Genomic DNA, 55,484 nt, shown 5'->3' on the forward strand with positions numbered 1-55,484 from the left:
CTTCCGCGGCGAGAGCGAGTTTGCCGTGATGTCCCAATGCGCCGGGGCGGCCTTTGGCGGCGCGCGGGTCTTCACCACGACGGCTGGGCCCGGCACGATGCGCGCCATGGAAAACTTCCCGATGTGGGCCGGCGCCAGGCTCCCGATCCAGATGATCGTGACCTGCCGCGGGATCAACTCCCCGCTCTCGATCCAGCCGGACACGTTGGAGATTTCCTACCTCTTGAACACGGGCATGCTGGTCTGGCACGCCGAAACGGCCCAGGATTTCTACGACTGGATCCTGAAGGGTTACATGGTCGCCGAGGAGCCAGACGTGCACCTGCCACTCGCCCTCTGCTGCGATGGATTCTTCGTCACGCACACGAAGGACGTGGTGTACCTGACCCCAGCCGACATGTGTCTGCCTCCGTATGATCCCTATCGGTCGCCGGTGCCCTGCATGGATATGGAATGCCCGCCGGTCCGGATGATGCGGGACCCCTTCGTGATGAAGAGCAACTACATTAGCTACGCGACCCACGCGAGCTGGCAGCAGGAAATCTGGGCGGCCATCGAACGCTCCCGCAAGCACGCGATCGCGTGGTTGGGCGGACTGATTGACACTGAGAACACCGACGCGGACGTCTTGATCGTAAGCTCGGGGACGGCGGTGTCGCAGGGGCGGGAAGCCATCCGGATGTTGGAGGACGAGGGGATCCGGGTCGGCCTGGTCAAGATCAAAACGCTGCGGCCGTGGCCTGGGGAGGAGATTCGCGAGGCGACTAAGAACGCCCGGCTTATCTTCGTCCCGGAGTTCAATGTGACGGGTTGGCTGGCCCGGGAGATCAAGGCCAGCATCCCAAACAGCGACCGGGTCATCGCGGCACCGCACGTGGCGGGAGGCATGACCATGCCGCCTGAGATCATCGTGTCGGAGATCAAGTCTGCGCTCGGCATCAAGGCTATTTCTTTGGCCGGTCGCGGGAGCTGAGCCCTTCGGAGGGCGGACAGCACTCAACGACGACGACAATGGGCACCTGGAAGAGGAGGCATTCATGAGTAAGGAGCGGATCAAAATCGCGCCGGAGTTCTTCGACATCATGCCGCCCGAGTATCAGGACTTGGTCCAGCGGGCGACATACGGGAAGGAAGATCGGGGCTGGAAGGACATCGGGGCGGCGAAAGAGCTGATCGAAGAGCATTCGCTCTGCGCCGGATGCCCTGAGTCCATGGCGTTCCGATACATCCTGGCCTCCCTGCCCAACCCTGAGGATACGGTGATGGTGGGGTCCACGGGCTGCACGAGCCTGGTCTTCCCCCACGTGGCCGTGCACAACATCCACTCGCTGTTCGGCAATCAGAACGCGATCGCCAGTGGCCTGAAGCGGGCGCTGACGGTGCGCTTCCCCGGCCGGATCAAGGACGTGGTGGTGCTCGCCGGGGACGGAGCGACGGTGGACATCGGCCTCGACATGACGCTCCAGGCTTGGTTCCGGCAGGAGAAGTTCACCACCATCTGCTTCGACAACGAGCTGTACGCCAACACCGGCGGCCAGGAGAGCGGGCTGATGCAGAAGGGGTTCGTGGCCAAGATGGCCCCCATCGGGAAGCAATTCGAGAAGGTCCGCCTGCCGGAGATCGCCCGCGAGTCGGGCTGCCACTACGTGGTCTGCTGCACGGTGAGCAAGCCGTCGCTGGTCGAGAAGGTCGTCAAGAATGCCGTGTACGTGGCCCGGGAGATCGGCCCGACCTATCTCCAGCTCTACACCCCCTGCATCCTGGAGATCGGCAAGAACAGCATGGAAGGGCTGCAGGAAATGCGGGATTCGGAAAAACCGACCGAGCGGTTCGCGTACAAGGAATACGTCAGCGACGCGGCCAAGCAATACCTGGCCGAGATTGCCGCCAAGGAGAAGGAGAAGAAAGCGGCCGCCAAGCAGTTGGCCTCGCAGGAAGCCTAAAGGGGAGCCGGCGCGCACGAGGGGGAAGGAGGAGATCCCACCATGATCAAGAAACGGTTGAACATCCGGATGTCCGGTCTGGGCGGTCAGGGCGCGGTGACCGCCGCGCATGTCATGGCCATGGCCGCCAATCGCGACGGACGATTCGCCATCTCCAACCCATTCTTTGGCGCGGAGAAGCGCATGGCGCCAGCCGAGAGTTACTGCCGGATCGGCGTGGAACGGATCTACGACCGAGGCGAGCTCGTCTTCCCCGACGTGATCGAGGTGTTCCACCCCCAGGTCATCACGATGGGCAAGAGTTACACCATGCCCTTCTACTCGGGCATCAAGGAAAACGGCGTCGTGATCATCAACTCCGACGTGCCCCTGCTCTCCGAGGAAGACATCCAGCGGTTGAAGGACCTCAACGTCGCGGTCTTCTACATCAAAGGCACCCAGATCGCGCTGGAGATCGCCGGCACCGAGCTCTCCACCAACATGACGATGATCGGCTCGGTCGCGGGGATCACCAAGTGCGTGTCCCTCGAGGCCCTCGATCAGGCGTTGCAGGAACGGTTCGGCAAGAAATTCGTGGCCTCGGGCGGCACCGCGTCACTGGACGAGGCGATCAAGAAGAAGTTCGCGAAGAAGGAGATGCTCCTCCAGAAGAACTTCGCCACCGTCAAGCGCGCCTATGAGCTGGGAGCCGAATGGGCCGAGAAGAACAACGTCGAGCTGCGCGTGGGCATGCCGGTGGCGGCCTAGGCGAGGAAGGGATCGTTCGCGCATGTACAACGTTGCCCAAGTCATCGAAGAGAAATGCGTCGCCAAGAAGGGCTGCCGCCTCTGCATCATGTATTGCCCGGAGGCCAATTGCCTTGACCTCAACATTGAAAAGATGGTCGCGCAGGTCAATATCAACCGGTGTAAGGGCTGCGAGCTCTGCGTGGTCGTCTGTAACGCCGCCAAGCACCAGGCGATCGTCATGCAGGCCGTCAGCGCCGACGGGTCGCTCATGAACAAGAAGGGGGAATCGGCCGCGATCGGCCAGGCGTATCAAGGCTGACCCCGCCAACGGATTTTACGGAAAGCCCCACGGCCCCGGCGCGTGGGGTTTTTTGTTGGAGCGGCGGGGGGAGGAGTCGGGCATGAATGAAGACAATGTGGTCGGGGAGCTGATCGCGGAGATCACCGCCCTGCTGCGCGAGTTTCCCAAAGCCCTGGAGCGGCGCGCCGCGGAGATCCAGCAGACTGGCAAGGACCCCGATCTGGCAGCCAAGCTGGTCAAGGGCGCAGACGCCATGCGCGACAGCGGGAACATCTATCTCTCCTGGGCGCGCCACTATGCCTCGCTGGCGGAGGGGCCCCCCGAGGCCTCCGACGAGGAGAATGAGTCGGACTTTGACGTCTGATCTCTTCCGCCTCCGTTGCTCGCCCGTCCCGCGCAAAAACTTGGCCAGGTACACCCTCAGTTATGTTAGAATACACCCTGCCTCTGGTCCGGTTTTCCACAAGCGCACACAGCTCACGCTTCCTACGGGGTTCCCCGGTAGCTCAGTTGGTAGAGCGACCGGCTGTTAACCGGTTGGTCGCAGGTTCGAGTCCTGCCCGGGGAGCCAACAACCACGGGGGCTGCCTCTGGCCGAAAGAGGTAGCCCTTTGCTTTCGTGATGAGTCGCGACAGGCCCGCGGCGTCCTTCGAGCCCCATCCCCTCCTGGTCCATCCCCATCTCATGACGATCGTGCCGCGCTGGCGGCCGACGAGGCATCTGCTGCGCGGTGCCACAGTCGAAGCCCGGCTGTTCACGGTCGAGCCGGGAACGCAGCTTCTTGGCTACTGCCATTGGCAGCCGATCTGGCAGCGGCACCGCACGCTGGTCTTGGTGCACGGCTTCGAAGGGTGCAGCGAGTCGCACTACATGCTCGGGATCGCCGACAAAGCCTGGCAGGCCGGGCTTAACGTGGTCCGTTTGAACCAGCGAAACTGCGGCGGCACCGAGCACCTGACACCGACGCTCTACCACGCCGGGCTCAGCGGTGACATGGCCGCGGTAGTCACGGAGCTGGCCGAGAAGGACGGGCTAGATGAGATCTGGGCGGCGGGCTACTCGATGGGTGGCAACCTCCTGCTCAAGATGGCGGGCGAGGCCGGCTCGGCCCTGCCGGCGTTGCGTGGGGTGGTCGCGGTCTGCCCGAACATCGATCCGGCCGCCTGTGTCGCTGCGCTAGAGCGCCCGTCAAACTGGGTCTATCAGCACTATTTCCTCACGCGGGTCAAAGCGCGGCTCCGTCGGAAGGCCGTCTATTTCCCCGGCCGGTACGACCTCGCGCGGCTGGACGGGATCAGGACCCTGAGCGCGTTCGACGACGCCTACACGGCTCCGGACGGAGGGTTCAGGGACGCCGCCGACTATTATGAGCGCGCCGGCGCCCGACACGTCCTGCACGGCATCCGGACGCCGACCCTGGTCATCGCAGCGCAGGACGACCCCTTCATCCCCTTCCGGATCTTCGGGACTCCGGCTCTCCGGGCCAATCCGTTCATCAGGCTGCTCGCCCCGCGGCGGGGCGGCCACTGCGGATTCGTCCAGCGCCCCCGCCTCCCGGAGGACGCCTTTTGGGCGGAGAACCGCCTCCTCGAGTTCGTCGTCAGTCCCCTTCGGACATGAGGCAGCCGGGCGCGCCGGGGGCTATTCGACCGCCTGCAGCGTCACCGTGACCGCTTTGCGCCGGCCGTCCCGCAGGACCTCGATCGTGACCTTGTCCCCGACCTTGTGCCGATCCAAGATCGTCAGCAGATCGTCCATCTCCTCCACCGGCTCGCCGTCCACGGCGACGATGACGTCGCCCAGCTCGATCCTTCCGCCGAACGTCTCGCGCGTCCCGCGCAGGCCCGCCTTGTCGGCGGCCCCGCCGGGCGCGATGCGGCCCACGACGACGCCCCTAATGCCCCAGCGTTGCACGATCGCGTCCGGGACCAGCGTCACCCCGAGGCCAGGCCGGATGAGCCGGCCGTGTTTGATCAGCTCCGGCACGATGCGGTTGATGGTATCGATCGGCACGGCAAACCCGATCCCGGCGAAGGCGCCGCTCGGACTGTAGATCTGGGTGTTGATCCCAATGAGCCGCCCGAAGCTGTCCAGCAACGGCCCACCCGAGTTCCCGGGATTGATCGCCGCGTCGGTCTGGATCACGCCTTCAATCGTCCGGTCGGTCATGGACTTGATGGTCCGTCCCAGAGCGCTCACAACTCCGGTCGTGAGCGTGTGATCGAAGCCGAAGGGATTGCCGATGGCCAGCACCTTCTGTCCGACCCGGAGGTCGTGTGAGCTTCCAATCACGACCGGCACCAACGCCTCGGGCGGCGCCTGGATCTGGAGCACGGCGACGTCGTGGTCCGGATCCACCCCGACCACCCGCGCCGGGTAATCAGTCCGATCGGCCATGATGACTTTGATCGCGTCGGCGCCGTACACGACATGGAAGTTGGTGACGATATGCCCGGCCTTGTTCCAGACAAAGCCGGAGCCGGATCCCTGGGGCACCTCGAACAGGTTCAGCGAGAAGGGACCGCGGCGAATCGCCGTGTTCGTGATGAAGACGACCGAGCGGGTGGCTTTCTCGAAGACCGCGATCGTCGCCAGCTCGTCGGCCCCCAGCGGCGAGGACGGCACCGTGACCGGGCGGGGCAGCACCTCGGGCCCCTCGTAGGCCGGGCCGAGGGGCCTCCCCCACTCCGTCCGCCCCGCAGCGTAGCCCGCTAAGGCGCTCAGCACGAGCAGCGCGGGAAGGAGAAGCTGCCGAATCCGGATCGGCTCCATCGGTCTAATGCGGGTTACTCTCCAACGACCTGCACGACGAGGTCCCGCCCGCGAGCCCGCGTGTCGAAATCCACGACGACGATCTGTTGCCAGGTCCCGAGCTCGAGCGCGCCGTGGTTAAAAGGGATCGTCACCGAGGAGCCCTGAAGCTGCGCGCGCAGGTGGCTGTGGGCGTTGTCCTCTCCGGCGTTGCGGACGTTGTGCTGCCATCCGGGATCCGCCGGCACGAGGCGATCCCAGACCGCTTTGGTGTCGGCCCGGATGCCAGGCTCATCCTCGATGATGAGAACCGAGGCCGTCGTGTGCTTGATAAACACCGTGACGAGGCCCGCCCGCAGGCCGGTCCCCGCCAGGGCCTTGCGGACCAGGTCGGTAATGTTCTCGACCTGCGTGCCGCCCCTCATCTCCACCCGCAGCGGGATGCTCCTCACCGGCATGGCCCAACTCCTGACGCCAGCTCCTTCAGATAGCGCACCTCCCGGCGCGAGAGCGGGCGTCGCCGCGCCTCCGCCAGAATGCGATCGAAGGCCCCTCCGGCGGCCAGATCGCGGAGCGCCGCGACCACCCGGTCGCTCAGGATACCCTCGATGCGCAGCTTCTCCAGATAGGCGAACGCCTCGGCCAGCGTCTCCCGGGACCGCGTATAGTAATCCCGCCCGCGCTGCCAGTTGCTGTAAGCCTCAAACTGCTCGCAGGCGACCAGCACCTCGGCCAGCTCCCTCACCCAGCTGGGCTGGTCGCGCAGCGTTTCGGGATAGTAGTAGTACAGGGTCACCAGGGTCATCCAGGGCCGCCAGCGCACCCCGAGCGCCTCGAACCGGGGTTGCACGGCGCGCAGGCGTCGCCGCAGTCGGCGCGCATAGCCGAGCCGCATCTCGACCTGCTCGCGAGCCCACGCATCCAGGCGAATCCCCTGCCGCTCAAGGTCCCGTCCGTGGCGGCGGAGGAACGCCTCCGTCTCGCGCCCGTACGGAGTGTCCGGATGGACTGCCCGCCACTCCCGAGGCCTGGTGGGGATCCCACGGCGTTTGGCCCAGGACCAGATCCGCCCGAACAGCGCTCGATCGAGGCCCGCGCGGCCGAGGTCATGTAACAGGCAGGCGATCTGGTAGGTCGCGACCCGCTCCCGCGGATGGCCGAGCCTGAGGGCCACGGCCGCGCACATCTGCGCGGTCCGGAGCGCGTGCGGCCGGTCGTAGCCTCGGATCATCCGGTCGGGACGCCGCGGATCGGGGACATCGTACAGGCGGAGCAACGCCGTCGCCAGTCGCCGAGGCATCAGCAACGAAGCCTGCGGGGATCGAACGCGCCCTGCCTGCCCGCCGACCGCTCGACGAGGGGCATGGGGGCTCATGACGACATCAGACACAGCGTCCCTGCTCCAGGTAGGCGGTTGAGAATAGCCCTCGCTCGGACAGGGTGTCAAGCGTGGGAGGATCGGGGCAGCTTCTCCAGCACCTCCTTGAGCCCGATGGCCTGGTTGTGTTCGTCGGCGGCGGCACCGTGGCGCCCCGACCGGGGCAGCCCTGGAGCGACTTCGGCCGTTCGGGTGAACGCAGCTCGGTGCCAGATCTTTCCGCTCCTTGTCAATCGGAATGTCGCACACGCTCGGTTGGCTTCGGGCGGTTCAGAAGCGTGGAGGGAGAAAGTGGAAAGGCAGAGGCGCCGCTACCCGGCCGCCTTCAACGCCTCGGCGTTGGGCTCGCCCCCTTGGGCCGCCTGGAGGTCCACCCGCAGGGCCTGGTCAGTAATGGCGAGCGTGCAGGCCCCGCATGTCCAGAAGGCTCCGGTATGGCAGAGCACCCCGTGGCAGCGCGGGCAGTGTACGAGGCGCTTGCCGCTCATGCGCGACGCAGCCGGCTCCGCAGACACAAACAACGACGTCGCTCCGTCGTCCGGGCGGAGGACGTCGCCGTCCCTTCTCGTCCCGCTCTCTTCCATCGTGATGAGGACCGACATGGGTCAAAGCCCGTAATTGTGCCTATTCCCTACCATTCAACCACGAGGCTGTCAAGCTTTTTTCTTGGTGACGCCTCCGTTGAGGCCTGCCGGCGGGCCGGCTATGATCGTTGTGAGAGATCGGGGTGTCGCTCCGTCAGCTCCGGATAGAGCTCCGGGTACCACTTCTCGACGCAGCGCGGGCAGATGGTGTTCGATAGGAGGGCATTCGACAAGGCTTCAAGGTACTCGTCCATCGGCTGCCAGGTTCCATTGATCCCGCGCAGGCTCTTGCACGAGGCACAGATCGGCAGCAACCCCTGCAGAATGCGGATCTGCCCCTGCGCCTTCCTCTGGCGCAACGAGAGGATCGCGGTCAGCCAGATCGCTGCCGCGCCCAAGAGCCGATTGCTGATGCCAATCCACGCATCCACGCCCGGCGGAGAAAGCACAAAGCCGACCGGCAGCAGCAGGGTGCAGATCGCGGCGACTCCCAGGAGGGCGCCGCGGCGATCGAGCTGCACGGACACCAGGACCGGCACCACGTACAGCACACCGACCGCGATGCCGATCGGCAGCATCGCATCCGCTGCCAGAATCCCCACGATCAGCAGGACGATCGTGCCCACGAGCACCGATGACTTGGCTTCAACCACGGGCAGGTCACCGTCCCCACGCTTGCTTGCCGGGCGCGCCGCAATGGGACACGGAGGGTCCCCGGATCACCAGGACAGGGTACGCACCGGTCAGTAGGATATCACGGGTAGGGAAAGAACAGAAGCCCTAAATCCCCACCAATTGCACTCGAATCAACCCGTAGAGGTCTTCCATCGAAACAGCCGGGTGGATGGCATCGAACACGTTCTTATATCCGATATCGAGGGACAGAGCGCAACGCACCGCCGACACTGTCTGAAAGTTCCACGCCACGACGCCTTTGGCGCTGAACGTGCCGCTGTCCACGAGCCTGTCGGTGCTCCGGGTTTCACTATACGAGGTGGACGTCGTGAAGTTGAACTCCCGATCAAGCGCATAGTTGACCGACAGGGCAGCCGCCAGCGTGGAGATCCGGACCCCCGACCACGTCTGGCGATCCTCCCGGAGGCTCAGGTTCGGGACGATGGCAAGGCTGGCGTCCGGTTGATAGGATCCGCTGAACGCATGGACGACGCCCGCTGTGTTCAGGCCCGATCGATAGTCGTCGGTGCGGAGCGAATAAAGTGAGGCCAGCCTGGCCGTCCACACAGGCCCGCGGATCGAGAGGGCGCCCTCGAACGTATCGAGGTGGCTTCGCTGGCGAGCCATTCCGGCCGGCTCCAGGGTGCTCGAAAAGACAGTCCGACCGTAGGAGAGGCTGAGTTCTGGCCAGAACGCCGGCGCCAGAATGAGCGACGTTTTCCGCTGATCTTGGAGAAACCTTGCTCGCGAAGGGACCTTTTCCAGGTTATTCCACGTTTCCGTCCTGGAAGTTCTCCAGCGGGCGAAGCCAACCTGCCACTCTCCCCACATTTCTCTTAGGACCTGATCACGCACGCTGAGAAAGGCTGCGCCGGCGGAGCGATATGTGAGCCCACAACGAAATGCTCCCAGGGTGCCGGTCGCCCCGAACCGCAGCAGACGATGCTGGGCATCTCCCAGGCCTTGCGACGTTGGGAGCGTGGACGGGCTCTGGCTGATTTCCGCCTCACCCGCCAGTCGGTCGTCAAAGAACGAGGCCTTGCCCAACAGACTCAGGATGCGCGCCTCCTGCCCCTGTCGGTCAAGGTCTTGCAGGCGCTGGACCGTCTGCGGTGCAGCCGTGTACGTGGCATTCAGGGACACAACCTTTTGAGCCCGTTTCACGAGCTGAGAAAGGTCCACGGGAGCGAAATTGCTGCCGCGCCATTCGATCTCCCGATCCTGAACGCGCGGGGGAACTTCCGGCAAAGCCCAGGCAATCTCCGTCCACCAGAACGATCTGAACAACCAGACTGCGACAAGAACCGCTTCGACAGAGAGCAGCTTCTGCATGGCTGCTTCTCCCTCTGTCGTATTGCTTCGAAGGTAGGTCTGGGGGTGAGACTATTCTACGATCGGGTGCAGGCGTTCGACAACAGACAGAGCGGAACACACGTGGGGGCCCCCAGAGCCTTGCCATCTCGTGGATGACCTGGGCGGCCCGTTCGTCATTGCGTGGCCCCGAACGCGCAGCGATCCGCCACCGGAACTCGGAAGGCGACGCGGAACAAGGCGGTTCGGCGGCAAAGCTGTTGATTTGTCTGGAGCCGGCGAGTGGGGTCGAACCACCGACCTGCTGATTACGAATCAATTTCGGCCACAACGACCGAAAGGCAACGAATACGCACAATTGCGATATATCAATGACTTAGAGAAATCGCGGTGTGGCGGGATTGACACAGCCCCCCAGGGATTGCTATCTGTCCTGTCTACACCGCGTCTACACGGCGAGGACTGCTGACGGAGTGCTGATGGCAGGCCTGCCGGCGCGGGTGCGGTCGACACGCCCTCGACAACGAGGGGAGAGGCGCATGCGGACGAAACTGACAAAACGGGTGATCGAGCAGACGCCGTGTCCGACGACCGGGCAGGTGTTTGTGCGGGATACGGAGCTGCCGGGCTTCGCGGTGCGGCTCACGCCGGGGGCGAAGACGTTCATTCTCGAGAAACGGATTCATGGGCAGGTGCGCCGCATCACGCTGGGGCGCTATGGGGTCCTCACGGTCGAGCAAGCCCGGGCGGAGGCGATCAAGAAGACGGCGGAGATTGTCGCTGGGGGCGATCCCGCGGCGGCGCGGCAGGCGGCGCGGGCCGTGCCGACCTGGGGGGACTTGGAGGACCGGTACCGGGCGGAGTGGCTCCCGCGCAAGCGGAGTGCGCGCAACGATCTCGCGCTGTTGGAGCACAAGCTGGCGGACTGGCGCCGATGGCCGCTGACGGCGATCACGCGGGCTGAGGTGAGCAAGGTGCACACGGCCATCGGCAAAGCCCATCCCTATCAAGCCAATCGGCTGCTGGCGTTAGTGCGCAAGATGTTCAATCTCGCGGAGGTGTGGGGGCTGTATCCCGGCCCCAATCCGTGCAAAGGCATCCCGCCGTTTCCGGAGGAGAAGCGGGACCGCTTCGTCACGCCGGCCGAGCTGCCGCGGCTGTGGCGGGCGATTCAGGAGGAACCGAATGAGTATGTGCGCGCGGCGTTCATCCTGTGTTTGCTGACGGGCGCGCGCCGAGGCGAGGTGCTGGCGATGAAATGGGAGGACCTGGACGTCGAACACGGCCTCTGGCGGATTCCACAGACGAAGGCCAATCGGCCACACTATGTGCCGCTGCCGCGGCCGGCGCTGGAGGAATTGACGAAGCTCCCCCGGCTGGCTGACAACCCGTATGTCTTTCCGGGGCGCGGGGGGCGCGGGCATCTGGTGGCGGTGTCGAAGCCGTGGCAGGCGATTCAGCGGCGGGCCCGCCTGGAGGATGTGCGCATCCATGACCTGCGCCGCACGGTGGGCAGTTGGCTGGCGGCCAGCGGGGCGAGTCTGCCGCTGATCGGCAAAGCGCTCAATCACTCCCAGCCGAGGACCACGGCGATCTATGCGCGGCTGCAGGTGGACGCAGTCCGAGCGGCGCTGGAGGCGAATGCGGCGAAGATGCTGACCGTGATCGGCGCGGCGCGGCCGGCCGAAGCGCCTGGTGAGGGGCTGGACAGCGCAGCGGCGCCGGTCGAAGCCGTCGTGACGAATGCGCAGTAGGCGACGCACGACGCTTGTGGTAGACTCTCGCGGTGCCAACGGTCTTACGGAGCGGTCCGTACCGCGTGTACTTCTTCAGCCACGAACCGAACGAACCTCCGCACGTCCACGTGGATCGCGATGATCGTTCGGCGAAGTTCTGGCTTCGGCCGGTGGCACTCGCGCGGAATGTCGGGTTTTCCCCGCGAGAGTTGCGGCGAGTCAGAGCCCTGATTGAAGCGCATCGAGAACAACTCCTGGAGGCATGGCATGGGCATTTTGGCCTTGAGCGCTGACGAGCGAGTGCGGGATGTGCGGATCTCGGCCGACACGTTGACCGTCGATTTAATGGACGGTCGGACGATTGCCGTTCCCTTGGTCTGGTACCCGAGGCTGCTGGGTGGCACGGCGAAGCAGCGGGCCAATTGGAAGGTGTGCGCGGGTGGGTACGGCATTCACTGGCCGGATCTGGACGAGGATCTCAGCACGGAAGGCTTACTGCGTGGGGCGCCAGCGCCGGCGCGGGTCGGGTGGCCCCGAAGCCGCCGTGCCAAGCGCCAGCGACCGCAGAACCGCACGGGGATGAAGCGCACGGGATCGGGCGGAAGGATGGCAAAATGACACGGGTGAGACGATGACGGAGTACGTCGAGAGCAATCCGGCCAGCCTGGTCGTCGGCAAGGTGTACCGGTGGCTCCCGAATCCGCGTGAGGCAAAATGACACACGTGAGGCAAAGATGCCAACACGCGCCCTACGCGGCGAAACGATCAAATACGATCCATTACGAGAACATACGTGGCATGATATGTGCTAGAAAAATGACGGCGATGAGCCGCGATCATATACCTATAACTAAGCGCGCACGGCGCTGGCTCCTCATGACCGTCACACTCCTGGCGGCCGGCACAGGACTCGGGATCGTCTGGTACCTCGGCGGCACGGTCGCGATGCCTGCCGCGCTGCTCTGGTCGCCCGCGTACGTCGGGGTGTTGGACGACATCGCGCGCGTGCACGCACGCATCATGCGCGCGTGCTGGCTGGCGCTCCTAACCTGCCTGGCGGATCTCCTGTCTGCGACGCTGCCTGTGCCGACGACCGCGTGCTTGCTCCGGCCGCTCGCTACGCGGCCTACTCGCCGGCTCCTGCTCCCGACCTCGAGTCTCCTTCGAGCACCTCCGCAAGTGTCCTGACCAACAGAGCCGTGAGACCCTCCCCGCTCACGCGGGAGGGCCACGTCTATCCAGTCTCTGGACACGACACATCGGAGGTGCGACATGAGGATCGATCACGCAGCCCGAGACAGATATATGACCGAGGAGCAAGTCGCCAACATGCTCCAGGTCTCACGCCGAACACTGCAAGCATGGCGAATCCGTGGTGGCGGCCCGCCATTCGCCAAAATCGGAGCGCGCATGGTGCGGTACCGCGAGTCCGATGTCGCGGAGTGGCTGGCGACCTGCACGCGAACAGAGGCAGCAGGATGCCAGGTTTCGTGACCAGATATGCACGGGCCGCCGACTCGCGGCGGCCCGACCCCATCCGGGGGGAGGGGGGAGCCGGCCACCGGCCGGGGGGCGGAGCCCCCGCCCCTCTCTGTTGCAGCGCCGCGAGGCGCTCAACAGAGAGGGGCGCATCCAGCGAGACAGGACGCGGACTTATGGCGCAGATTCAATAGTGACCCAACAGGATGACGAAAAGTTGAATGGCAGGCATGCACTACATCGTCCTGACGACCGGGATGCTCGGGGGGCTCACCGCCCGGGTGGTGACGAGCGAGGGAGAGGCCACGCATGTCGAGCGCCAGCTCCTCGACCAGGAGCGGGCAGCGCGACGGCAAGCGGAGGAGGACGGGGCCCGGGCGCGCGCCGAGGTGGCGCGCGCCCGGGCCGCCCTCGACCAGGCGAACGCCTACCTCAGCCAACAGGAACGAGCGATCCAAGCACTCCGGCAAGCCAAAGAAGAGGCATTGCGAGAAAAACGCAATTGGCGACGGCGAGCGCTCGGTCTCGTGGGGCTCCGGGATGGAGAGAGCCGGCAGCGGTATCTCTACCATGAGCGCAGCGGTCAATGGTACGAGGTGCGAACCGAAATACTCGACTGCGAGCCCGACGACCGAGATAAAGCGCTGAAAAAAGCCGAAGTCATTGCGGGACACGGAGGAGGGACACCGTCTCAGGTCTGGCGGCATCGCGGCGTGTGGCAGGCCGAGATCAGAGTACCCGTCGCAGTACCGAGACGATGACCGTCATACGCAGTCATAGACCGTACGGATATATACAGATGTGGTGGAACGCCGCAACGTGCTGGGGAATCACCGGAGTCCGAGTGGACACATCCGCAGGCGGCGAGATCACACGCTCACGACATCGTTCCCGGTGGAGCGATCGTGCTCGGCGAGACGCGAGAGGGATCGCCGAGACCGGCGAGCGGACCAATCCCGAGCGGAGGGGTCGCAGCCGGTAGCAAGTCAGCGTAGACGATGGGGCTGGCACGTCCGATCTGGTGGCAGGATCGGTCCCACCTGTCAGCCGCATCGAAATCGCACGGATCAGGCTGTGCGTCGGAGTGGGAGCACTCCGGCCTGGCGCAAGGCCAGCCCGGGTCACCGGGGATGACCGAGACGCCGAAATGCGCTCGGATCATCGCGTGTAGACACTCACGTATGCCACAGAGCTGGCTCAGGGCGGGCGCGCGCCCGCCCTGAGCCCCACCCGTAGCAGGGGGAAAGAACGGAGGAGAACCATGGGTGACTGGGCAAGATCGCTCGCGGACATCCTCCGCGAGCACGGACGGGTCTCAGCCGACGACGCCAAGCGAGTCTCATATGAGACCACCGCGAAGCGCTCGGACGTGCTATTCAAGGCCTTCCGAGAGCTCCGCGGGCTCGGGTACAAGCTGGAGGACGTCCGGAGTCTGAAACCCAAACATATTGAGGCGCTGATCCAGAAATGGCGTCAAGATGGACAAGCGATCAGCACCATCCACAATAAGCTCTCGGTGCTCCGAGTCTTCGCGAAATGGATCGGCAAACCAGGCATCGTGCGGGCGACGGAGAGCTATGGGATTCCGGCGCGGACCAGCGGGCGCGCGGATCGGAGCTGGTCAGGGCGAGGGGTCGACCTGCGAGACAAGCTGGCCCTCGTCCGCGCCAAGGATCAACACGCGGCAATGCAGCTTGAACTCCAGCGGGCCTTCGGTTTGCGGATGGCGGAGGCCGCGCGGCTTCGGCCCCATCTTGCGGATAAAGGCGCGTATCTGAGCGTCCATCACGGCACGAAAGGCGGACGGGATCGCGTCGTCCCGATCACCACGGCAGGGCAACGGGACGTCTTGGACCGCGCCAAAGCGCTGGTGGGCGACCGGATGGGCTCGATGATCCCAGAGCGGTATGAGTGGCGGCAGTGGCGGCAGCACTACTACTACGTCGTCCGCTCCTGTGGCATTTCGCGCGACGACGGCATCACGAGTCACGGGCTGCGTCATGAACGACTCCAGGAGGTCTACCAGGAGCACACGGGGCGCCCCGCGCCCGTCAGAGGCGGCGATCCGGAGGTCATCCCGGCCGAGGTGGACCGGGCAGCGCGGCAAGAGGTGGCCGAACAGGCGGGGCACTCACGCGCCGAGATTGCCACGCACTACCTGGGGCGGCAGCTGTGAGGGGAGGTGGCGGTCAAGGGGGAAGCGACGTGGTCACGGATGCCGAGTCTGAAGGGAGGCCGACAGGCCCCAGCCTCGCTGACCTGACGGGGGCCTGCTGTCTACATGGCGTCTACATGTTCGATCTCTCGTCGAGTGGCCTTTCGTAACCTTTTGATTTTTGGAGCCGGCGAGTGGGGTCGAACCACCGACCTGCTGATTACGAATCAGCTGCTCTACCGCTGAGCTACGCCGGCTTCCGGTCCGTTGGCAAGTCCGGTCTGGCAGGACTAAGGTCCCAAGAGACTGGCGGCGATCATACTCAGGACGGGCAGACGCTGTCAACCGTGCCGGCGCGGCCGGGACCATCCGCAGCGGACTGCACAATCCCGGGAGGCCCTGCTCCTACCGCAGGCGCACCATCGGGAAGGCCCAGACTTTCAACCGGCTGTTCGGAACCGGGATGGCCTGGGGTTCCTGGACCAAGCCGAACAGGTCCTTCGCGGCGCGGGTCACCTCGGCCCGCGCATAGTCGAAGAGCTCCGCGACCGAGATAACCTCGTCCTTGTTGCGATCCGCGGCGCCGCTCAGTCCGCTGAGTAAGTAGTAGGTGAACAGGCCGTGGCGGGCCTCGACGTATTCCGCCGCCTCCTGTGTACCGCTGATTCCGACCAGTTGCACCAGCTCGCCCTGACTCGCCGTCGTCGCTACTGGATACCAGTCAGGCTTGACGCCGTTGAGCCCGGGCGAGCCTGGGAGCGCGGTCAACGTGACCTCGAGCATCAGCACCATGTGCCGGGCCGGCAGGCGCGCCAGCGCGGCCCGGAGCCGGCGCAGCGAGTAGAGCCGATTCGTGTTGGCTGGGTGTCCCTCATAGGGCATCAGCAGAACGGCGCCCGTCGCCGGATCCACGACGGCGCGACCCGAGAAGAAGACGAACACCTCTCCGCCCGCGCCGGTCTGCTGCGGCAACCACTCTTCCAGGGCCTCGGCCAGATCCTGCTTGAGCGCCTGCTCGTCCGTGAGCAGCTTGACCCGCTGCGCGGGAATGCCGACCACTCGCGAGAAGTACTTGGCCATGGTCTTCGCGTCGCGCGCGGCGAACTGCAGGGCGGGCACCTGCGGATCCCGGAAAGTGCCGATGCCGATGGCAAGCCCCACGGCCTGTGGGCGCTCCCTCGCGGCGCGGGCGGGGATCCGGTCCACGTCCACGGGCGGCCGCCCGGGAGCGGAGCGCCGACCGGGCCGGAGGGCCGCGACGAACTTTTTCGGCACAGGCCTGGCGAGGTTGCTGTCCGGCGTCTCGAGGGAGACGATCAACGCCGCTTCCTGCTCCTCCGTCACCTCCGGCAGCCGGCCCTTCACCTGTAGGACCTTGCTCTGCCCCGGCTGCAGGTCGCCAACGACGAGCGGGGTACCCAGCTCGTTCACCAGCGCGGGCGTGCCGGTCAGCACGATCGACACGGACTTGATCGGCTCGCGCCCGGCGTTGCCCACCTCGATCTCGAGGATCACCCGCTCGCCGCTCTCCAGCACCTGGTTCCGGTTCTCGTCCCCCAGCATCGCGTGAAACGTCAAGGGCGAAGCGGACGCCGGAGGAGCGGCCGGCGCGAGGGGCGGCGCCTGGGCGGGCGGCGGTGCTGAGGACGAAGGAGGGCCGGGTGACGCACTGGCCACCGGACCGCCCTGCTGCTGGGCCTGCGCCATCTCGCGGACCTTGACGGAGGTCCCGAGTCCTTTCTTGAACCCTTCCGCCAAGCGCCCGGCGGCCTCCCGAGCCAGCCCCGCGAGCCCGGCCACTTCGCACTGGTCCTTGTCCGTCTCCACCTCGCCGTGCGCGTCGTAGCGCAGGCTCTTGGAGTAGACCATCTCGCCCGCCAGGTTGAACACGGCGACGGTGGCGCCCAGCGAAAGGTTTGCTCGATAACTCTTGGTGGCCCGGCGCGGGATGAACAGCTCTAGTTCCTTGAAGCCCAGTGACACCGTGACGTCCCCGTCCGTGCCGGGAATCCGCTGGCCCGGCGTCGCTTCCTTCACGTGGGCGAAGACGAGCCCGATCTCCTTTCTGAAGGCCGCCTTGAGGTCCTCGGCCAGCAGGAGCGCCTGCCGCTTGAGACACCCGTCCGTATAGTCGAGGGTGGCGTCCGTCACGGTGGAATCGAAGTGCAGCCCGACGGTCAAGGGCAGCCAATACCCTTGGGGATCGGTGTAGCGGGAGAAGAGGCTTGGAGACACAGAGCCGCAGCTCGAAAGGCCCACCAACGCCACGACGGCGCCGGCGGCACGAAGGAGCAGGGGAGCAATCGGCCTGAGGCGAGCGCTCGCGCCACGTGAAGCCCGCACAATGTCAGGTATATACCGGATTCTCCCGGAGAAAGGCAACCTGCGGGCGGATACGGGCCGCGCCCCGCGCGTTGACAGCGCAACGGACCCTACGCTAAGGTCGGCCATGCTCCGCCCCGCGCTTCGGACGAGCCCAACGGACATGAGCGACCGGCCCCGCGGCGCGCCGTGGACGTTGTGGGCCCAGCTCCTCCGTCTGCCCAATCAGTCCGGAACCTTGCTCCTGATGCTGCCGACGTTCTGGGCGCTCGTACTCGCCTCGGGCGGCCGTCCCGCCCCGCGCCTGCTCGCGATCTTCGCCGCCGGCGCGTTCCTGATGCGCAGCGCGGGGGTCGTGCTAAACGATCTCGCGGACCGGTCCCTCGACCGGCAGGTGGCGCGTACGAAGGACCGCCCGCTCGCTAGCGGCGCCCTGAGCGCGCGGGCTGCCGTGATGGCCGCCTGCGTGCTCGTCAGCCTGGCGGCAGGGCTCCTCCCGCTCTTGAATCCGCTCAGCCGCTGGTTGAGCCCTGGGGCCTTTGTGCTGGCCGCACTGTATCCCCTGGCCAAGCGGATCGTCCACCTCCCCCAGGCTGTCCTGGGCGTTGCATTCGGCTGGGGCGTGCTGATGGCCTGGGCAGAGGTCCGGAACGGGTTGGCCCTTCCCGTCTGGCTCCTCTACGCCGCCACCATCCTGTGGGCTGTCGCCTACGACACGATCTATGCGCTCCAGGACCGGGAGGACGATCGGCGAATCGGCGTGAAGTCCGCTGCCCTCCTGTTCGGCGAGCGGACGTGGCTCGCCGTAGGGGTGTCGCTGGCAGGGATGCTCCTGCTGCTGGGGCTGACCGGCTGGCTGCTCGGACTGGGACCGGCGTTTTATGGGGCGCTTGTGGGGATCGGCGGGTTCCTCAGCCAACAAGTGCGGCAGCTCAGGCGAGACGTGCCGCCCACCCTGGCGTTCGCCATGTTCAAGCAGCACGTCTGGGTCGGCTGGGGGATTCTGGGCGGAATCTGGCTCGGCTTCCTCTAGCCCGGTGGGCTACTTCGGCTTTTCGACTAACTCCTTTGGGTCCTGCAGCTTCTCCTCGCCCGCCAACTGCTTCATGGCCCCCTGCACATGGCGCAGATCCTCTTTCAACCGCGCCTCTTGGGACCGTAGAAACTCCACCATCGCGTGATTGGCGGCCTGGACCGCGGCGCGGAGCGCCTGGGTCTGTTTGGCAAGGTCCTCGTACCTCGTCTGGCTGTCCGCGAGCCTGGCCTGGTTGGCCCGTATCTGCTCCGCGAGCTTGTTCAAGCTGTCCTGCAGTGCCTTGAGGTCCTGGGCGATCTTCCGATCCTGCTCCTCGAGCTGCTTCTTGGTCGCCTCGAATCCGGACTTCGCTTGGCCCTTCACCGCTTCGATCTGCGACGCGCTGGCTTGCTGCAGCTCCTGCTTCAACGCCTCCAGGTCGCCCTTGGTCGCGCAGCCGGCAAGCTGGGCGATCGCCGCCAGCATAGCCGCCGCCGGCCACGCGCCAGCCGGGGGCAGACGGCGCGGACGCACGGCCTTGGGCTGAGTCACGGGGCGGGCCATGGGGGCCTCCTTTGCCGGCGGCAGCCTGAATACTCCACAGGGCACGGTCGGCGCTGGAGCAACAGGCAGAAGCTTGGGTTTAGTTCGCAGCCTTGGCGATCGGCTGATCCACTCTCGGTGCCTTCAACGTGGCAAGGTACATGGTCACAGCTTTCGCGTCCTCGTCGGAGAGACCGAGATTCGGCATTCTGGTGTTAGGCTTGATGCTTTGCGGGTACTTGATCCAGCGGTATACCCAGGCGGCGTTCAGGCGAAACCCTGCGCGATCGAGCTCCGGCCCAACGATTCCACCCTCATCTCCGATCCGGTGACACGAGTGACACCCGTACTTGTTCTTGTACAGTCGCTTGCCGGTCTCGGCGAGCTTCGCGCTCACGTCCGCCGCCATGGCTAGGTCAGGCTTCGGGATAGCAGGAAACTCCGGGCGGGTCGTGAAGTTGACAAGCTCGGCCTTGACTTTCTGTAGCGCCTTACTGGCGGCAGCCATGGCCTCCTGTTCCTTGGCATAGACGGATTCGTCCACCTCGATGCCTTTCTGCTCAGCCTCGGCGTTCGCCTTTTGCTCGGCGGCCTCGTAGGTCTGCTTGGCCTTGTCAAATGCCTGCTGGGCCGCCTGGAGCTGCTCCTGGAGTTGCTTCTTCCGGCCCTCAACGTTGTAGGTCAGCTTCATCCCGTGCAGCGTGCGAACGTAGGCGACGATGTCCCAGATTTCCTCCTCGGAGAGCGTGTACTTGAACGTCGGCATAGTGGGCACGGCGAACTCGTCTTCGCCGATCTTGTCTCCGATTTCCGGGGTGGTGTCCTTCATGTCGCGCGAGATGGTGTTGAAGATCTCTTCGTCCTTGAAGGTCCCCATCTCGTCCTTGTTCGAGAGATCCTTGGGACGCGGGTCCGGCATGTGGGCCCAGTTGTACCCCTCATTCTGTCGCCCGCTCTCCCCGTGACAGTGGGCACAGTAGTGGGCATAGAGCTGCTTACCGCGGGACACCCGTTCGTCGCCAAAGCCGCAGCCTCCAGAGACCAGCCAGCCCATGGCCGCGACGGCCACTAGAACGAGGGCACGCCGGCGGGTCGTTCGGGACATGCTCATGCCTTGGATCCTTTCCTAAGCCTCCAGACCACAACAAACTCCACGACAGCGGCGACACCGACAGCCAGCAAGGCGTACACGTACGGCGAGTAATCCGGCGGCGGCTCCAGCCGGAAGTACCACCACGAGGAAATTGCCTTCTGCGAACCCTTCTCACGGATGCTCCCATCTTCCAGCCGCGTGCCGTCCCACACGGCGAAGGCAATGTTGACGAACTCCCCCGGTACAAATTGCGCATCCTGGTCGGGATGATCCGTGGAAACCGCGCGCGCAAAGACCACCCGCCATATTCCGTTCTGGTAACTCCCCTTGGCTGTGACGTCCTGATGGTCTTGCGCCTTGAGCGTGCCGAACCCCTGGGCGTTCATATCCACGCCTTTAGCATCCTTGTTCTTCCAGTACCAGATGTTGACGGGGCCGCCCTGGACCTGCGCCATGGGCTGCCCGTGTGCGAAATGGGCCTTCTTGTCTCCGACCATGAACTCCAGCGCCGCTGCATCGTCGGGATCCTGGGTCGGATCCGCATACTCGAGCAGGATGGCCATTCTCTTCCCATCATGCAGCGCCCGAACCTTGACCGACTTCACCGTGACTTGCTGGATCCGCGGCGCCCAATGCACCTGTGGCGACAGTGGGAACTCGGCCATGGGGGCATCATTCCAGGCCGGTGCCATTGGATCATCGGCCGGTACCGTATCCACCAAGGCTGCCCGCGCCACCACGCTCTCCTGCGCCAGCACGACAGCCGGCCCTGCCAGTCCGGCCAGCGTGGCAATCATACCGACGAAACCGAGCAGGACCATTGTCCTTCGGGTTGTCGCGTGACTCGACCTGCATCGGTTCATCGCTGCATCCCTCTGCCACGTGCGTGACGTTTCACGCCTCACCTTCACGGTTGGTTATTCCCATGTGCGCGGTTTCTGGTGAGCCCCATCGTACTCCCCCATGATGATCTTCCAGATCATCTCGTCCGACAGCTCCACTTCCCAGCGCGGCATCGCCGACTTCCAGGGCATGCCCTCGATCGGCAGGCCGACCCCGCCCGTCTTGATCCGCCAGAACAGATAGCTTTCTTGGAGCATCGCGATGGTCGTGGGATCGGCAAAATTCGCGGGTGGTGGATTGAAACCCCTCGCCGCAGGACCCTTTCCGTCAAAATTGCTGCCATGGCATGGTGAGCAGAAAGCGGCATAGAAGCCCTTGCCCTGCATGATATTTTCTGGAGTCCGCGGCACCGGATTGGAGAGACCCGTAAATTCGCCGGGCGGAGCAGGGTGAATCGTGCGGTTCTCCGGCGGGGGCAGGTCGTTGGGTACGGTGCGGGCGTAGGTTTGCCAGCCGACCAAGCAAGGGAACAGCGCCAGAATGGCCCATCGGGCCACCCGCCAGGGACCTGCCCAATGCGGGTTACCCCGCAGGAAGTCAACGATTGGCCCCGTAAACGCTTGGAGCACGTCCTCATAGATCGAGACGTACATCAGCAGGCCGATCGAGGTCATCGTCATGTACATGAAGATGACGCTCGACGGCAGTGGGGGCTTGATAAGCTTGAGGCACAGATAGACTCCCGCCCAAACGAGCACCACCTGGGCCGGCACCGAAATCCGTCGCCTTTTAGCTTGGGACCTGTCGTCCTTGGTAGCCATGCCTAACCTCTTGAATCTCGCTCTCGTCGCTTCCAAGCACGCGCGTGGCAAGCCGGTAGAATGCCTGGGCTCCCTTTCGGTAGAACCAATCCGTGTCAAGCAGGATAACCCTCATCTCTACAGGATGTAACCCGGACAAGATCAACAGGCAGAACGCCAACGCGGCGAACGACAGCAACTGGAAGGTATCAAGCACATGGGCAGCCGTGTACGGCTGATACTCGACCGGATTCGGCAGGATGCTATAGAGGGCACCGGGGAATACGCCGAAAAGGATGCAGAGAAAGGCGGCCATCCCCATGGCCAGCAGCATATTCAAAGGAGGCTCCTTGGTCCTGATGCCGGAGTCATGGGAAAAAAACGCGTGATAGGGAATCTTGATACCCGCGTGGTGGAGGACCCCGGCCGAGGCGAACAGCAAGACCAGCCAAAGCAGAGCCATCCCATCCTGAGTGGCTGAGCTCAGGATCATGGATTTGCTGACAAAACCGTTGAAGAACGGGAAGCCCGAGATCGAGGCCGCGCCGATGATGCAAAACAGCGTCGTCAGTGGCATGCTTTTGTAGAGCCCGCCGAGATCCGTGACGTTGATCTTTCCAGTCTGGTACATCACAGCCCCCATGGACATGAACAGGAGCGACTTGAACAGCACGTTGTTGAAGACATGGGCCACGCTCCCATTCAGGGAAAGAGCCGTTCCGATGCCGATGCCGACGACCATGAATCCGGTCTGGTTGATAATGCTATAGCTGAGCACCCTCCTGAGGTTGTTTTCGACGGCCGCGTAAAAGATGGGAAAGATCGTCATCACGGCTCCGATCCAGATCAGTATCTCCGCGCCAGGAAAGGCCCTGGCGAGGGCATAGACGGCGACCTTAGTGGATAAGACGCTTAAAAAGACCGTGCCCGTTACCGAGGCCTCGGGATAGGCATCAGGCAACCAGGCATGAAGGATGGGAAAGGCGCAGCTAATACCGAGCCCGAGCAAGATCAGTTGGGCTCCCAGTCCAGCCAATCCGATCGTTCCGAACCCGATCGAACCCGTCTGTTGGAGATGGATGAGAATCCCCACAAGGAGGCAAAGACCGCCAAAGAGATGGACCAAAAGATATCGCAACCCGGCTCCATACGAGGCCGCCGTCCTGCCCATCCAGATCAGGTACGTTGACGCGATCGTCATCACTTCCACGAAGGCGAAAAAAGACAGAAGATCGCCGGCAAAAGTGGCGCCCAGCGCGCATCCCACGGCAATGAAGGCCGCCACGTGCTGCCCATCCTCTTTGAGATGCAAGGCATAGAGGGTTCCAATAAAGGAGATCATCGTGAAGATATAGCCGAAGGCTCTACTCAATCCGTCAACTCGGCCGAGGATGAGTTCGTAATCTAAGAACCCGACCGTCCAGTGGATCCCGTCCGACACGCTCATCACGCTGACAAAGGCACTGGCCGGCAACAGCAACAGATAGGCAGACTTGAGCCATCCCTTCACAAAGGGGATAAGCAATGATCCGAGGATCAAGATGGCGGCTGGGGGGAGGCTCCTAGTCATAGTAATCCTCGTTTCTCTTTACCAGCTTACGCAGGACGAAATGCGAGCCAAAGACGATGGCGACATAGGCGAGAAAGCCATAGGCCGCATAAAAGAAGGGATACCTTTCCCAAGGAAAAAACGGGTGCTTGGGGAGCACGAGATCACCAACGAGAAGGACGGCAAGGAAGACGTAAAATCCCGTCACGAATTTCTTCACATTGCCGGGATCATCAAACACATGCCCCTCTTTCATAGCCGTTCCTTTCCCTTGAGAGCCATTACGAGGCGGTTACCATGACGATAACGAGGTACAGGACCACCACGACTAATACGATATAAAAAATCCTCCGGTATCCGGGAGCAGGCTCATGTCCTGGTTCGGATTTCCACCCATGCTCCTGGGTCATTTCACCTCTCCTACGATCATCTTCGCAAGATCGAGGAACATTTCCGGCGCAAAGAACGAAACCAGTATCCCGGCAGCGGTCAACGCCAACGGCACCACCATCACGATGGGGGCCTCCTGTCTGATAGCCTTCTCGCCCCTCGGCAATTCTCGGAAAAAGGCCGCATACACGATGGGTAGAAAATAACAGGCGTTCAGGATCGTGCTCGTGACGAGGACGATAATGAAGGGGTACAACCCCGCCTCGACCGTGCCGAGCGTCAAATACCACTTGCTGACGAATCCACCGAGGAGAGGAAACCCGATGAGGGACAGTGCGCCCAACGTAAAGGCTATCATGGTGAACGGCATCCGCTTGGCGATGCCATTCAGTTCACTGACCTTGGATTTATGCGAGGCGACATAGATCGAGCCCGCGCACAGGAACAGGGTGATTTTTCCCAGGGCATGATTGGCAAGGTGGATGATGCCACTGGCCATGCCCGCGGGGGTCAAGAGGGCCCCGCCCAAGATCATGTACGAGAGTTGGCCGATCGTGGAATAGGCCAGCAGGGCTTTGAGGTTATCCCTGGTCAAGGCGTACAGCGAAGCCATGATAATCGTGACGGACGCAATAACAGCCGTCATGACTCCCAAGTTCAGCTCCCTCATCAAATCCACGCCGAAGACATGAAACATGATTCGGAGAACGCAGAAGATTCCTGTGTTCACCACCGCGACCGCGTGGAGCAGCGCGCTCACCGGCGTGGGGGCGATCATCGCGGCCGGCAGCCAGGCATGGAATGGCATCATGGCCGCCTTCCCGATGCCGATCAAGAAGAGGAAATACGTGATCGTCAGCAGAATCCGATCGGCTCCAGAGGGGAACACACCGTTCGGCTTGAAGTCAAACGTCCCGGACATCGCGTACGTTAAAAACGTGGCAAGCAAGAGACCTTTTGAGGTCATGAGCAGATAGAAGACATACTTGTTTCCCTTGTCAAACGCCTCGTCGGTCTCCTTATGGGCGACCAACGGATACGTGGCGAAACTGATCAGCTCGTAAAAGAGGTACAGGGTCACCAGATTGGACGAAAAGGCCACTCCCATCGTGGCCGACATCGTTAGCGCAAAACAGAAGTAATAACGCGTCTGCGCATGTTCCTGGAGGGACCGCATGTAGCCGATGGAATAAATCGTCGTCAGGATCCACAAGAACGAGGCGACGGCTGCAAACAAGAGGCCCAGGGCATCGACCCGAAACTCGAGCACGGGCACCTGGCTCGCAACAGCGACCAAGGTGTAGCGGAGGGTCTTGCCATCGAGGACCGCAGGGACCATGGAGAGCACGATGAGGAACTTCACGATCCCGGCCAGCACCGAACAGCCCTCGCGGACGTTCGGCCACCGGCGGGTGACGACGATGAGGACAGCCGCGACCAACGACACGGCCACGGCTAAGAGTGGTGTGACGGACTCGATTTCCATCAGAGCGCTCCCGCCGCCACCGTGGTCGGCATCGCGGCCTTGACGACTTCCTCGGGCTGCACCGTGACCTCCCCGCCCAAGCTCTGCACGAAAGCAATGACGGCCAACAACTCGGGCTCGGTCAGACCCACAGGCGGCTTGTTGATCGCCGGCATCTTAGCCGGAAAGGGTTTGGGAGGTCCGGCGTGGTCATAGACGAGATACGTGTACGCCTGTGGCTGAGTGAGCGACTCATAGAGAAACTCCTTCGTGAGCTTGGCCCCGATCCCCTTGAGATCCGGACAGCGGGCCGCCTCGCTAGGTCCGATCGAATGACACAGCGCGCACTGGCCCTTGCTGAAGAAGAGCTTTTGGCCCACCTTGACGATATCCGCCTGGGTCTTGATCTTCGAGGCGTCGAATTCTTCGCGCGCGGGCGGCAGCGAGGGCGTCTGCGGGACCTGAAAGGCGAGGAACGCGAACGCGATCAGGAACCCGCAGGCGGTCGCCACGGCTTTGCGGAAATATCTAGGCCGCTTGGGGGCCACCCCGGCCGCTTGCGCGGGCTTGTCGAACAGGGACGTGAACCACCACAGAAAGGGCGCGACAAAAAAGTATTGCAACGAGAAGGCCGGGCGCCGTACCGCGCTGGAGACGACCCAGAAGATAAACGCGATCAACACGAGAACGATAAAGGTGCTCAACGACATAAAGGAGCCGGCATGGGCGAGCGCGGGACTGTAGGCATGCGGCGAGGTGTCCTCCAAGACCCCGTAGATATGCCAGTGGACCCGCGAGGAAGAACGGGCATACCCCATCAGGGACATCGTGAGGATCACAACCACCGCGTTCAGGATCAGCATATGCTGACTGCGGACCGGCATCCTTCCCCAGTGCATCGGAATTCTCTTGGCGCCTCGCATGGAGAGGACTGCGATGATCGTGGCCACGATATACGCGGCCAGGACTGTCAACACCTGCGAGACGGACAGCACGTAGACCCGGAAGACGGCCGGCACGAAGTAGCCGTACACTCCCGCCCAAATGATGTACAGCGCGGCCGCGGAGAAAAGCACGAGCTGAGCGATACGGCCGGCCTTGGCCCACCGAACGGTTTCCACTTTGTCGGCACGCCAATAGATGAGGAAGCTTCCGAACGTGATCAGCAACATCAGGTTCACGGCCGTCATCTTGGCCGACATGACTCCGAAGACGCCAAGGATGGGGTGGTGGGTGCCGCCCATCGCACGGGCCTCTTGCAGGCTGGCTACCAGACTGTGGGGCGTCAGCCAGATCCCGAAACACACCAGGAGAGCGATGAGCATCCCTATGATGGGCTTCTTGTACTTCTCGCCCCCCTCCACCCTGTAGGCCAATCCCAGCCAGAAATAGAAGTTGCTCTGCAGGAACATGGCACCGATCAAGACCGCCTGGAGGATGAACAGCCAGGAGAGGAACCCGCCCATCAGGGTGATCCCCATCTGCTGGTTGTATCGGTAGATCTCCATCATCAGCCAGTAGCCTGCGAAGGGCAGAGGCAGGAGGCCGAAAATGCCGATGAAGTTGCCCACATAGCCCATCCAGTCATAGTGGGCGCGTTCCTCCTGGGATTCGGCACCGAGATACTTGATCGCAGCGTAAGCCCCGCAGATGAACCCTCCCAACACGACATTCGCTATGAGCCTGTGCACATTCAACGGCCACCAGGTCGCGTTCCACATGGCAGCCCAGGCCTTTTCCCACGGCCCCATTCCCTCCGGAATGACCACCGGGCTGGCCTGAAAACTAGCCCACGCGTTCGGCACGATCATGATGAAAAACGCGAACACGTTCAGAACAAAACCCAAAAACAGATGCAACCCCTGACGCTCCTTCATGGTCTCGAAGCCGGACCAATAGAAGTAGAGCGTGGTCGTCGACCCGATGAACAGGAACACGTAAATATAATACGTGGGCAGAAAGATACTCGTGATGTAACTCACCACCTTGGGATAGAGCGCGAGGAGAACGAACAGCAGGGCCGCACCCAACATGGCAGTCATCTCAAACGCGGCCGTGAGCAGGTTGGTGAATTCCTTGGCCAGCCGCATGTAGCGCGGGTCCTTGGTCCTGACCGCGATGATGTGGCAGACCCAGGCGAAGATGGGCACGCCGAGCACGAAGCCGCCTAGAATCAGGTGGACCTGGGCCACCAGCCAGACGACGTTTCGGCTTCCAATCCAGGGAATGTCGCGGTAAGCGACGTCGGGTTGGCCAGCTTGAGCCTGCCGGGCGAGTCCGAGGTCCAGTAGGGTCAGCGCCCCGAGCAGCAAGAGAAGACCGGCGACAAACGTCCCTGGGTTGCCGAGCCGCGTTGCGATCCGCTCGTGTTGGTCGCTCTGGTGTTTCATGGCCACACTCCTCATCCGCATCCCGGTCAGTGCGTGTGATCGCTTCCTGCCTCGTGCGTATGCGGCCCGTCGCCTCCAGCCTTCACGGCCTTGCCCGGCTCAGACTGGGGCCTCGCGGCCTGCTTCGGGACGGCCGCTTCCTTCGGTTTCTCGGCGGAAGCCTTGCCCGGCTCGCCCCCCTTGCTCCCCTTCTGGCCCTTCCCCTTTGACTGGCCCTGCTCCTCCGCCTGCTTCTTGGCTTCGAGTGCCTCCAGGGCGGCCTCCGCCTTGGCGATGAGCTTGTCGGTCTTGTCCAAAACCTCAGTGGGCTTGAAGGGCGGCTCCACCTTCTTGGCCGCCTGCTTGCCCTTATACTCCTCGTGCGGGTGCGGCGTTGTCACCGGCATGACGCCCCAGAATAGGAAGACCAGCAGCACGCCGGTCCCGACGAACGCCGTGAGCAACAGCGGCGGATCGGCCGGCACCCGCATGAGGTCCCAGGTCCGGACCAGCACCGGATAGGGCGCCTGGGCCGGGCTCGCCGCGGCGGCCTGCCGGCGCACGAGCCGACCGACGATGAAGAACCAGCCTAGCGCGAGCGCGACTAGCACGATCGTCGCCGGCGCGCCCCACAGGGTCAGCTCGATCCCGATCCGCTCCGCCACCGGGAAGCTCTTGAGCAGAGCCAGCTCCATCACGCTGCGGGCCGCCGACTTTGCGACCGAGATGACGCCGCTCTCGATGAGAGAGGCCACGGTGCCATAGACAGCAGTGGCGGCGGTCGCCTGCCACCAGAGGGTGAAGCCCAACCCCGACGGAGGCTCCAGGCGCAGGCGGTCCAGGAAGACGGTCCGCGCGCACAGCCCCCAAGCCCAGATATCCACCGGTGCGGAGAGCAGGAGCAGGAAGGCGAGGCCAGGCATCTCCCAGGGATGCACGCCCATCGCGAGGAACAGGAGCGCGAGGACGATCTTCGCTGGAACGCCTGTCCAGAAGGCCGGCCACGCGACGGCGAGACCCAGCTTGACGGAAGATGTGCTCGAAAGCTGATCGGACATAACGCCGGGGCGGTACGCCCCTGAATCCGGCAACTAATCCAAAAATTCCCGATTGATGATGGCGGACACCGTAAAGACCAAGATTCCGATCATGATGATCAGCCAGCCGACCAGCGCCGCGGGCCGCTTGAAAATGTTGCGCTCCGGGCTTCGGTCAATGAACGGCAGCGCGGCCAGGAATAACATGAAGGCGCCGGGGATCGCGACCGCCCCGAGGAATTGCCCGAACTCCCCGGCGAAGATCTTGAGCCGCAGCATCTGGAACAGGAACAGGAAATACCATTCCGGCTCGGGGTGATAGTCGCCCGGATCTGGGGTGGCCTCCTCCAGGAGCACCACTGGCTCAATGAAGGCGAGCGTGCAGATCGTCAGGAACACAGCGGCCATCGCGACGACATCCTTCCAGACCTGTCGCGGGAAGAAGTAATCCGTCTTGGCCTGAAGCTCCTCGAGGCTGCCCCGAAACGGGCCAGCGGGCCCGGCCTTCCGGAACAGAAACAGATGCAGGCCGGCTAGCCCCATGAGTGCCGCCGGCAGGATCATCACGTGGATCACGAAGAACCGGCTGAGCGTCATCTGGCCCGGCGTCGGCCCGCCCTTCAAGAACCGGGCGATAAAGTCGCCGACCACCGGGATCTTGTCCATGATCTCGACCCCGACGGTCGTGGCCCAATAGGCCCGCTGGTCCCAGGGCAGGAGATAGCCGGTGAACCCGAAGGCCATGACGATTCCGAACAGGGCGAGCCCGACGAGCCAGATCATCTCGCGCGGCTTCTTATACGCCCCCCAGAGGAAGACCTGGGACATGTGGGCGAAGACCATGACGACCATGGCCGAAGAGCCCCAGAAATGGTAGCTCAGAATAAACCAGCCGTAGTCCACCTCATGGATGATGTACTGCGTGCTGGCGTAGGCGTGATCGGCGCTCGGCACGTAGTAGAACATTAGGAGGATGCCCGTGACCGCCTGCATGATGAAGATGAACAGCAGACAGGAGCCGAACACGTAGGCCCAGCGGGACCCTCCAGGGACCGGCTCGTTGAGCATCTTGGCCTGGATCGTCTTCAGACCGACGCGCTCATCAATGAAGCCGACGACCCTTTCGAAGAAGGTATTCATAGCCCTCACGAATAGCCAGCAGCTTAGCGCTCCACGCTACTTCGGACGAAGGCCCATGATGATGAACGCGATCACCAGCCCGTACAACGCGATCGCTTCCACCAGCGCAAATCCAATCCACATGTACTTGGCAACACGAGCTTCTGCCTCCGGCTGCCGACCGAGCGTGGCGATCATCGTCGAAAAGATCCAGCCGATCCCCAGCGCCGCCCCGAAAAAGCCGAATGCGGCAAGTCCCATTCCAATCGCTATTGCGCCAAGGTCTGTCATAATCCTACCTTTGTGTGATGAACCGCACTGACTTCTGCCGGTCAACGCTGCCCTTCAGAGGCTACAGCGTGTGCGGATGAGATAGACGGCGAATACCACCGGGACCAACCCTGCGATGGCGGTCATGGCAGCCAAGGCGAGACAGGTCTCTCTTGATAAGGAGTTCACCCGCACAAGAAATCCGAGGTCGATCAGGATCACGACCAAGATCGCAAGACAGAGAGCCTTCAGCCAACTACCGGTACTCATGACTCCCCCTCGATGTGGTCAGACAAGTCGGATTTGTTCCTTGACCCCTGCCTTGTATTCCACGTCAATGATCTCGATGTCGCCGCCCGCTGTGATCCGGATCGGGACCGGATCCAGGGGGCGCGGCGCAGGGCCATCAAGCACCTTGCCGCTCGCGTCGTAAATGCTGAGGTGACACGGGCACAGGAAGATCTCCCGGCCGAGCTTGGGAACCTTACGCCATTTGTACCCGCAACCGAGATGCGGACACTTGCCCGAATACGCCACGTACGGAATCTCGCGCTTGTTCGTCCAGATCACCCGCCCAGTATGGTCCTTGAAGTCCATATCCTTGCCCCTGTAGATGCCTTCGAGCACGGCAGGTGATGCTTTGAGGACCCAGACGTTCTTGTCGACCTCTGCCTCCGGCATGAAAGCTTCTTTAACCTTCTTTTTGTACTTGAACTGGACGCCCACGTCCTCGGTTTTGATCCTGCTGACATTCCCGATCTTGATCCACCGATTGTCAAATGGCGCGTACATCGGCTTCATGAGGTAGCGGATGACCGGGTACACGAGTGGGAGCCCCATGAGGACGCCGATCGCGTGGGTGAGGTTGGCGAAGAATGTCCGGCGCTTGACGTCCCGCTCTAGCGCGGGGAGCGGCACGAGCACCTCGCCTGGCTCGACGTGGAGGTGCTCCTCCAGATGGGCGATCTCGACCTCCTTGACCGTGACGTAGTCGTCCCGCTGGAACGGCGGGAACTGCTCCAGTTCGGCCGAGGCCGCCCGGAGCTGCACCGTGTCGTCCGTCACGGTCTGGATCTGGCCAGCCGGCACCTGCCGCTCGAGCGGGCCGAGCCCGTTCCCGCCGACCACGATGTGGCTCACCTCGCGGGACAGCGGATCCACGATGACGCGGGTGACCTCGCCGACCGGCCGGTCGGTGCAGAGGACCCGGGCTTTGAGCTTCGGCTGTTGCACGGCGCTATTTCTTCTTGATCGGCTTCGGCGTGTTCACCGCCGGATTCTTGAGCGTCGCGAGGAACGCGACGAGCGCGTCCACTTCCTGGTCCGTCATCAGCTCCCTGTACTTGTCCGGCATCTTCTTCTTTTCGTATTCCTTCTCGAAGCCCTCCGCCATCCAGCTTTGCGGATCGAGAATCTTCTGTTTGAGCTCGTCAGGCTTCATGAGGTTCCCGATGTTATCCATCTCGGGCCCCCGCTTCTTGCCGCCCTCGCCAAAGAGCTTGTGGCAGTTGTAGCACTCCTGAAGGTTCCACTGCTCCCGGCCGAGCGCCACCAGGTCCCCGGTCGCCGCCGCCGGCATCGCAGCAGGCTTACCCGCGTCGGGGCCCGGCGGGACCGCCGCCACCGCGTCGCCCGCGATCGCTTGGAGGCGCGCCATGAGCGCCTCCGCCTTCTCGGAGAGCGCCTTGGTCCGCGCGATCAGTTCCTCCGCCTTGCCCTGCTCGGTCGCCGCGCGCCGGGCCTTCAGCAGCTTTTCGATCTTCCCCTTCTCGTCCTCGGGATCATACTGAGGCCAGAGCGACGCGCCGCCGATGTACACGGCGCAGAGGACGATGTAGAAGCCGATGATCGCGGTCACCGCCTTGGCCCCGCTGACTGGCTTGATCGCGGGGGCGTCCAACAGGATGAAGATGCCCGCGCCGAGCATCGCGTAGGCGAAGAACATGATCTGGAACACGGGCGGAAATGCCAGCGCCTTGGCCGTCCCGACCAGCACGGTCCCCACGACCACGCCGATCACGACTTTCCTGATGACACTCCTGACGAAACTCGGTTGCTCAGCCATGCGTTCCCCAATCCCGACTGTCCGGCGGCCGCGTCGCTCCCCCGCGCGTCATTTCGCGCCGGCCGGAACCGGTGCGCCCTCCGCCACAACCTTCTTGGCCTCCGCCGCACGCAAGGTCACGAGAATGGCGAAACTCACCACGATATAGAAGACCAGCGTGATCCCGGTGATCCACCAGGCGGAGTAGGCCAGCGTGGGCGTAAAGGACTCGGCGGTAAAGTCCGGCACGAGGTTATACGTGTGGAAGTACTTCCGGACCAGCGACCGGACCGCGCCCATCAGCCCCATCGTCCAGATGGCGCTGAACGCGAGGAAGATCAGGATAAACTGTGAGGCGAAGTCAATCTTGCCCCAGACGATCGTGCCTTGACGGATCGCCCGGTTGTACAGAATATAGTTCACGACCGTCACAAACACGAGCGTGAAGGCCGCGGAGTTCTTGGCCGGCATCAGCGCCAGGAACCCCCAGTCCGACGGCAGCTCCAGATGTTCGGTGGCGAGGGCCTGGGTGGCAACGAAGCCGTGTGGCGTCATCCAGATCGCGTTCCCCACCACTACCATCAGGAAGCCCACCTTGATCACGGTCCGCGAGGAGACCGTGATCCGGCCCAGCGGTGGAATGACTTTCCCCAGGATCGCCGGCGCGAGCGCCAACGGCAGGAGCACCGCCAGGGACATGGGGTCCGGCACGGGGAAGACCGTCCACGTATAGGTCATCACGAACGGGATGGCCAGCATGACGACGACCGTCAGCACGGACATCCGGACCCGCTCCACGCCTTCGATCCGCTTCATGCTGAGCCAGATGTAGTAGTTGCTGGCGAGAAAGATCAGCCCGATCATCGCCCCCTGCATCTCGAAGAACATCGAGAGCTGGTCGGCCATCATGTAGGGGCAGATGGAGGCGTCGTAGTCGCACAGCTCGTACGAGAGGAGATAGCCCATGAAGGGCAACAGGAGCAGCGCGCCAACCCCGATCAGATTGCCGACGAACCCCATCCAGTCGTAGTAGGACCGCTCCTCATCGGTCTTCGAACCCATGTACATGTAGGCGGCGATCAGCCCCGTGATGAAGCCGCCGAAGGTCACGTTCCCTACGAGCCGGTGCAAGTTGAGCGGCATCCAGCTATAGTTGTAAATTTTGTCCCAGAGCGTCGCCTGCTGAATGTATTCAACGAGCGACACCCCCTCGGCCTTGGCAGGCGTGTTCATGAATGCCGTAGGACCGTCAATGACGAAGAGCGTCACGGTCCCGACGATGTTGAGCAGCACCCCGAGCGCGATGTGGCGGGCCTTCCTATCCCCCTTCCAAGCGTCCCAGGTGTAGAAGTAGAGGTAGAGGACGATCGTCTCGCCGATGAACAGCAGGGGATAGACCACCGCGAAGATCAGAAAAAAATGATTGATCAGCCAGGTCGTGAACTGCGGGTAGGCGGCGAGCAGCACGAAGATGAAGAGCCCGCCCGTGAGCGCGGTCATGCTGTACAGGATGACCGTGACCTTCATGACCTCCTTGGCCAACCGGTCGTAACGGGGATCCTGGTTCCGGTACCCCAGCCATTCCGAAATCACGACAAAAATCGGAGCGCCGAGAATAAATGCCGCAAAGAGAATGTGGAGTTGGGCGACGATCCACACGGCCGTCCGATTCCCGGTGTAGGGAAACTCGGCCGCTGGCGGGTTCGGCACCTGCGCGTACGCCTCCGCCCCGAAGACCGCCAGAAGGCCGAGCAGAACCAGGACACTGCGCTGCCACGCTTTCATGATGTCTCGCCGCCCCTCCTCCCCAGTTCCAAGCCGGTTACTTGCCGCCGGCCGCGGGAGCGGCCGGCGCTCCGTCCGCCGGAGCCGCCGGCGCCATGCTGTCTTTGCCATCCCCTCCCGGAGCCGCGCCACCAGCCGCCGGTGCCGCCGCCGACGCGGTCCCGGATGTTCCGATCGGCACCCACTCTTTCTTAACTACGTCAAACTCTTTGCCGCTCAACGCGAAATTTCGCTCGAACGCGACCAGCTTCCAGCGGTCTTCCTCAGAAAGCTTGCTCTTCCAGGGCTTCATCTTGGTGTTGGGCACACCCTCCGAAATCCGCCAGAACCAGACCGAATCCGAGTACAGCTTCATGCGTTCCGCGTTACGGAAGTCGCGGGCTCCGGCCTTCACCGGCTTCCCGTCCTTGCCGTGACAGCTCGCGCAGTTCACGTCGGGGTTCTTCGCACCGATGAAGATCTCGCGCCCCTCTTCCGCGATCTTCGGATCGGCCCACCATCCCGCCGGCATGTGCTTGTCGGCATATTCGGCCGGGGGCGGCGGCGGCGGCACAATCGGCCCCTCTCCACCTTCACCGCAACTCGTCAGCGCCAGCCCCGCTCCGGCCACGCCGACCAGGAAAGCCATCTTAACTGTTGCCTTGAAGCTCATAGCCATTCACCCGCTCCTTTCTCGACGAATCGAGATCCTTCCTCTCACCCAGCAACCGGGACTCTCGGCCCAACAGACACCACAAAAAAGACGCTTCCGCCCAGGTCCTCCCGGCCTTGAGCAAAAGCGCCACCCGCCCAGATCGTCGGCACCTGATTGGCTGGCCGCCGAGTCGGTTCCGTTTCGGGCCGGGATTAGGAGGCGCACTGTCGGACGCCGCTTACGCCCTGGCAGGCGCCTTCCGCGGCGCCTTGCCCTGCTTCCGAACCCGACGCCGATTGCGAACGAATTTCACTCCCGCGAACAGAGCAACAGCTACCGCGCCGATCCCGGCGCCATAGTAGACCCAGCTCGGAGTCCCACGAGCCGACTGTTCGCACCCCGTTCCGAAGTGAACGACGGCCTTGCGCTCGGTATGAACGTCCTTGGGGTCGAATTGCGCGGTGATTCGCTTCTCTTCATCGAGGGCGAAGATGGCAATCGGATCGCCTTGGTTCTCATTATGAAGGTGCAGCCTCGCCGAAAAAAAGCCGTCGCTATCGGTCAGCGCCGAGGCGACGATGTCGGCCCGGGTATCCCGGGCGGTCACCTTCACGCCGGCGCGGGGCTGTCCGTCCGGCCCGCAGACGTAGCCCTCAACCACAAAGCGATGGTCCACCTCGTGGGTCGCCAGCGCAGCGGATGTCCCAAGCAGGCCGGCACCAAGAACCGCGATCGCCATCGGTCCCCAACGGAGGGTCCCACTTGCCTCGTGACGTCCCTGTCCCATGCATCGGGCCTATCACACCGCGCCTCGCGTGCTGCCTCCGCCTGGCGCTCTGCGCATTAAAATCCCGCAAAAAACCAGCCCGGCCGGCTTAGGGCGCACACTTCTAGCATAGACGATAATCTTTGTCAATAATTTCCCTGTAGTTGGAAGGCCGCGCCAGACTTGGGGGAAGCGGGGAGTTGGACAGGGACATCGCTGCATGGAATGGGCCAGACGCCACACAGGGGGAGGGCTGCCAGGCCAGGGCTAGAGGTGCCCGCGCGCCCGCGCCGCCGCCTCGGCCTGCTCGGCCTCCGCACGCCGCTGCGCGTCCTTCTTGGCGACCCAGGCTTCCCAAGACTTGCCGGAAGCCGTATCCTTCCCGGTAAAGGCGATCGCGACGATCTCGGCGTACGCGATGTCCCTGGCGGTGTTGAAGCCCTTGGCGAACACCTGGACGAGCGGGCGCGGTCCCGAGGCTACGCGGTTGAACAGGTAGCCTTCGACGGTCTCCCCCGATACGAGGTACAGGGTCACGTCGCCGCGGTAATCGAAGGCCTGCTCGATCGCTTCGGCAAGCTCCCGGGGATTGGATGGCCGGAACACCCGTCCTTCCAGTGAGGGGACTTCTGGATAATGGGGTTGCAGGTCGGGCACGACGACAAGCTCGGTACGATCGGCGAGTCGGCGGAACGCCCTCAGGCGTTGGGCATCAGCGTCGCCCGCACGGTGCGGGCCAACCCGGACCAAGAGCCGAAGGTGTGCTCGACGGCGGACGCCTCGTACCCGCAGTGCACCATGCAATCGGCGCACCTCTCGTTCCGCCCGGTCCCGTACTGCTCCCAGGGGGTCTCCTCCATCAATTCCTTGAAGGTCCGCGCGTAGCCGTCCTGCAGGAGGTAGCAGGGGCGCTGCCAGCCGAAGATGTTGTACGTCGGGTTCCCCCACGGCGTGCACTGGTAGTCCACCTTGCCCATCAGAAACTCCAGGAACAGCGGCGACTGGTTGAAGCGCCAGCCGCGCTTCCGGTCCTTCAGGATCGCCGCGAACAGCTCGCGGGTCTTCTGACGCTTGAGGAAATTCTTCTGGTCCGGCGCCTTGGAGTAGCTGTAGCCCGGCGAGATCATCATCCCTTCGACGCCCAGGCGCATCATCTCGTCGAAGAACTGGCGGACCCGCTCGGGATTGGCGTCGTTGTACAGCGTCGTGTTCGTGGTCACCCGAAAGCCGCGCGCGAGCGCCGCCTTGATAGCCCGCACCGCAATATCGTAGACGCCGTCACGGCAGACCGCCAGATCATGCTCCTCGCGCAGGCCGTCCATATGGATGCTGAAGGTCAGGTACTTGGACGGCTCGTAGTCATCGAGCTTCCGCTCGAGCAGGATCGCGTTGGTGCAGAGATAAACGTACTTCTTGCGAGCTACGAGCCCGCGGACAATCTCCGGCATCTCCGGATGAATCAGGGGCTCCCCGCCCGGGATGCTCACCATAGGGGCCCCGCATTCCTCGGCAGCGGCCCAACATTGCTCCGGCGTCAGGCGCTTGTCCAGGACATGGTCGGGGTACTGGATCTTCCCGCAGCCCGCACAGGCCAGGTTGCACCGGAACAGCGGCTCCAGCATGAGCACAAGCGGATAGCGCTTGACGCCTTTTGCCCGCTGGGTCAGGACGTACTTGGCAACCGTGTACATCTGGGAAAGCGGGACAGCCACGACAGTACCCTCTCCTCTCGAACAGGCGCGCCGGCCCGGTACCCTACTACACAACCTGGCGCCATTTCAAGTAACGTATGGCGTCGCGAGCGCGCGAGCGGGCAAGCCGCCCCGGACAGAGGCCAGTGGTCCGGCTCGACGCGGTCAGGACTCACGGAGGATCGCATGAAGAGAAAGGTTCGGTTTCTCTACGCGGGCCAGGGCGGGCGGCCCGTGTACGTGCTGGGGTATTTGACGGATGAACACGGTGGCTCGCTGCCGGGCGCGCTGCTGTTCGAGGTCACGGCCGCCGAGCCCGAGCCGCGGCCCAAGCCGGGGCTCTACGCCGCCCAAGACCTGCCGGGCGGCTGGATGACGCTCATGCCACAAGATGACGCCTCCTCGAAGGACGAGGACCGAGCCGTGATCCAGGCCGCGCGGGCGGCCGGCTTTGCCCTGCGCGAGCGGGGATGAGGGAAAACCCGGGCACGGAGGCCGCTCGTGCAGGGTGGCCTGCTGCCGGTGCCGTCCGTAGGTGGACCATGCCGAAGACGTTGACGATTCGAATCGACGACAAGACCTATGCCGCATTTGCCAAGCACGCCAAGGCGCAGAACCGGTCGCTCGCCAATTTCATCGAAACGGCGGTCATGGCGCATATCCGGGAATCCGCCTTCGTGGACGACTCCGAGATGACCGAGATCCTGGCCAACGAGCGGCTGGTCGAACGCCGGCGCCAGGGGTCCAAGGATGCAAAGGGAAAAAGAGGGACCTTGATTGGCCAGATACAGGATCTGTGAGACTTGGAGATGCATCAGGAAGACCGGGCGCAGTTCGGACGGTCAGGGTTGAGCCGGATTGAGGAGAAGCTGCGCGCGCACGCGTATCCGCAACTCCGATTGGCAAGCGGCCAGCCGCGCGAGCGTGGTGTGGAGGCGCCGGGCGGGTTCGAACCGCCGCATCGCAGTTTTGCAGACTGCTCCCTTAACCACTTGGGTACGGCGCCTTGGCGGGCATTATAGCGAGCGGGCCCATCTAAAAACAATGATCAAGGAACCGTGCGCGTGTGCTGTGCAGGGTCGCGGGCCTTCATCGCGAATCGCGGAGGCGAGGGCTACCGGCACTTACCGAGCCGCGGCGGTCCGGCACTCGTTGCCGGACGGCCAGGACTGTTTGAGCCGAATCGTCGCGAAGCGATCAGATGAGGCGAGTTCCGCAGCCGAGCGGCAGCGAGGCTTAGTGCGGTCGAGCCGGAGCGTCTGAGCAGGGAAGGCTCGCGACCTGCGCTATCGCTTGCTCGGCAGGACCGGCAGCTCGCGCCCGAGTGTGGACGAGGGTTGCGCCCCGGGCAGAGGCGGCGGCGTGCCGTTGCCCCCGCGCGACGGGACCGGCTCGGCCTCTTCGCTCGCGCCCTCGGCTGCCTTCTCCTTGGCGAGCACCTCGACTTCCTGGATCAGCGTGTCCATCAGCTCGGCCATCGGCACCTTGCGGACCAGCTTGCCCTTCTTGAACAGAATGCCGACGCCTTCGCCCCCGGCGATCCCGATGTCCGCCTCCTTGCCTTCGCCGATCCCATTGACGACGCAGCCGAGGACCGACACGTTCAGCGGCGCCTTGATGTGGCCGAGCCGCTGTTCCAGCTCGTTGGCCATCTTGACCACGTCAATCTCCACCCGGCCGCAGGTCGGACAGGCGATGACGTTGATCCCGCGATGGCGCAGCTCCAGGGCTTTCAGGATCTCGAATCCGACCCGGACCTCTTCCACCGGATCGGCGGCGAGCGAGACCCGGATCGTGTCGCCGATGCCCTGCGAGAGCAGCCAGCCGATGCCAATGGCCGACTTGACCGCGCCGGTCAGGGCGGTACCAGCCTCGGTGATCCCGAGGTGGAGGGGGTAGTCCGATTGCTGGGAGAAGAGCCAGTAGGCATCCACCGCCATATGGACATCGGACGCCTTGAGGGAGACCTTCATATTGGTGAAGCCGACGTCCTCGAGCGCGTGCACCGCGTTCAGCGCGGACTCGGCGAGCGCCTCCGCGGTCGGATAGCCGTACTTCTCCAGCAGCGGCCGCTCCAGGGACCCGCCGTTCACGCCGATGCGGAGCGGAATCCCGCGGTCGGTGACCGCCTTGATGACCTCGGCCACCTTCCACCAGGCGCCAATATTGCCGGGATTGATCCGGACGCAGTCCACGACCTCCGCCGCCTTGAGCGCGAGCCGATGGTCGAAGTGGATGTCCGCGATCAGCGGGACGGTCATGGCCGCCTTGATCTTCGGGAGCGCCGCCGCGGCCTCGAAGTCCGGGACGGCGACCCGGATCAGCTCGCAGCCCGCCTCCTCGAGCCGGCGGATCTGCTCGATCGTCCCTTGGACGTCCCGTGTGTCGGTCGAGCACATGGACTGGACCGAGATCGGCGCGTCGCCGCCAATCTTGACCTTCCCGACCTTGATCTGCCTGGTCTTGCGCCTGGTGATGTACATATGCACGTCCGTCAGCTTCCCTGGTCGTCTCCGTGGTCGAGCTCTCGTCGGCGCCGCGACTGCGTCCATCCTGCGAGCGCCCGGTCAGCGCCCGCGCTCCAGTCTGGCGCGCCGGCGAGCAGGGCCTTCGCCGCCTCGTAGATGCCCTCGGCGGTCAGCCCGTATTTCTCGCGCAGGAGGTCCTGAGGCCCCTGCTCGATAAACCAGTCCGGCAGGCCCAGCAGTCGGGTCGGCAGCCCGACGACGCCGCGCTCGGACAGGCACTCGAGGACCGCCGAGCCAAACCCGCCCATCTTGGCGCCCTCCTCGACCGTCACGAGGCACCGCACCCGACGCGCGACGCACTCGATCAGGTCGGCGTCCAGCGGCTTGACGAATCGGGCGTTCACAACCGTGCAGGAGATGCCCTCCTGCGCCAGCCGCTCGGCCGCCTTGACCGCCTCCCAGACCGTCACGCCGACGGCCACGATCGCGAGATCCGTGCCCTCGCGTAGCAGCTCGCCCCTCCCGATGGGGAGGGGGAGCGGCTCCGGATCCATAGCGACGCCCAGGCTGGTGCCGCGGGGATAACGCACCGCCGCGGGCCCGTCGTGGGTCAGGCAGGTCTTGACCATGTGCTGGAGTTCGTTCTCGTCCTTCGGCGCCATCACGACCATGTTCGGGACGTGGCGCAGATAGGCGAAATCGAAGGCGCCGTGGTGCGTGGTCCCGTCTTCCGCCACCAATCCGCCGCGGTCAATGCAGAACGTGACGGGCAGGTTCTGCGTGGCCACGTCGTGGACGACCTGGTCGTAGGCCCGCTGGAGGAAGGTCGAGTAGATCGCGACGACAGGCCGCAGGCCTCGCGCAGCCAGCCCGGCTGCGAAGGTCACCGCGTGCTGCTCCGCGATCCCCACGTCGTAGAGCCGATCGGGAAACTCCTTCTCGAACGCGGTGAGCCCGGTCCCTTCGGACATGGCCGCCGTGATCGCCACGATGCGCCGGTCCTGCCGAGCCAGCGTGATCAGAGCCTGGACCGCTAGCGCGGTGTAGGACGGCCGCGGCGGCTTCTTCGCCGGCTCGCCCGTTTCGCGCACGAAGGCCGGGCAGGCGTGGAACCACACCGGGTTCTTCATCGCTGGCTCGTAGCCCAGCCCCTTCTTCGTGATGACGTGCAGCAGCGTCGGGCCCTTGAGTTTGAGGACGTTCTCCAGCGTCGGAAGCAGATGATCGAAACGGTGCCCGTCAATGGGCCCCACGTACCGGAAGCCCAGCTCCTCGAACAGCACCCCCGGCAGGATCAGGCCCTTGGCCAACTCCTGGGCTCGGCGAGCGATCTTTTCGACTTCCCTGCCGATATGGGGGATCGCGCGCAGGAACTGGCCCGTCTCCTCTTTGACCCGCGTGTAGAACTCGCCGGTGAAGGTCCGGTTCAGGTAGGCCGAGATCGCGCCCACGTTTCTCGAGATGGACATCTGGTTGTCGTTCAGGATCACCAGGAAGTCCTTGCCGAGCCCGCCGGCGTGGTGCAGCCCCTCCAGCGTCATCCCAGCGGTCATGGCTCCGTCGCCCACCACGCAGACCACCTTGTGGGTCTGGCCAAGCTGCTCCCGCGCCTCGACCATGCCGATCGCTGCCGACACGCCGGTGCCGGCGTGGCCCGCATTGAAGGTGTCGTAGACGCTCTCTTCCCGCTTGCAGAACCCGCTCAACCCGCCGTATTGCCGGAGGGTGTGGAACCGCTCGCGCCGGCCCGTCAGCAGCTTGTGCGTATAGGCCTGGTTGCTCGTGTCCCAGACGATCAGGTCGTTCGGGGTATCCAGTAGGTAGTGCAAGGCGACGGTGAGCTCCACGACGCCCAGGTTCGACGCCAGGTGGCCGCCGACACTGGAAACGACGGAGACGATCTGCTCCCGGACCTCCTGGCAGAGCTCGGGCAACGCCTCCGGCGACAAGCGCTTCAGGTCCAGCGGGCTGTGAATCTGCTTCAGTAACGACATACGCGACGCCCTCGTATGGATTTTGCCTGTGATTGTCTGCGCGGGGACCGCCCGCCGCGGTGGATCTCACCGCGGGACGAGGCGATCGGGTGCATCGGCTCCGCCAGTCTCCCACATCGTCCCCCGCTAGTCAAGCGTTTCACCCTAGGCCGCCTCTTCAGGGTTAGGGGCCAAATCGATAGGTTACCACGGTGGCCAGCGTGAAGTCCGCCGCACTGCCCGTGATCAGGTCCACGTTCTCCACGCCGTACACCTGCCAGATCACGTTGGGCCGCAGCCGATAACTGAAGCCCGCCGTGATCTCGGTGACGCCACGGTCCAGCACCGGCGTGCCGGTGTCCCGGTAGAAGCTCGAGTAGTAATCGAACTGAGCCGTGAGCGAGAGGGCTGGCGACCAGAGATACTCGATTGCGGTGATCGAGGACAGGCCCGGCTGGAGCGCCAGCCCAGCGATGGTGCCCGTGGGGACGATACCGTTGAGGTTCTGATAGACGATCCACCTGGCGCCCAGCTTTTTCTCCAGCGCGACCCCGACCCCGACGTCCGGATGCCCGCTGCCGAAGAACCGGCCGGCGGCCCCCGACGGCACCTTGAGCGCGCCCCGGAGCGAGATCGCCGGGCGCCGCTCACTCTCCGTGACGATCTGATATTTCGTGCTGAGCGTGATGTCGCCGAGCCCGAGGGCGCCCTCCGCGCCGCTGAACAGCGGCCGGCCATCCTTGGTCACGTTGAAGGCATAGGGAGTGTTCTGCAGGCGCTTCCGCGCGGGGTTGACCCCACTCGTGATCCCTTCGACAGCGCGGATCGCGCCGTCGCCGAACCCCCGCCAGCGATACAGGGCCGGCACCTCGAGGCCGACCTCCATGCGGTCGGTCAGGCCGTAGCGGAGGAAGAGCCCGGACCGGAGCTGCTCGAACTTCACTACCGTGTTGACCGGCGGGGTGTTCGAGTCGAAGATGCTCGCGGTCTCGGCCAGCTCGACGCGAATGTCCAGGGTGCCTTGCTTGACCACGGCGGCCCGGTCGCCGGGCATGCCGAGCACGAGGAGCTGGAACGGCTGGAAATTCCGGACCGAGAACGGCCCGAAGCCCTCCGCCCGCACCTGCGGGTCGGCCCCCGCCAGGATCGCCCAGAGGACCGCCCCGCCCACCGCAAGCCGAAGAACAGCCCGGACCACCGCGCCCTCGTCTAATCCGCCGTCCGTTCAGTCAGAAGGGGAAGTCCAGCCCCGCAAACACCGCGCCGCCTTCCTTGCTGTACCCGTAGTCCACCCGTCCCACCACGTTGGGACGCACCAGCGCGCGGAACCCGACGCCCGGAGTGATCTGCGCCCCGCTCAGCGTCAGCGCGTCGAACTTGCTGAAGACCTTCCCGATGTCCACGAAGGGCGCCACCTCGAAATCCGCCACCACGTTCAGGATGCGCGTGCGCAGCACGTGCAGCCGATCCTCGACATTGACGACGATCAGGTGCTTGTCGATGAAGCGGTCCACCCCGTAGCCGCGCAGGTTGTTTTGTCCGCCCAACGAGCTTTGCTCGTAGAAGGGCACCTGGGTGCCGAAGGTGGCCTGGACGTTGCCCCGAACCACGAGGATCATGCGCTTCGATTGGCTGGGCAGCAGCTTGGTGGCCTCCAGGCTGTAACGCGCGTAGAAAGGGTTTTCGCTGTTCTTGAAGTTCTGGTTGACCTCCGCATAGACGGTCACCTGCGTGCCGTCCGTGGGGGACACCAGGTTGTCTCGGGTGTCGTAGTGGAACGTGGCCCGGTGGCCCAGGATCGTCGCCCCCTGCATCCCCGGCACGGTGGGAAACTGCGTGGCGCTGAACGGGAAGGAGGTCACGACCCCGGGCTGGATCTCCATGTCGCGGAACCGCTCGCCGATCGCGACCTGCGTCACCTCGTTCAGGTGCACGCCGAACTTCCACTGCGCGCGGATTTCCCGCGCCGTGTAGTTCGTCTGGTTGGCCTCCACCGTGTTGGACCCGATCCCGAAGAACCGGGAGGTGGCGTTCTTGAAGAAGGAGCCCCCGAAGCTGAGCGCGTACCGGCCGTGGCTGAAGGCCGGGTCGGTATAGGTCAGCACCAGCTTCCGCTCGATCCGCTCGGAAAACGACCCGATGAACCGCAACTCGCGCCCGCCCGTATCGTACCGGAAGACATTCAGGGTCCCCCGCGCCCCGACGAACGAGTTTACGATGAACATCGGGGTGATGATGTACTTCAGCTCGCCGTCGGGCTCAGTCACCAGGAACGGGACGATGAACCCGGCGTCGTTGCCGTCGTTCTTGCTCGTGGAGACAGAGGGGATCAGGAAGTAGGAGGTCTCGGCCGACGCCAGGGCGCTCGCGAACAGCACGGCCGCCGCCCCCAGAACCAGCCAGAGCGGAGCGAGGCGTCGGGGGGGACCTGGCATAACCCGATCGGGTCCTAGGAGGCCGACTTCTTGCCCTCGGGCTTCGGCTCTTTGGGTTTTTCCTCGGCCTTCTTCCGGATGGTCTCCAGCAGCTCCGCGTAGGACGAGTCCTTGAGAATCTTTGCGAACTGGCCGCGGTAGTTGTTGACCAAGCTGACGCCGTCAATGACCACGTCGTACACCCGCCAGGCGCCCCCCTTGTGGAGCATGCGATAGTCCAACGGAATCTCGGCCTTCCCGGAGACGACCTTGGTCCGCACCTCCGCGTAGTCGTCTTTCGTCCGCTCGCTCAGGTACTCCACCTGCTCGCCCGAGTACCCTTCGATCTTCCCGGCGTAGGAGTTCGTGAGCAGGCGCTTGAACAGGTCCACGAACTCCTGCCGCTCCTTGTCCGTGAGCTTGTTCCACTGCGCCCCCAGGGTCCGCTTCGCCATCTCCTCGTAGCTGAACCGGTCGTTGATCACCTGCTCGAGCCGTTGGCGCCGCTCCTTCGCTCGCTCCGGCTTCTTGAGCTCCTCGTCCTGGAGGATCCGGATCACCTCGTTGATCGCGGTCTGCACCGCCTCCATGGCGGTCCCGGCCACCGCCGAGTCGAGGGCGGCAGCCGACAGACCCGCCGCCGCCACCACCAGACTCAGCACCGTCGCCAGGCGCCCGCCGCCCCGCCTCCTTGTCTCAGCCCATCCCACCATCTGGCCATCCTTTCATGCATCTCATTCCGCGCCTGGACGCTACTTGGACTTCCCGACATCCCCATGAATGAATTGACTGATCAGTTCCTCCAGGTCGAGCCCCGCCTCGGTATCCCGGATCGTGTCCCCGTCCTTCAGCAGGTCGCCGCCGCCGCCCGGCGACAGGGAGACGTACTTCTCGCCGATGATTCCGCGGGTCTTGATCGTTGCGAACGTGTCGCTATGGACCTTGACCCCTTCCTTGATCGCGAGTGCCACCAGGGCCCGCTCGTCTCTCAGCGTGATCCCCTGCACCCGCCCGATCTCCACGCCGGCCATCTCGACCGTCGCACCGGGTTTGAGCCCCGACGCCGACGTGAACTCGGCCTCCAATCGGTAGTAGTGCCCCCCGACCAACTCCAGCTTGCCGAGCTTGATCGAGAGGTAGCCGAGGCACGCGAGCCCCACCAGGACGAACAGGCCGACGACCAGCTCCAGCTTCGCTCGCTCCATGTCACCGCTCCGCCTGTGTGGGGGCCAGCGCCACGGTCCCGCCCACCGAGATAAACTCCCGGACCGCCGGGTCCGTCGTCCGCTGGAATTCGGCCGACGGCGCCATCGCGACGATCTTCCCCTCTTTCAGCATCGCAACCCAATCCGAGATCACGAAGATCTCCGGGATCTCGTGGCTCACCATGACGGCCGTGAAACCCAGCGCCCGATGGGTCGCGACGATCAGATCGTGGATCGTCTTGGCCATCAACGGATCGAGCCCGGTCGTCGGCTCGTCGAAAAGAATGATCTCCGGCTCCATGACCAGCGCCCGGGCCAGCCCCGTCCGCTTCTTCATCCCGCCGCTCAGCTCGGCCGGGTACTTGTGTCCCATGCCGGCCAGCCCGACCTGCTCCAGTTTCTCTTCCACCCGCCGGGTCACCTCCGTGTCAGGCAGGCGCAGCTTCTCGCGAAGCGGGAAAGCCACGTTCTCGAAGACCGTCAGCGAGTCGAACAGCGCCGCCCCCTGAAACAGCATCGCGAAGCGCCGTCGCACGTCGTTGAGCGCCCGCCCCTTGAGGCGCGAGATCTCCACGCCATCCACCCAGACCTGGCCGCGGTCGGGCTGCAGCAGGCCGATCATGTGCTTGAGCAGGACGCTCTTCCCCTCGCCGCTCCGGCCGATGATCGTGGTGATCTTCCCGACCGGGACCTCGAGATCCACCCCGCGGAGCACGGGCTGGCCGCCCAACGCCTTCTCGACGCCGATGAGCTTGATCATAATGAAAAGCCACCAGCCAACAGCGAGCAGTTCCGAGCTCTTGGCTGTTGGCTGTTCGCTAGAGCAAGACCGACGTCAAAAAATAATCCCAGACCAGGATCAGGACCGACGACAGCACGACCGCCTCGGTCGTTGCCTGGCCCAGCCCCTCGGCGCTGAGCTGGGTGTAGTAGCCCTTGTAGCAGCAGACCCAGCTCACGATCACCCCGAAGCTGAGGGACTTCAGGATCCCGCCGTACACGTCCTTCCACTCGACGGCAGACTCGAGCGACGACCAATAGGACCCCGGATTGCCGCCGAGCAGCTCCACGCCGACCAGGTACCCCCCGTAGATCCCGACCACGTCGAAGATAGCCACGAGCAGCGGGACACCGAGCAGGCTGGCGATCACCTTGGGCGCGATCAGGTACTGGAGCGGGTTGATCGCCATCGTGTCGAGGGCGTCAATTTGCTCCGTGATCCGCATGATCCCGACCTCGGCGGTCATTGCCGACCCGGCACGCGCCGTCACCATCAGCGCGGCAAACACCGGCCCCAGCTCCCGGATCATGCTCAGGCCGACCGCCGAGCCCAGGACCGCCTCCGACCCGAACTTCCGCAGGGTGTAGTAGAGCTGGAGCCCGAGCACCATGCCGGTGAAGGCCGCGGTCAGCACGACGACGAACGCCGACTTGTAGCCGATGACGTGCAGTTGCTTGACGATCTGGAAGGGTCGGAACGGCGGGCGGAGGAACCAGCCCAGCGTGGCCAGGAGAAACAGGAGCATGCGCCCCATCTCCTGGACCACGAACAGCGCGACCTGTCCCGTCCGCTGCACCACCGTGATCAGCATCTACGACAGCCCATCCAGAAACGCGCTCCAGAACGCGCTCATTCGCTCGGCGGCCCGGCCGGACTGCCGGCGGAGGCGGTGCAGGCCAGCCAGCCTGGCCGGATTCGCCAGCACCGCCCACGCCCCCTGCACCCAGCCGCGGCGCGCGAGAAACAGGTTGAAGTCGAGCGGCAGGTCCTCGTCCAGGAGGTCCGACACGGCCCGGACTACCAGGAACGGCACTCGCCGCTCCGCCGCCGCCGCGCCGATCTCGGCGCTCTCCATGTCCAGGCCGACGCTGCCGGCTCCCTCCGCCATGGCGTGCTTCTCGGCCGCACGCCAGAGAACCGCGGGCACTGTCGCGACGCGGCCGGTGTGGGCCGGGAGGCCCGCCACCTCGGCGGTCCGCACCGCTCGGGCGACCGCCTCCGTCGAACAGGGGACGATCAGGTCCGGGCCCGGCGAGGGCGTCGCCGCGCGATACCGCGCAGCCTCCGTGCCGATGAGCAAGTCGCCGATGCGGGAAGGGACCAGCGCGCAGGCGAAGCCGGTTGAGACGGCGAGGTCCAACGGCACGAGCGCCAGCACCGTTCGACACACCGTGCCGGCCTTCTCCGGTCCCACTCCGGTCTGGACGAGGACCACCCGGCAGGAGCCGTGACGCCCGGCCCGTGTCCGCGTCCCTGGCACGCGCGGCCCGTCCTCCTCGCCCCGGAAGACCCGCCGGACCGCGTCGAACTCCCAGCGCGTCGCGGAGAACACGCCGATCCGCATCACCGGTCCCGCCGCCTCGACAGCCTCGGGCGCGGCGGCCCTCCGTGCTCCATCGGTTCTGGCACAGACACCTCGCGGGAGGCCGCCGGGCGTCTGCGGAGCGAGGCGGGCGCTCGTCAGGATTCTAGGCGGAATCGCCCCGTCTGGGCCGCAGACCGGCGCAGCTCATCGGCCCGTGTCTGCCCCCGCGTCCGCATGCTCCGGTACATGGCAAGCGCCCACAAGGGGAAGTACTGGCAGTACCAGTGGTAGCGCAGGTAGAACACGCGCGGGAACCCGGTGCCTGTGTGCCGGGGCTCCTCCCAGGCTCCGTCTTCCCGCTGCTGCCGCAGGAGGTAGTTGATCCCGCGGACCACGCTGATCGAGTCCGCCATTCCCGCCGAGAGCAGGGCCAGCAACGCCCAGGCTGTCTGGGAGGGCGTGCTCTCCCCTTCGCCGGCCGTGGACGGGTCGGCGTAAGAGTGACAGGACTCGCCCCACCCGCCGTCCGGGTTCTGCTTGGACTCCAGCCAGGCCACCGCGCGGCGCACCCAGGGGGCCGTCATGTCCTCGCCGATGGCCCGGAGCCCGGCGAGCACCGACCAAGTGCCGTAGATGTAATTGACCCCCCAGCGGCCGTACCAGGACCCGTCCGCTTCTTGCTCGCGGCGGAGGAACTCCAGGGCCGGCGCCACGGCCGGATGGCTGCGGTCGTAGCCGAGCGTGCCGAGCAGCTCCAGGCAGCGACCGGTCAGGTCAGCCGTGCTCGGATCGAGCAGTGCGCGATGATCGGCGAAGGGGATCAGGTTGAAGATGATCCGGTTGTTGTCCCTGTCGTACGCGCCCCAGCCGCCGTCTGAGCCCTGCATAGCCAGGACCCAGCGGACGCCCCGCGCGACGGCGTCCCGGTGCACGGCCGGATCAGACATCCGCACCTTCGCCAGCGCCATCAGCACCACCGCCGAATCGTCCACATCCGGATAGAACTCGTTCTCGAACTGAAAGTACCAGCCACCGGGCTCGGCCTGCGGCGCGGACACCTTCCAGTCCCCGACGGTCGTCGTCTGCTTGCGCAGCAGCCAGCCGGCCGCCTTGAGGAGTGCCGGGTGGTCCTGGGGCAGCCCGGACTCCACCAGCGCGTTGATGAGGAGCGAGGTGTCCCAAACGGGGGAGAAGCAGGGCTGCAGGTGCAGCCCCTCGACCCGCTCGCCGTCCACCGTGACCGTGTCGTAGACCTCTAGGGCCTCGATTTCCCGCAGCGCCTTCACGACCTGGGGATGGTCCACGGCGTAGCCCAGGCAGCGGAGCGCGATCACGGAATTCGCCATGGCCGGATAGATCGCGCCCAGCCCGCCCTCACCGCGGAGCCGTTCGAGCATCCAGGCCGCGGCCTTGGCCACGGCCCGCTCGCGGAGCGATCGGACCGGCATGCGGTCGTACAGCTTTAGGACACCGTCCAAGGTGATGAAGAAGTTCCGCCAGGTGAACCCCGCCCGCCAGATGGGTACCCGGTCCTTGCGAAGCGGCGGCACCTCATGGTACTTCACCTGGTCCCGCGGCGTGACGTACAGCTCGTCAATCCCCTGTTCCTTCGGGATGCGACAGACCGGCCGGTGCGCGAAGACGATCAGCAGCGGGATCAGCACGGCCCGGGACCAGTAGGAGATCGCGTAGATGCTGAAGTAGAAGCGCTTCGGCAGAAGCATGATCTCCGGCGGCATGCTCGGGATCCCACGCCAGTCGTACTGGTCGAAGAGGGCTAAGGCGATCTTGGTGAAGACGTTCGCCATCACGACCCCCCCCATCGCGCGGATCCGCTCTCTCGCCTTGACCATAAAGGGCTCGTCCGGGGAGACCCCCGCCAGCTTCAGGGCGAAATAGGCCTTCACGGAGGCGCTGATCTCGGCCGGCCCGCCCGCGTAGATGGGCCAGCCTCCGTCGGGAAGCTGCGCCGACTTGAGGTAGCGCACGGCCTTGCGCTCGCGCTCTGGATCCACGAGACCGACGAAGCGCCGCAGCATCAGGTATTCGGAGGTCAACGTCGAGTCCGCTTCCAGTTCGGCGACCCAGAAGCCCTCTTGATCCTGCCGGCTGAGGAGCCAGGCCTGGCTCCGGCGCATGGCTTCGTCAATCGCGTCGAGCTGACCGGACGACGGGCTCGTCGCACGGCGGGCGGCGGCCTCGGACTGGACACCCGGATGCGGGTTGTGCGCGACCAGCCGCAATGGCGGCGCCGGGCGGCCGCGCCCCCGGCCCTTCAAACGCGCCGGGACGGCCCCGAACAAACTATCGGACAGACGGGTCAGCAACCCCTTCAGGAGCTTCATACTGGCCTTGGCGTCACGTGACAGTGGGAGAGAAAGCCGGAGGAAGAAGGGACGCCTCCCAACGCGCGGATGGGCCCCTGCAGCCAACCAGGGAAAACTTCATAGGGCCCTTATAACAAAAGGAGTTGGGGGTGTCAAGCCGATGCGGCGCGACCACGTGGGAAGCCGCCGCTCACGCGTGCTGATAATCCGCCAGCCGGACCGAGACGAGCGTCGAGACGCCCGGCTCCTCCATCGTCACGCCGAACAGCGAATCAGCAACCGCCATGGTCCGCTTGTTGTGCGTGATCAGGATGAATTGGACGCCCTCGGCCAGCTCGCGCAGCACCGAGACGAACCGGCCGATGTTCTCCTCGTCGAGCGGTGCGTCAATCTCGTCCAGGATGCAGAACGGCGAAGGCCGGATCAGAAAGCTCGCGAAGATCAGCGCCATCGCGGTGAGCGTCTTCTCGCCGCCGGAGAGCATCGTGATGCTCTTGAGGCGCTTGCCCGGCGGCTGCGCCACGATATCCACGCCCGGCTCATCGGCCGGTTTGGGTTCGCCCTCGGCCGGCGGCTCGGGCTCGACGAGGACCAATTCGGCGCGCCCGCCGGGGAAAAACCGGGAGAACACCTCGCCGAACTTCTCCTGCAGCTCGTTGAACGTCTCCAGAAAGAGCTGCTTGGTCGTCCGATTGATCTTGCTGATGATCTCCTTGAGGGACGCGATCGAATGCGCCAGATCCTGCTCCTGGCCGGTGAGGAAGGCATAGCGCGTTTCCAGTTCCTGGTGCTCCTCGATCGCGGCCAGGTTGATTGGGCCCATGCGGTCCAGCCGCTCGCGGATCTTCTGGAGGCGCGCCTTCAGGGCCGCCGTGGGGTCCCGCACGGTCTCCGAGCCCGTCTCGCCGCCCGCTTCCGCGGCGGCCTCCGGCGCCGGCTCCTCCGGCACCTGGGCGAGCGCGGCCTCCACGGTGAGCTGATAGGTGCCGCTCAGCGCGTTCTCCAACAGACCGAGCTGCGTCCTGATCTCGGCGCGGCGGACCTCGAGCGTCGTGCGGACCTCCCGGTCGGCTCCGAGCGCCCGGCGGGCCGCGTCCAGCTCCTCCTCCACCTGTCGCGCCGCCTCCGCCTCTCTGGCCTGCGCCTCCTGGGCTGCCACGAGCTCGGCCTGGAGAGCGTCCGCCCTCCGCCCGCACTCGAGGCCGAGCGCCTCGCTCCGCTCGCGCTCGGCCTCGCGCTCCCGCATGGACTCCACGAGCGTCGCGAGCTGCTGTCGGAGCGCCTCAAGACGACCTACGCGGTCCTCGCGCTCGCGCTCGAGGCGCGCCAGCTCGGCCCGGACATGCTCGCGCTGGATCTCTAGGGACGCAGCCGCGAGCCGGGCTTCGGTGCTGCGCTGGGTCAAGGCCTGGATGTCCCCTTCCAGCGCCGCCCGAGCCTGGCTGCAGCGGGCGAGGGTTGCCTCCCGGTTCGCCCTCTCCTGCACGGCCATGGCCTGCTGGGCACGCCCCGCTTCGATCTCCGCTTCGATCCGGAGGCGCTCGCCCTCGTCCATCTGCCGCTCGGCCCGAACCGTCTCGAGGCGCTGGTCCAGCCGGGCGAGGCGCTCGACCAGCCCCTGCTCATCCTTGCGTTCGGCGAGCTCGCGGAGCTCCAGCTCACGGATCGTCTCGTCGAGCCGCACGACGCGCGCCTGCGCCGCCTCGCGGGCCGCCACCGCCTGCTCCCGGGCGGCGCGCTGCGCGCCGAGCGCGTCGCGCCGCTCCGCCCGCTGCGCCTCCAGCTCCTGGATCTCGCGCCGCCGCTGGAGGAGGCCGCCGGAGGCGCCAACGGTGCCGCCGCTCACCACGCCAGCCGGATCCACGACCTCGCCGTCCCGCGTGACCAGGGTCGGGCCAGCGGGCGCGGACCATCCGCCCCGCTCCCACAGCGCGAGCGCGTCCTCGAGCGATTCCACGATCACCGCGCCGCCGAACAGCCAGGCCAGCAGCCCCTCCAGTTCAGCGGGCCCGCGCACGAAGTCCAGCACGCGGCCAACGACGCCCGGCTGCCCCTCCACCGCCGGCCACCAGGGTTGCGATGGGGAATGCTCGGCCGGCGCAGCCCACCGCGGCCGCCTGGGCACGAAGGCGCCGCGGCCGAGCGCCCTTGTCCTCAGGAACTCGATCGCCTGCCGGGCCTGGCCCGGCTCCTCGACGAGCCAGGCGCGGACCCGCTCGCCCAGCAAGGCCTCCAGCGCGCGCTCGAGCCCCGGCGGCACGACCAGCCATTCGGCCAACGCGGCGTGCACCCCGGGGCACGCGACACGCAGTGAGGTGGCCTGCTCCTCGCCATCACGGCCGTACCCCATGTCCTCCCGCAGGACCCCCTGGAGGGCACGCAGGCGCGACTCGATTCCCGCCAGCTCCTCCTGCTGGCGGCCGATGAGCTGGTCGGCCTCCCGCACCCGCTCCTCCTGCGCCGCGACCGCCGCCGCCGCGGCCTCGCGCTCCTCGCGCACTGTCCGGAACGCCTTCTCCACTGCCAGGCGGCGCCGGCGACAGTCCTCGAGCTGGGCCCGCAGCGAGACCGCCTGCGCCTCCGCCTCGGCCTGCTCCCGATCGAGCCGGTCGGCGCGCCGGGCCACGTCCTGCCGGCTCGCCTCCAGCGCCTGCAGTGCGTTCTCCCCCCGCGCGACCTGGACTGCGGCCTCGAGGATGGCCGCGCGCGCCTGCTCCTCTGCCTGCAGCGCCGCCGCGTGCTGTACGGCGAGCCGGGCCGCAGCCTGGTCGAGATCCGCCAGCCGGCGGGCGTGCTCGGCGAGCTCCCGCTCGACCCCCGACAGCCGGTCGCGCAGCCCAGTGATCGCCGCCTCCGCCTGCTCGCCCTCCACCGCGAGCCGGACAGAGTCCTCCTGGGCCTGCCGCCGCTGCGCCTCGTACAGGCGGAGCGCGCTCCGCGCGACTTCCGCCGCCGTGAGCGCCTGGGCCTGCGCCTGCTGCACGCCGTTCAGCTCCTCCCGAATCCGCTCGAGGGTCTGTCCGCCAGAGGCCAGCTTCAGCCGTGCCGCTTCCAGGTCCCGGGTCAGCCGGGCCTGGCTCGCCAAGTGCTCGGCCTCTCCGAGCTCCAGCGCCCCGATCTCCCCCTCCACCGCCGCCTGGGCGGCGAGCAAGCCCCGATAGTCCCGGACCAGCAACTGGATCTCCAACGTGCGGGCCTCAGCCTGCAGCTCCCGGTAGGTGCGCGCCTGCCGGGCCTGCCGCTCCAGGACGCTCCGGCGCGAGCGCAGCTCCGCGATGATGTCGCGGACTCGCAGCAGGTTCTGCTGGGTGGCTTCCAGCTTCCGCAACGCCTCGGCCTTCTGCTTCTTGTAGCGGACGATGCCCGCCGTCTCCTCGATCAGCTCGCGTCGCTCCTGCGGGGACGCGTTGAGGATCTGCTCGATCCGGCCCTGCTCGATTACCGTGTGTCCCTTCGAGCCGGCCCGGGTGTCCAGCATGAGGCTGCGGATGTCCTTGAGGCGGCAGGGGGTCTTGTTGATGAGATATTCGCTGTCTCCGTTCCGGTAGAGCCGGCGCGTGATCATGATCTCGTGGAAGTGCCCGATCCCCTCAGGCAGCCCCGGCAAGCCGGCCAGCTTCTGCCCATCCACGCCGCTCAGCGTCAGGGAGACCTCGGCCATGCCGAGCGGCTTCCGGGTTTGCGTCCCGTTGAAGATGACGTCCTCCATCCGCTCGCTCCTCAAGGTCTTGGTGCTCTGCTCGCCCAAGACCCAGAGGATGGCGTCCACCACGTTGCTCTTCCCCACCCCGTTTGGCCCGACGATCGCCGTCATTCCGGTCGGGAATTCGATCCGTCCTTCCGCAAACGACTTAAATCCCGTCAGTTCCACGGATTTAAGGTACATTCGTCCTCCTCTGGCGAGCTGGAATGGAGCCGTGCCCAGAAGACCGAGTCCAGCCCTTGTAGCACAAGCCAACCAAAAAATCAAAAAGAAACGCAGTATATATGGTCAAAAGGCCGTAGGGCCTACAACCTCTAGTGGGTTCAGGCAGAAGTGGCGGAACGGATGGGACCCGGGCACGGCTGGGTGGGAACTTCGCTCCTAAACCCGGGAGGCTTCGGCTGGAGACTTCGTCTTGAACCGAACCAGTTCCTTGGGGAGCATGAACTCGACGTCTTCTTCGATCACGGCGAGCTCCTCCACTTCGGCGGGGCCGAACTGTTTGAGATAGTCCACGACCTGCGTGACCAAGACCTCTGGCGCGGAGGCTCCGGCGGTGATGCCCACCGCATGGGCGTTCCGTACCCATTCGGGATTGATATCGTCCGGACAGTCAATCAGGTAGGAAGGGATGCCGCAGTATTCACCCAACTCCCGCAGCCGGTTGGAATTCGAGCTGTTAGGTGACCCAATGACCAGGATCACCTCCACCACCTTCGACAACTCCTTGACCGCATTCTGCCGGTTCTGGGTCGCGTAGCAGATGTCCTCCTGGTGCGGCCCCTTGATGCCGGGGAAGCGACGGTTCAGCGCCGCGACGATGTCCCGGCACTCATCCACGCTCAACGTGGTCTGGGTGACATAGGAGAGGTGCTGTGGGTTTTCCACCTGCAGCGTCTCGACGTCGCTTACGGAGGACACCAGGTGGAATTTGTCGGGGACCTGCCCGAGCGTGCCGATGACCTCGGGGTGCCCGGCGTGGCCGATGAGGATCAGCTCGTACCCCTGGGTGTAGTCGCGGTTGACCTCGTTGTGCACCTTGATGACGAGGGGGCAGGTCGCGTCAATGACCTTGAGGTGGCGCCGGCGCGCCTCCTCCCAGACCTGCTTGGCGACCCCGTGTGCGCTGAAGATCACGATGGCGCCGTCCGGCACCTCGGTCAGCTCCTCCACGAACACGGCGCCCTTCTGCCGGAGCGAGTTCACGACGTGCCGGCTGTGGACGATCTCGTGCCGCACGTAGATCGGGGCCCCGTACGCCTTCAGGGACAGCTCGACGATCTCGATCGCGCGGTCCACGCCCGCGCAGAACCCCCTCGGCTTGGCGAGATAGATCTTCATCGTTCCTTGTTCCTTGTTCCTCGCGGTGAAGCGTATCCTTAAAACGGCAAGCGGGCTTAACCTTACGGCAGAGCAGGCCTCGTCGTCAACTGAATAACGCACGGTCATCGCCGTGACGCTCACCAGCCAGGAGCCGCGAGCCGGCTCCCGCTCACGCTTGAAGCTCAAGGCCGCCAGATTGCCCAAACGGTCCTGGGGAAGATCAGCCAGATGTCGTAAAGGGGCCCGAGGGCGAGAGGCTTGGAGCCTCTCGCCCCGTCCGTCGCCGCCGGGTCAATCCAGGGTGGCACGCCGCCCCGACACCCTCGCCCTTGACACCCCTCCCCTGTCCCTTTACGCTGTCGCCACAAGAGGCACGCTCGTGAGTAAAAAGGTCCTCATCGTCGAGGACGACAAGGATATCCTCGACCTCGTCCGCCTGTACCTGGAAAAGGAGGGGTACCGCACCTGCACGGCCACGACGGGCGTTGAAGCGATCAAGCTGGTCAAGGTGGAGCATCCCGACCTCGTCGTCCTGGACCTCATGCTCCCCGAGATGGACGGGCTGGAGCTCTGCAAGCGCATCCGCAGCGACCCCAAGACCGCCCTGCTCCCGATCATCATGCTCACGGCCAAGGCCGAGGAAGCCGACACCATTGTCGGCCTAGAGCTGGGCGCGGATGACTACGTCACCAAGCCCTTCAGCCCCAAGGCGCTGATGGCCCGGGTCAAGGCCCTGTTCCGCCGGCTGGAGCGCAAGCCCGACGAGACCACCCGGTACACCTACGGCCCGCTCGTCATGGATCTCGCGCGCCACGAGGTGCTGGTCCACGGCCGCGAGGTCCCCCTCACGGCGAAGGAGTTCGGCCTGCTGGAGCACCTCCTGCGGCATCCGGGCCGGGTGCTGACGCGCGAGGTACTGCTGAGCTCCGTCTGGGGCTACGACTATTACGGCACCACACGCACGGTGGACGTGCACGTCCGCCGCCT

55 protein-coding genes and 3 tRNA genes (2 of these 58 running past the window's edge) are annotated in these 55,484 nt (G+C 64.8%); 18 read left to right on the plus strand and 40 right to left on the minus strand.

Translation table 11 applies throughout. The features are described from left to right. The 7 genes from ACWHYQ_RS02585 to ACWHYQ_RS02615 form a co-directional block, all read left to right on the plus strand. A protein-coding gene (locus ACWHYQ_RS02585; RefSeq protein ID WP_447974195.1) for a transketolase C-terminal domain-containing protein crosses the window boundary here: on the plus strand, positions 1-973 show its 3' portion. 236 nt of this gene lie to the left of the window's left edge; the window shows 973 of its 1,209 coding nt (coding positions 237-1,209); the start codon falls outside the window, past its left edge; its stop codon occupies positions 971-973. A gap of 64 nt (positions 974-1,037) precedes the next feature. Next, a complete protein-coding gene (locus ACWHYQ_RS02590) occupies positions 1,038-1,943 on the plus strand; it encodes a thiamine pyrophosphate-dependent enzyme (protein WP_447974196.1) in 906 nt (301 codons plus the stop codon). Positions 1,944-1,985: 42 nt separating this feature from the next. Next, a complete protein-coding gene (locus tag ACWHYQ_RS02595) occupies positions 1,986-2,690 on the plus strand; it encodes a 2-oxoacid:acceptor oxidoreductase family protein (RefSeq protein WP_447974197.1) in 705 nt (234 codons plus the stop codon). A 22-nt stretch (positions 2,691-2,712) separates the two neighbouring features. Beyond that, on the plus strand, positions 2,713-2,991 hold the full coding sequence (locus tag ACWHYQ_RS02600; protein WP_447974198.1) for a pyruvate ferredoxin oxidoreductase: 279 nt from the start codon (positions 2,713-2,715) through the stop codon (positions 2,989-2,991). 82 nt (positions 2,992-3,073) lie between these two features. After that, positions 3,074-3,337, plus strand: a complete 264-nt coding sequence (locus ACWHYQ_RS02605) for a hypothetical protein (protein ID WP_447974199.1) — start codon at positions 3,074-3,076, stop codon at positions 3,335-3,337. Positions 3,338-3,468: 131 nt separating this feature from the next. Next, positions 3,469-3,544, plus strand: a tRNA-Asn gene (locus ACWHYQ_RS02610). A gap of 51 nt (positions 3,545-3,595) precedes the next feature. After that, a complete protein-coding gene (locus ACWHYQ_RS02615; RefSeq protein WP_447974200.1) occupies positions 3,596-4,594 on the plus strand; it encodes a YheT family hydrolase in 999 nt (332 codons plus the stop codon). Between the two features lie 21 nt (positions 4,595-4,615). On the opposite strand, the gene ACWHYQ_RS02620 is transcribed toward ACWHYQ_RS02615, so the two are convergent. The 6 genes from ACWHYQ_RS02620 to ACWHYQ_RS02645 form a co-directional block, all read right to left on the minus strand. Next, positions 4,616-5,746 carry a S1C family serine protease gene (locus ACWHYQ_RS02620; protein WP_447974201.1) on the minus strand — a complete coding sequence of 377 codons (1,131 nt, stop codon included), beginning with the start codon at positions 5,744-5,746 and terminating at the stop codon, positions 4,616-4,618. Between the two features lie 14 nt (positions 5,747-5,760). Continuing rightward, on the minus strand, positions 5,761-6,183 hold the full coding sequence (locus ACWHYQ_RS02625) for a secondary thiamine-phosphate synthase enzyme YjbQ (protein WP_447974202.1): 423 nt from the start codon (positions 6,181-6,183) through the stop codon (positions 5,761-5,763). Further along, positions 6,174-7,025: an HD domain-containing protein gene (locus ACWHYQ_RS02630; RefSeq protein ID WP_447974203.1), complete on the minus strand. Its 852-nt coding sequence runs from the start codon at positions 7,023-7,025 to the stop codon at positions 6,174-6,176. Before ACWHYQ_RS02630 ends, ACWHYQ_RS02625 begins: the two co-directional genes overlap by 10 nt. Positions 7,026-7,414: 389 nt before the next feature. Next, positions 7,415-7,705, minus strand: a complete 291-nt coding sequence (locus ACWHYQ_RS02635; protein WP_447974204.1) for a hypothetical protein — start codon at positions 7,703-7,705, stop codon at positions 7,415-7,417. Between the two features lie 101 nt (positions 7,706-7,806). After that, entirely contained in the window at positions 7,807-8,340 is a 534-nt protein-coding gene (locus ACWHYQ_RS02640; protein WP_447974205.1) for a hypothetical protein, read from the minus strand. A 127-nt stretch (positions 8,341-8,467) separates the two neighbouring features. Continuing rightward, on the minus strand, positions 8,468-9,694 hold the full coding sequence (locus ACWHYQ_RS02645) for a hypothetical protein (protein ID WP_447974206.1): 1,227 nt from the start codon (positions 9,692-9,694) through the stop codon (positions 8,468-8,470). Between the two features lie 518 nt (positions 9,695-10,212). Here ACWHYQ_RS02645 and ACWHYQ_RS02650 point away from each other — a divergent pair. The 7 genes from ACWHYQ_RS02650 (at position 10,213) to ACWHYQ_RS02680 (ending at position 15,064) form a co-directional block, all read left to right on the plus strand. After that, positions 10,213-11,427: a tyrosine-type recombinase/integrase gene (locus tag ACWHYQ_RS02650; protein WP_447974207.1), complete on the plus strand. Its 1,215-nt coding sequence runs from the start codon at positions 10,213-10,215 to the stop codon at positions 11,425-11,427. Positions 11,428-11,459: 32 nt separating this feature from the next. After that, entirely contained in the window at positions 11,460-11,702 is a 243-nt protein-coding gene (locus tag ACWHYQ_RS02655; protein WP_447974208.1) for a DUF4160 domain-containing protein, read from the plus strand. Continuing rightward, on the plus strand, positions 11,677-12,027 hold the full coding sequence (locus ACWHYQ_RS02660) for a DUF2442 domain-containing protein (protein WP_447974209.1): 351 nt from the start codon (positions 11,677-11,679) through the stop codon (positions 12,025-12,027). The genes ACWHYQ_RS02655 and ACWHYQ_RS02660 overlap by 26 nt, the downstream gene beginning before the upstream one ends. A gap of 258 nt (positions 12,028-12,285) precedes the next feature. After that, positions 12,286-12,597 carry a hypothetical protein gene (locus ACWHYQ_RS02665; RefSeq protein ID WP_447974210.1) on the plus strand — a complete coding sequence of 104 codons (312 nt, stop codon included), beginning with the start codon at positions 12,286-12,288 and terminating at the stop codon, positions 12,595-12,597. A gap of 117 nt (positions 12,598-12,714) precedes the next feature. After that, complete coding sequence (locus tag ACWHYQ_RS02670) at positions 12,715-12,903, plus strand: helix-turn-helix transcriptional regulator (protein ID WP_447975510.1); 189 nt, start codon at positions 12,715-12,717, stop codon at positions 12,901-12,903. Between the two features lie 215 nt (positions 12,904-13,118). Further along, on the plus strand, positions 13,119-13,649 hold the full coding sequence (locus tag ACWHYQ_RS02675; RefSeq protein ID WP_447974211.1) for a hypothetical protein: 531 nt from the start codon (positions 13,119-13,121) through the stop codon (positions 13,647-13,649). A gap of 500 nt (positions 13,650-14,149) precedes the next feature. Continuing rightward, on the plus strand, positions 14,150-15,064 hold the full coding sequence (locus tag ACWHYQ_RS02680; RefSeq protein ID WP_447974212.1) for a phage integrase N-terminal domain-containing protein: 915 nt from the start codon (positions 14,150-14,152) through the stop codon (positions 15,062-15,064). Between the two features lie 161 nt (positions 15,065-15,225). Here ACWHYQ_RS02680 and ACWHYQ_RS02685 read toward each other — a convergent pair. After that, a tRNA-Thr gene (locus tag ACWHYQ_RS02685) sits at positions 15,226-15,300 on the minus strand. Positions 15,301-15,448: 148 nt separating this feature from the next. Continuing rightward, positions 15,449-17,278: a hypothetical protein gene (locus ACWHYQ_RS02690; RefSeq protein WP_447974213.1), complete on the minus strand. Its 1,830-nt coding sequence runs from the start codon at positions 17,276-17,278 to the stop codon at positions 15,449-15,451. A gap of 250 nt (positions 17,279-17,528) precedes the next feature. On the opposite strand from ACWHYQ_RS02690, the gene ubiA reads away from it, so the two are divergent. Beyond that, positions 17,529-18,398: a 4-hydroxybenzoate octaprenyltransferase gene (ubiA, locus tag ACWHYQ_RS02695; RefSeq protein ID WP_447974214.1), complete on the plus strand. Its 870-nt coding sequence runs from the start codon at positions 17,529-17,531 to the stop codon at positions 18,396-18,398. 9 nt (positions 18,399-18,407) lie between these two features. On the opposite strand, the gene ACWHYQ_RS02700 is transcribed toward ubiA, so the two are convergent. The 19 genes from ACWHYQ_RS02700 to hpnH form a co-directional block, all read right to left on the minus strand. After that, the gene (locus ACWHYQ_RS02700; RefSeq protein WP_447974215.1) at positions 18,408-18,944 is read right to left on the minus strand and encodes a hypothetical protein; all 537 of its coding nucleotides are present in this window, start codon (positions 18,942-18,944) and stop codon (positions 18,408-18,410) included. Between the two features lie 79 nt (positions 18,945-19,023). Beyond that, positions 19,024-20,034 carry a c-type cytochrome gene (locus ACWHYQ_RS02705; protein WP_447974216.1) on the minus strand — a complete coding sequence of 337 codons (1,011 nt, stop codon included), beginning with the start codon at positions 20,032-20,034 and terminating at the stop codon, positions 19,024-19,026. Further along, entirely contained in the window at positions 20,031-20,837 is an 807-nt protein-coding gene (locus tag ACWHYQ_RS02710) for an ethylbenzene dehydrogenase-related protein (protein WP_447974217.1), read from the minus strand. The genes ACWHYQ_RS02705 and ACWHYQ_RS02710 overlap by 4 nt, the downstream gene beginning before the upstream one ends. A 96-nt stretch (positions 20,838-20,933) precedes the next feature. After that, complete coding sequence (locus ACWHYQ_RS02715) at positions 20,934-21,680, minus strand: c-type cytochrome (protein ID WP_447974218.1); 747 nt, start codon at positions 21,678-21,680, stop codon at positions 20,934-20,936. Continuing rightward, positions 21,649-23,229, minus strand: a complete 1,581-nt coding sequence (locus ACWHYQ_RS02720; protein ID WP_447974219.1) for a Na(+)/H(+) antiporter subunit D — start codon at positions 23,227-23,229, stop codon at positions 21,649-21,651. Before ACWHYQ_RS02720 ends, ACWHYQ_RS02715 begins: the two co-directional genes overlap by 32 nt. Further along, positions 23,222-23,464 carry a hypothetical protein gene (locus ACWHYQ_RS02725; RefSeq protein WP_447974220.1) on the minus strand — a complete coding sequence of 81 codons (243 nt, stop codon included), beginning with the start codon at positions 23,462-23,464 and terminating at the stop codon, positions 23,222-23,224. The genes ACWHYQ_RS02720 and ACWHYQ_RS02725 overlap by 8 nt, the downstream gene beginning before the upstream one ends. 150 nt (positions 23,465-23,614) lie before the next feature. Continuing rightward, a complete protein-coding gene (locus ACWHYQ_RS02730) occupies positions 23,615-25,084 on the minus strand; it encodes a monovalent cation/H+ antiporter subunit D family protein (RefSeq protein ID WP_447974221.1) in 1,470 nt (489 codons plus the stop codon). Then, on the minus strand, positions 25,084-27,453 hold the full coding sequence (locus ACWHYQ_RS02735) for a cytochrome ubiquinol oxidase subunit I (RefSeq protein WP_447974222.1): 2,370 nt from the start codon (positions 27,451-27,453) through the stop codon (positions 25,084-25,086). The genes ACWHYQ_RS02730 and ACWHYQ_RS02735 overlap by 1 nt, the downstream gene beginning before the upstream one ends. Before the next feature lie 26 nt (positions 27,454-27,479). Then, the gene (locus ACWHYQ_RS02740; RefSeq protein ID WP_447974223.1) at positions 27,480-28,490 is read right to left on the minus strand and encodes a hypothetical protein; all 1,011 of its coding nucleotides are present in this window, start codon (positions 28,488-28,490) and stop codon (positions 27,480-27,482) included. Between the two features lie 33 nt (positions 28,491-28,523). Beyond that, on the minus strand, positions 28,524-29,609 hold the full coding sequence (locus ACWHYQ_RS02745) for a cytochrome b (RefSeq protein ID WP_447974224.1): 1,086 nt from the start codon (positions 29,607-29,609) through the stop codon (positions 28,524-28,526). Between the two features lie 36 nt (positions 29,610-29,645). Further along, positions 29,646-29,879 carry an ATP synthase F0 subunit C gene (atpE, locus tag ACWHYQ_RS02750; RefSeq protein ID WP_447974225.1) on the minus strand — a complete coding sequence of 78 codons (234 nt, stop codon included), beginning with the start codon at positions 29,877-29,879 and terminating at the stop codon, positions 29,646-29,648. Positions 29,880-29,933: 54 nt separating this feature from the next. Continuing rightward, positions 29,934-30,128, minus strand: coding sequence for a hypothetical protein (locus tag ACWHYQ_RS02755; RefSeq protein WP_447974226.1), 195 nt, complete (start codon positions 30,126-30,128; stop codon positions 29,934-29,936). Between the two features lie 18 nt (positions 30,129-30,146). Further along, positions 30,147-31,091, minus strand: a complete 945-nt coding sequence (locus ACWHYQ_RS02760; protein ID WP_447974227.1) for a QcrA and Rieske domain-containing protein — start codon at positions 31,089-31,091, stop codon at positions 30,147-30,149. Positions 31,092-31,095: 4 nt separating this feature from the next. Continuing rightward, positions 31,096-31,923 (minus strand): c-type cytochrome, encoded by an 828-nt coding sequence (locus tag ACWHYQ_RS02765; RefSeq protein WP_447974228.1) that lies wholly within the window; start codon positions 31,921-31,923, stop codon positions 31,096-31,098. 48 nt (positions 31,924-31,971) lie between these two features. Further along, on the minus strand, positions 31,972-33,687 hold the full coding sequence (locus tag ACWHYQ_RS02770; protein WP_447974229.1) for a cytochrome ubiquinol oxidase subunit I: 1,716 nt from the start codon (positions 33,685-33,687) through the stop codon (positions 31,972-31,974). A 37-nt stretch (positions 33,688-33,724) separates the two neighbouring features. Next, entirely contained in the window at positions 33,725-34,315 is a 591-nt protein-coding gene (locus tag ACWHYQ_RS02775; RefSeq protein ID WP_447974230.1) for a c-type cytochrome, read from the minus strand. Between the two features lie 244 nt (positions 34,316-34,559). After that, positions 34,560-35,060: a carboxypeptidase-like regulatory domain-containing protein gene (locus ACWHYQ_RS02780; protein ID WP_447974231.1), complete on the minus strand. Its 501-nt coding sequence runs from the start codon at positions 35,058-35,060 to the stop codon at positions 34,560-34,562. 294 nt (positions 35,061-35,354) lie between these two features. After that, entirely contained in the window at positions 35,355-35,744 is a 390-nt protein-coding gene (locus ACWHYQ_RS02785) for a hypothetical protein (RefSeq protein ID WP_447974232.1), read from the minus strand. Between the two features lie 41 nt (positions 35,745-35,785). Beyond that, a complete protein-coding gene (gene hpnH / locus ACWHYQ_RS02790) occupies positions 35,786-36,799 on the minus strand; it encodes an adenosyl-hopene transferase HpnH (protein ID WP_447974233.1) in 1,014 nt (337 codons plus the stop codon). A 165-nt stretch (positions 36,800-36,964) separates the two neighbouring features. Between hpnH and ACWHYQ_RS02795 the strand changes: the two genes are divergently transcribed. Then, entirely contained in the window at positions 36,965-37,252 is a 288-nt protein-coding gene (locus ACWHYQ_RS02795; RefSeq protein ID WP_447974234.1) for a hypothetical protein, read from the plus strand. A 68-nt stretch (positions 37,253-37,320) separates the two neighbouring features. Beyond that, a complete protein-coding gene (locus ACWHYQ_RS02800; RefSeq protein ID WP_447974235.1) occupies positions 37,321-37,578 on the plus strand; it encodes a ribbon-helix-helix protein, CopG family in 258 nt (85 codons plus the stop codon). Between the two features lie 130 nt (positions 37,579-37,708). On the opposite strand, the gene ACWHYQ_RS02805 is transcribed toward ACWHYQ_RS02800, so the two are convergent. From ACWHYQ_RS02805 to ispH, 13 genes are all read right to left on the minus strand, one after another. Then, positions 37,709-37,784: transfer RNA gene (locus tag ACWHYQ_RS02805), tRNA-Cys, on the minus strand. Positions 37,785-38,064: 280 nt separating this feature from the next. Then, a complete protein-coding gene (gene ispG, locus ACWHYQ_RS02810; protein WP_447974236.1) occupies positions 38,065-39,261 on the minus strand; it encodes a flavodoxin-dependent (E)-4-hydroxy-3-methylbut-2-enyl-diphosphate synthase in 1,197 nt (398 codons plus the stop codon). Between the two features lie 11 nt (positions 39,262-39,272). Then, positions 39,273-41,240 (minus strand): 1-deoxy-D-xylulose-5-phosphate synthase, encoded by a 1,968-nt coding sequence (gene dxs / locus ACWHYQ_RS02815; RefSeq protein WP_447974237.1) that lies wholly within the window; start codon positions 41,238-41,240, stop codon positions 39,273-39,275. A 163-nt stretch (positions 41,241-41,403) separates the two neighbouring features. Then, on the minus strand, positions 41,404-42,417 hold the full coding sequence (locus tag ACWHYQ_RS02820; protein WP_447974238.1) for a DUF3187 family protein: 1,014 nt from the start codon (positions 42,415-42,417) through the stop codon (positions 41,404-41,406). 31 nt (positions 42,418-42,448) lie between these two features. Continuing rightward, entirely contained in the window at positions 42,449-43,654 is a 1,206-nt protein-coding gene (locus ACWHYQ_RS02825; RefSeq protein WP_447974239.1) for a BamA/TamA family outer membrane protein, read from the minus strand. A gap of 14 nt (positions 43,655-43,668) precedes the next feature. Continuing rightward, positions 43,669-44,346: a Tgt2/MlaC family protein gene (locus tag ACWHYQ_RS02830; protein ID WP_447974240.1), complete on the minus strand. Its 678-nt coding sequence runs from the start codon at positions 44,344-44,346 to the stop codon at positions 43,669-43,671. Between the two features lie 39 nt (positions 44,347-44,385). Beyond that, entirely contained in the window at positions 44,386-44,838 is a 453-nt protein-coding gene (gene mlaD, locus ACWHYQ_RS02835) for an outer membrane lipid asymmetry maintenance protein MlaD (protein WP_447974241.1), read from the minus strand. Position 44,839: 1 nt separating this feature from the next. Next, positions 44,840-45,598, minus strand: a complete 759-nt coding sequence (locus tag ACWHYQ_RS02840; protein ID WP_447974242.1) for an ABC transporter ATP-binding protein — start codon at positions 45,596-45,598, stop codon at positions 44,840-44,842. Between the two features lie 58 nt (positions 45,599-45,656). Continuing rightward, entirely contained in the window at positions 45,657-46,430 is a 774-nt protein-coding gene (locus ACWHYQ_RS02845; protein WP_447974243.1) for an MlaE family ABC transporter permease, read from the minus strand. Further along, positions 46,431-47,183, minus strand: coding sequence for a 5'-methylthioadenosine/S-adenosylhomocysteine nucleosidase family protein (locus ACWHYQ_RS02850; RefSeq protein ID WP_447975511.1), 753 nt, complete (start codon positions 47,181-47,183; stop codon positions 46,431-46,433). It abuts the gene before it with no gap. A 116-nt stretch (positions 47,184-47,299) separates the two neighbouring features. Next, positions 47,300-49,489, minus strand: a complete 2,190-nt coding sequence (gene shc / locus ACWHYQ_RS02855) for a squalene--hopene cyclase (protein WP_447974244.1) — start codon at positions 49,487-49,489, stop codon at positions 47,300-47,302. Between the two features lie 172 nt (positions 49,490-49,661). After that, positions 49,662-53,357 (minus strand): chromosome segregation protein SMC, encoded by a 3,696-nt coding sequence (gene smc / locus ACWHYQ_RS02860; RefSeq protein ID WP_447974245.1) that lies wholly within the window; start codon positions 53,355-53,357, stop codon positions 49,662-49,664. A 198-nt stretch (positions 53,358-53,555) separates the two neighbouring features. After that, positions 53,556-54,515, minus strand: a complete 960-nt coding sequence (ispH, locus tag ACWHYQ_RS02865; protein WP_447974246.1) for a 4-hydroxy-3-methylbut-2-enyl diphosphate reductase — start codon at positions 54,513-54,515, stop codon at positions 53,556-53,558. A gap of 361 nt (positions 54,516-54,876) precedes the next feature. Here ispH and ACWHYQ_RS02870 point away from each other — a divergent pair, with 361 nt between their 5' ends. After that, positions 54,877-55,484: the 5' portion of a response regulator transcription factor gene (locus ACWHYQ_RS02870; protein WP_447974247.1), read on the plus strand. It continues 82 nt past the right edge of the window; 608 of the gene's 690 nt are visible here — the first part of the coding sequence; it begins with the start codon at positions 54,877-54,879; its stop codon lies off the right edge, out of view.

The sequence above is a fragment of the Nitrospira sp. Kam-Ns4a genome, assembly GCF_965152595.1.

Excerpts from the sequence above, each read along its gene's own strand:
- ACWHYQ_RS02590 (WP_447974196.1), top strand. The coding sequence starts at position 1,038 with ATGAGTAAGGAGCGGATCAAAATCGCGCCGGAGTTCTTCGACATCATG.
- ACWHYQ_RS02595 (WP_447974197.1), top strand. The coding sequence starts at position 1,986 with ATGATCAAGAAACGGTTGAACATCCGGATGTCCGGTCTGGGCGGTCAG.
- ACWHYQ_RS02600 (WP_447974198.1), top strand. The coding sequence starts at position 2,713 with ATGTACAACGTTGCCCAAGTCATCGAAGAGAAATGCGTCGCCAAGAAG.
- ACWHYQ_RS02605 (WP_447974199.1), top strand. The coding sequence starts at position 3,074 with ATGAATGAAGACAATGTGGTCGGGGAGCTGATCGCGGAGATCACCGCC.
- ACWHYQ_RS02615 (WP_447974200.1), top strand. The coding sequence starts at position 3,596 with ATGAGTCGCGACAGGCCCGCGGCGTCCTTCGAGCCCCATCCCCTCCTG.
- ACWHYQ_RS02620 (WP_447974201.1), bottom strand. The coding sequence starts at position 5,746 with ATGGAGCCGATCCGGATTCGGCAGCTTCTCCTTCCCGCGCTGCTCGTG.
- ACWHYQ_RS02625 (WP_447974202.1), bottom strand. The coding sequence starts at position 6,183 with ATGCCGGTGAGGAGCATCCCGCTGCGGGTGGAGATGAGGGGCGGCACG.
- ACWHYQ_RS02630 (WP_447974203.1), bottom strand. The coding sequence starts at position 7,025 with ATGCCTCGGCGACTGGCGACGGCGTTGCTCCGCCTGTACGATGTCCCC.
- ACWHYQ_RS02635 (WP_447974204.1), bottom strand. The coding sequence starts at position 7,705 with ATGTCGGTCCTCATCACGATGGAAGAGAGCGGGACGAGAAGGGACGGC.
- ACWHYQ_RS02645 (WP_447974206.1), bottom strand. The coding sequence starts at position 9,694 with ATGCAGAAGCTGCTCTCTGTCGAAGCGGTTCTTGTCGCAGTCTGGTTG.
- ACWHYQ_RS02650 (WP_447974207.1), top strand. The coding sequence starts at position 10,213 with ATGCGGACGAAACTGACAAAACGGGTGATCGAGCAGACGCCGTGTCCG.
- ACWHYQ_RS02660 (WP_447974209.1), top strand. The coding sequence starts at position 11,677 with ATGGGCATTTTGGCCTTGAGCGCTGACGAGCGAGTGCGGGATGTGCGG.
- ACWHYQ_RS02665 (WP_447974210.1), top strand. The coding sequence starts at position 12,286 with ATGACCGTCACACTCCTGGCGGCCGGCACAGGACTCGGGATCGTCTGG.
- ACWHYQ_RS02670 (WP_447975510.1), top strand. The coding sequence starts at position 12,715 with ATGACCGAGGAGCAAGTCGCCAACATGCTCCAGGTCTCACGCCGAACA.
- ACWHYQ_RS02675 (WP_447974211.1), top strand. The coding sequence starts at position 13,119 with ATGCACTACATCGTCCTGACGACCGGGATGCTCGGGGGGCTCACCGCC.
- ACWHYQ_RS02680 (WP_447974212.1), top strand. The coding sequence starts at position 14,150 with ATGGGTGACTGGGCAAGATCGCTCGCGGACATCCTCCGCGAGCACGGA.
- ubiA (WP_447974214.1), top strand. The coding sequence starts at position 17,529 with ATGAGCGACCGGCCCCGCGGCGCGCCGTGGACGTTGTGGGCCCAGCTC.
- ACWHYQ_RS02700 (WP_447974215.1), bottom strand. The coding sequence starts at position 18,944 with ATGGCCCGCCCCGTGACTCAGCCCAAGGCCGTGCGTCCGCGCCGTCTG.
- ACWHYQ_RS02705 (WP_447974216.1), bottom strand. The coding sequence starts at position 20,034 with ATGAGCATGTCCCGAACGACCCGCCGGCGTGCCCTCGTTCTAGTGGCC.
- ACWHYQ_RS02710 (WP_447974217.1), bottom strand. The coding sequence starts at position 20,837 with ATGGTCCTGCTCGGTTTCGTCGGTATGATTGCCACGCTGGCCGGACTG.
- ACWHYQ_RS02715 (WP_447974218.1), bottom strand. The coding sequence starts at position 21,680 with ATGGCTACCAAGGACGACAGGTCCCAAGCTAAAAGGCGACGGATTTCG.
- ACWHYQ_RS02720 (WP_447974219.1), bottom strand. The coding sequence starts at position 23,229 with ATGACTAGGAGCCTCCCCCCAGCCGCCATCTTGATCCTCGGATCATTG.
- ACWHYQ_RS02725 (WP_447974220.1), bottom strand. The coding sequence starts at position 23,464 with ATGAAAGAGGGGCATGTGTTTGATGATCCCGGCAATGTGAAGAAATTC.
- ACWHYQ_RS02730 (WP_447974221.1), bottom strand. The coding sequence starts at position 25,084 with ATGGAAATCGAGTCCGTCACACCACTCTTAGCCGTGGCCGTGTCGTTG.
- ACWHYQ_RS02735 (WP_447974222.1), bottom strand. The coding sequence starts at position 27,453 with ATGAAACACCAGAGCGACCAACACGAGCGGATCGCAACGCGGCTCGGC.
- ACWHYQ_RS02740 (WP_447974223.1), bottom strand. The coding sequence starts at position 28,490 with ATGTCCGATCAGCTTTCGAGCACATCTTCCGTCAAGCTGGGTCTCGCC.
- ACWHYQ_RS02745 (WP_447974224.1), bottom strand. The coding sequence starts at position 29,609 with ATGAATACCTTCTTCGAAAGGGTCGTCGGCTTCATTGATGAGCGCGTC.
- atpE (WP_447974225.1), bottom strand. The coding sequence starts at position 29,879 with ATGACAGACCTTGGCGCAATAGCGATTGGAATGGGACTTGCCGCATTC.
- ACWHYQ_RS02755 (WP_447974226.1), bottom strand. The coding sequence starts at position 30,128 with ATGAGTACCGGTAGTTGGCTGAAGGCTCTCTGTCTTGCGATCTTGGTC.
- ACWHYQ_RS02765 (WP_447974228.1), bottom strand. The coding sequence starts at position 31,923 with ATGGCTGAGCAACCGAGTTTCGTCAGGAGTGTCATCAGGAAAGTCGTG.
- ACWHYQ_RS02770 (WP_447974229.1), bottom strand. The coding sequence starts at position 33,687 with ATGAAAGCGTGGCAGCGCAGTGTCCTGGTTCTGCTCGGCCTTCTGGCG.
- ACWHYQ_RS02775 (WP_447974230.1), bottom strand. The coding sequence starts at position 34,315 with ATGGCTTTCCTGGTCGGCGTGGCCGGAGCGGGGCTGGCGCTGACGAGT.
- ACWHYQ_RS02780 (WP_447974231.1), bottom strand. The coding sequence starts at position 35,060 with ATGGCGATCGCGGTTCTTGGTGCCGGCCTGCTTGGGACATCCGCTGCG.
- ACWHYQ_RS02795 (WP_447974234.1), top strand. The coding sequence starts at position 36,965 with ATGAAGAGAAAGGTTCGGTTTCTCTACGCGGGCCAGGGCGGGCGGCCC.
- ACWHYQ_RS02800 (WP_447974235.1), top strand. The coding sequence starts at position 37,321 with ATGCCGAAGACGTTGACGATTCGAATCGACGACAAGACCTATGCCGCA.
- ispG (WP_447974236.1), bottom strand. The coding sequence starts at position 39,261 with ATGTACATCACCAGGCGCAAGACCAGGCAGATCAAGGTCGGGAAGGTC.
- dxs (WP_447974237.1), bottom strand. The coding sequence starts at position 41,240 with ATGTCGTTACTGAAGCAGATTCACAGCCCGCTGGACCTGAAGCGCTTG.
- ACWHYQ_RS02825 (WP_447974239.1), bottom strand. The coding sequence starts at position 43,654 with ATGCCAGGTCCCCCCCGACGCCTCGCTCCGCTCTGGCTGGTTCTGGGG.
- ACWHYQ_RS02830 (WP_447974240.1), bottom strand. The coding sequence starts at position 44,346 with ATGGTGGGATGGGCTGAGACAAGGAGGCGGGGCGGCGGGCGCCTGGCG.
- mlaD (WP_447974241.1), bottom strand. The coding sequence starts at position 44,838 with ATGGAGCGAGCGAAGCTGGAGCTGGTCGTCGGCCTGTTCGTCCTGGTG.
- ACWHYQ_RS02840 (WP_447974242.1), bottom strand. The coding sequence starts at position 45,598 with ATGATCAAGCTCATCGGCGTCGAGAAGGCGTTGGGCGGCCAGCCCGTG.
- ACWHYQ_RS02845 (WP_447974243.1), bottom strand. The coding sequence starts at position 46,430 with ATGCTGATCACGGTGGTGCAGCGGACGGGACAGGTCGCGCTGTTCGTG.
- ACWHYQ_RS02850 (WP_447975511.1), bottom strand. The coding sequence starts at position 47,183 with ATGCGGATCGGCGTGTTCTCCGCGACGCGCTGGGAGTTCGACGCGGTC.
- shc (WP_447974244.1), bottom strand. The coding sequence starts at position 49,489 with ATGAAGCTCCTGAAGGGGTTGCTGACCCGTCTGTCCGATAGTTTGTTC.
- smc (WP_447974245.1), bottom strand. The coding sequence starts at position 53,357 with ATGTACCTTAAATCCGTGGAACTGACGGGATTTAAGTCGTTTGCGGAA.
- ispH (WP_447974246.1), bottom strand. The coding sequence starts at position 54,515 with ATGAAGATCTATCTCGCCAAGCCGAGGGGGTTCTGCGCGGGCGTGGAC.